The following is a 53,688-nucleotide window of genomic DNA, read 5'->3' as shown; positions in this document are numbered from 1 at the left end:
TGGCGATCACCGCGTTGGCGCCCATGGCCTCGGCATGGGCGACCAGCTCCTGATAAGCCTCGGCCCGCGACGCCTCGGCCAGTTTGACATAGGCGCCGACGCGGCCGCCCAGCATGGACTGAAGCCCGCCGATGGCGTCGGAGATGACGTTGCGCGATCGCACGGTGATGCCGCGCACAAGTCCCAGGGTCCTAGTCACGCGATAGCCGGGCACGTCATTGGTGGTCACGATCAGCATGGTCAGATCCTCTCCAGAATGCGGAAGGTCATGGGGTGGTCGTCCCTCTCGCCCGGCGCCTGGGCGACGGCCTCGACCTCGGTCCACTCGGCCTCGTTGAAGTCGGGGAAGCGCACGTCGCCGTCCGGCGCGGCGTCTACCTCGGTGATATAGAGCCGTTTCGCGCGGGGCAGGAGGGTCTCGAACAGGGCCGATCCGCCGATGACGCAGACCTCGTGCACGTCGTCGTCCACGGCGGTTTCGCGCGCGATGTCGATGGCCTCGTCCAGGTTGGTGCAGACCACGGCGCCCTTGGCCTTGCCCTGTTCCTCATAGGACATGTCCCGCGTGAGGACGAGGTTCAGCCGGCCGGGCAGGGGACGCAGGGGCAGGCTCTCCCACGTCGCGCGGCCCATGATGCAGGGCTTGCCGAGGGTCACGGCCTTGAACCGCTGCAGGTCGGATCGCAGCTTCCACGGCAGGTCGCCGTCCTTGCCGATGACGCCGTTCCTGCCACGGGCGACCACGAGAGCGATCTGGGGAACAGGCATGGGCGTCTCCGGTCTTGGGGAACGGCACGAGGCCGTTCCCTTCGACACAATGCTTAGGCTGTCGGCTCCAGCAGTTTCAAGCGGAACAGCAGGGCGCCGATGATCGCGCCGATCGCCGGGGCCACGAAGAAGAGCCAGAGCTGGCCCAGGGCCTGACCGCCCGCCAGGACGGCGGGACCGAAGCTGCGGGCCGGATTGACTGAAACACCGGTCACCTGGATGCCGACGATGTGGATGACCGCCAGGGTGATGCCGATGGCCACGCCCGCGAACGGCCCGTGGGCCTTCTCGCCCGTCACGCCCAGGATCACGACCACGAAGATGGCGGTGAAGACGATCTCGAAGCTCAGGGCCGCCGTCTGGCCGTACTCGCCCAGATAACCGGGGCCCCAGCCGTTCTGGCCCAGATTGGCGAAGCCGGTCTTGGCGATCAGGCCCAGGATGGCGGCGCCGACCACGGCGCCGATGAACTGGGCGACCCAGTAGAGCGCCATGTCTTTCGCCGACATCCGCCCGGCGACGAAGGCCGCCAGACTGACCGCCGGGTTCACATGACAACCCGACACGGGCCCGATGCCATAGGCCATGGCCACGATGGCGAAGCCGAACGCCAGGGCGATGCCCAACTGGCCGACATTTTCTCCGCCCAGCACCGCCGCCCCGCACCCGAACAGGACCAGAACCGCCGTGCCGACCAACTCGGCCGCGAATTTCTTCAGCATGTTTTCCTCCCACGTTTCTTGCGCCGCCACGCGAGGTCGCGCGCGGATGCGGGGAGGGTGCGCCTGCTGTTATGGTCAAGCTAGCGGGAACGGCGCCGCTTAACGATTTTTGATATGTGAAGGTCAGCCCTCCGTCGGCTCCAGCCATTTCAGCCATTTGCGCTGCATGGCGGTCTCCAGATCGATGCCGGCGCGGGCGCAGTAGATCAGCAGCATGCCCAGCACGTCCGCCGCCTCGTCGCCCAGGGCCGTCTCGTCCGGCGTCCCGCGCGCCCGGCCGGTGAGGCGAAGATGCTCGGCCGTCAGCTCGCCCAGCTCCTCCTGAAGCTTCAGCAGTGCCCAATCGCGGTCGCGGTCGATGGCGTGTTCGGCGGCGTAGATGTCGGAGATGCGCAGGACGTCGGCCTGCAGGGCCTTGAGATCCATCAGACTGCGATCGGCGCCTTGATGTGCGGCCAGGGGGCGTAGTCGCCGAGGGTGAAGTCGGCCAGTTCATAGGCGAACAGGTCGGCTTTCGGCGTGATGGTCATGGTCGGCAGAGCCAAGGGTTCGCGCGTCAGCTGCAGTTCGGCCTGTTCGACATGGTTCAGATAGAGGTGGGCGTCGCCGAAGGTGTGGACGAACTCGCCGGGTTCCAGCCCGACGACCTGGGCCATCATCATCGTCAGCAGGGCGTAGGAGGCGATGTTGAAGGGCACGCCGAGGAAGACATCGGCCGAGCGCTGATACAGCTGGCAGCTCAGTTTCCCGTCGGCGACGAAGAACTGGAACAGGCAGTGGCAGGGCGGCAGGGCCATGTCATCCACGTCGGCCGGGTTCCAGGCGCTAACGATGTGGCGGCGGCCGTTGGGGTTGGTCTTGAGGCCGTGGACCAGCTTCTCGATCTGGTCGATCATCCGGCCGTCAGGCGCGGCCCAGGAGCGCCATTGCTTGCCATAGACCGGACCCAGCTCGCCCTCGGCGTCGGCCCATTCGTCCCAGATGCTGACGTTGTGGTCCTTGAGGTAGCCGATATTGGTCTCGCCGCGCAGGAACCACAGCAGTTCGACGATGATCGAGCGCAGATGCAGCTTCTTGGTCGTCAGGAGGGGGAAACCCCTGGACAGATCGAACCGCATCTGGCGGCCGAAGACGCCCAGGGTGCCGGTGCCCGTCCGGTCGTCCCGCCGCGCGCCGTTGGCCAGGATGTCGCGCAGCAGGTTGAGATACTGATGCTCCGGGTGGTCGGCCGGGGCGGGCGCCGTGCGGGCCTGGAGATCAGCGGGGGCGACCTGAGCGTTCATGCGGCGACCTTGAAGTCAGAAGGGGTGATTCGGAACGCTGAAATGATTCGGCGTCCACAGGAATCGGCTTGGGCCGGGGCAGGAGGCGGTTGAGACCCGGTCGCCCCCTCCATCACGGCGCTGAAGGAGCGCCGCGCCACCTCCCCATCGGCTTCGCCGACGGGGAGGACGAAGGGAGGCGTGCGTGATCGGCTTCACGGCGGGGGCCTGAAGGGATGGGAGGGGCGGAGCGCCGGGCCTCGCCCGGTCTGTGAGAATTTGAATACCGTTTCGACGAGCCCAGATGTCGGGCGAAATCTGAGACCCGAAGCAGGGCCCGATTTCGCCTGAGCGCTCCGCACGATGCCTGGACGGGAGCAGCGGTAGGCGGCGCTGTTCGCGTCTAGCCGCTTAAGCCCCCGGCGGGCGGGTCGGTTGGCGACAACCGATCCCCGGAACGGCCTGAGTAACCCCCTCGGCCCTCCCGGACTCGGCGGCGGCCTGTGCGGGAGGGACGAAACCCTTGCCACGACCGTCGTCGGGTTTCGGGCGGGGAAACCGAAATCTCCCCTCCCGCTGCATCGCCTCCACCACCCGCTGGTCGCCGGCCGACGGCCCTCCCGTGCGATGAAGCGGGGGTAGTATGAACGGGGTTGGGCGGGGTGATGGTTCGGCGCGGCGAGATTGAGGAAAGGCGTGGAGGATCAAGGGGAGACGCGGCTGAACCCGCACAGAATCCCTTCTCCCCTCGTGGGAGAAGGTGGCCCGGAGGGCCGGATGAGGGGGTGGTTCAGCCCTCCCTCATCCCAACCGCCGGGTCCGCATCGGGCGCCCCCTCATCCGTCTCGCTTCGCGAGCCACCTTCTCCCACGAGGGGAGAAGGGGAGTGGGGGTCAGCCGCCGAAGCCGCCGTTGTCGAGGAAGGTCTGTTCTTCGGGCGTGGTCTCGCGGCCGAGGCAGCGGTTCCGGTGGGGGAAGCGGCCGAAGCGGACGATGATGTCACGGTGGATGTGGGCGAACTTCAGCACCTCGGGCATGTCGGCGGAGAGGCGCACGGCCTCGTCCTGATCGGCGAGGTCTTCGGAATGCTCGAAGGGGGTGACGAAGAACTGGCGCAGGTCGGGGTCGAACGTCTGCGGGTAGCCGCGCGCCCAGGCCTGTTTCGCATACATCAGGCCCAGGCCGTCGGTGGCGAACTGGTGGCCCGTGCCGCGGTAGGAATTGCGCGGGTACTGGTCCAGCAGGACCATCAGGGCCAGGGCCCCCTCGGCGGTGTCCATCCAGTCGTCCAGTTCGCGCCGGGCCGCCGCCCAGTGCAGGGCGCGGGCGGCGTCGCGGAACTCGCGGTCGAAGGCCTCGTCCTTGGCGTACCATTTGGCGGGGCCGGCGTCTTTCCAGAAGGCGACGACGGAGGAAGGGGTTATGAGAACGGCCATGACCGAGACTCTACCCAATCCGCTGCCCGTCTTCCACGACCGCGACTGCGATCTGTCGATCATTCGCAACAAGCGCGTCGCCGTGATCGGATACGGCAGCCAGGGCCGGACGCACGCCCTGAACCTGCGCGACTCGGGCGTGGCCGACATCGTCATCGGGCTGAAGGCGACCTCGGCGACGCGGGCCAAGGCCGAGGCCGACGGCTTTCCGGTCATGACGGCTGGAGAGGCGGTGGCGGGCGCCGATGTGGTGGCGATGATGGTGTCGGACGAGGCGCACCGCGACCTGTATCGCGACGAGATCGAACCCAACATCCGGCCGGGGGCGGCCCTGATCTTCGCCCACGGCCTGTCGGTGCGGTTCGCGCTGGTGACGCCGCGCGCGGATCTGGACGTCATCCTCGATTCGCCCAAGGGCATCGGGCCGCGCATCCGTGATCTGTATGAGGCCGGGGAGGGGGTCTTCTGCCTGTTCGGGGTGCATCAGGACGCGACGGGCGGGGCCCACGCCCTGGGTCTGTCCTATGCGGCGGCCCTGGGGTGTGGACGCAAGGGGATTCTGGAGACGACGTTCGCCGCCGAATGCGAGAGCGACCTGTTCGGCGAACAGGTGGTCCTGTGCGGGGGCGTCGGCGAACTGATCGACGCGGCTTTCATGAAGCTGGTCAAGGCCGGATACCCGCCCGAGGTGGCCTGGTTCGAGTGCTTCTATGAGGTCAAGCTGGTCACCGACCTGATGTACGAGCGCGGCATTGCGGGGGCCTTCGGCAAGATCTCCAACACGGCGGAATACGGCGCCTATCTGACCGGCCCGCGCGTGATCGGCGAGGCGTCGCGGGCGGCGATGGACGGGGTGCTGGCCGACGTGCGCGACGGGTCGTTCGTGAAGCGGCTGATGGCCGACTACGACGCCGGGTCGCCGGAACTTCTGGCCCGGAGGAAGGCGCTGGGCGAACGCACGATCGAGGCGGTGGGGGCGCACCTGAGGGATGTGGCGGCGAAGGCGGGCGGCTGAGGGGCTGAAACGAAAAGAGCGCCTCCCGCAGGAGACGCTCCTTTTGTCGCATCCGGGGCCTCGGGAACCCCGTGAAGAAAATGGTCGGAGTGAGAGGATTCGAACCTCCGACCCCTGCCTCCCGAAGGCAGTGCTCTACCAGACTGAGCCACACTCCGACTTGGAGGCGGGCTTATAGCGAGGGGGCTGGAGGGCTGCAAGCGTCGATCTCGCATCGGCGAAATTTACGGTGAAACCGGGTGTTGCATCCCCGAACGCCTTGGCGTATTTCGACCGCCTCCCGGCGCTTCGGCCCGGGTTGCGCCGATCCTGCTGGGGAATGGTGTAATGGTAACACTCCGGTTTTTGGTACCGTCATTCTAGGTTCGAGTCCTAGTTCCCCAGCCATCGGCCCCTTCGGCCCTTCCTGACCTCAGCGCCTTTTCCGCCGCCGCGACTGCGCGCAGGAAAAGGCCCGACGCCTGTGTGAGCAGGAGCCGGGCCGGCAGTCTGTCGAGAACCCTCCCGACATCAGATCAGACGTCGCGGTTCGGCCTGCGCCTCATCCTATTTTCAGCCGCACGAAGACCATGCCGCCGTCCGGGTCGGCGCCGTAGGCGGTTTCCAGGGCGTCGGGCACGCGGTTGACCGAATAGAGGGCGGCGAGGCCGAACACCGTGGAGGGCGACAGCCGCCAGTCGCGGATGGCGCCGACCGAGGCCTTGGAGACAGTGAACAGGTCGCCGTGGCCGCCATGGGCGCCGGGCAGGAGTTCGTCGGTCTCGATCCGCTCGGCGCGGGCGAAGACGGTCCAGTCGGCGTTGGGATGGACGGCCGATTCCAGCATCCAGGCGTCCTTTGATTCGTCGTGGTCATTTGTCTTGCGTCCGAAGGCCAGGCTGGTGGACCACCAGCCCTCGGCGCCGAAACGGCGGGTGTGGATGGCGCTGGCCGAGAGTTTGGTCTCGTCCTCGTCGGGCTCCAGCTGCTCGGGGGCGGAGACGTCGGCCCAGGAGACCTGCAGCGCCCACTCCGGCGTCGGGTTGAAGGAGGCGCGAACGGACCAGCTGTCCAGACGCGGTTTGTCGATGTCCCAGCGATGCTGGTTCGGCTCCTGACCCTTGAAGGCCGAGGCCTCGAGCTTGAAGCGGTCGTGGGCCCAGCCCAGGGTGGTGACGCCGAAGACGATGTGGGTCGAGTCCAGCCAGTGGTGGGTGATCGGCGCCTCGGGACTGTCCATCGCGCTCATGCGGTGCATGAAGGCGGGCGGGCCGAAAGCGGGCTCTCCGGGCAGGCCGACGTAGGCGTAGAGGCTGTCTTTCTCTGTAAGCCGCCGGGAATAGGAGGCCGACAGCTCCATCAGGAAGTCGTGCGGATGCTGGCGATCGACCAGGGGATTGACCCCGTCGGCCGTCTCGCCCGCCGCCAGCAGCAGGGGATAGCCCTGTTTGCCCATCAGGGGATCGGGGCTGACCATGGCGCGCAGGTTCAGGGTCGAACCGTCGTCGAAGTCGCGGCGGGCGGCGCCCATCAGCATGCCGGCGACGAAGGTCTTCGATCCACCGCGCGGGCCGTTCTGGCGGTCATGGACAAGGTTGAACATGGCGTGGGCCATCAGGGACCAGTCGCCCGCCTGACCGTGCAGGCCGCCGTGTTCGGACACGTCGGGCTGCCAGGCGGTGCCCGAGGCGTCGCGGGTCATGGGCCAGGCGCCGAGAGGGCTGGTCATGGGCATGGCGTGGCCCATGGCGGCGTGATCCGCGTGGGGATCGGCGGGCGGGGTGTGGGTCGGGGCAGGCGTCGGCGGAGGCGTGTGATGCGAGTGATTCTGTGCCGCCGCCGTCTGGGCGAAGGCGAGCAGGGAGGCGGCGGCCAGCAGGCCGACACGGGTGGGGAAAGCCATCGTGGGCTCCTGTGAGAACTGAAATCCGGGTGCGAGGGCGGCTCTGCCGTCGCGCGAGGTCGGAGATCAGGCTTTCGGAGGCTCGGGCTCGGGGGCGGGGGTCAGGCCGGTGCGGATCGGCTGGAGCGCCGGCTGGACGCCGGGGCGGGCGAAGCGGATCGGCGTCGCGCCCGGCGCGACGGGGGCGGCGGCGGTGCAGGCGATGCAGCAGGCCATCAGCTTCATGGCCTTGGCGGGCGGTTCGGGCGCGTCCTTCCCGACGTCGCCATGATGGCCGGTCAGGGCCGGCGAGGCGCTCTCGTGGCAGGGGGCGGCCTCGGCGGTCGCTGCCGATGCGCTGACGGCGCCCAGACCGACCAAGGCCAGGGCGGCCACGAGGCTGAGCAGGGCCATCAGGATGCGCACGACGGCAATCTAGGCCTTGGCGGCTTTTGTCGCCACCCCATGCGTCAAAGGGGTATGCCGTCGGCGTCGGGCGTGGCTGCGCCACCGGGACCAAGCGCGCGCTGCATGAAGACCACGTCGCGCCATTCGTCGAACTTCCAGCCGACCGACGTCATCGTGCCGACCATCTCGAAGCCGCAGGCGGCGTGGAGGGCGACGGAGCCGGCGTTGGCTGAGTCGCCGATGACGCCCAGCATCTGGCGCAGGCCCAGGGCCTCGCAGCGGGCGATCAGTTCGACCAGCAGGGCCCTGCCGAGGCCTTTGCCCTGATGGGCGGCATCGACGTAGATCGAGTCCTCGACCGTGTAGCGATAGGCCGGGCGCGTGCGGAACGGCCCGGCGTAGGCGTAGGCGGCGACCCCGCCGCCGCCCTCGGCGACGAGCCAGGGCAGGCCGAGGGCGGTTATGGTGGCGTGGCGGCGGATCATCTCGCCCACGTCGGGCGGATCGAGCTCGAAGGTGCCCGTGCCGCCGGTCACGTCCTGGGCGTAGATGGCCGCGATGGCCGCCATGTCGCCCGCCGTGGCGTCGCGGATGACAAATTCCGGGGCTTTAGGGTCGCTCAAGCCTTTTCCCACCCCTTTTCAACGGCCCAGACGGCGAAGGCGTAGTCGTGGGCGACCTCCTTCAGATAGTCGAAGCGGCCGGAGGAGGCGAAGTGGCCCGCCTCCATGTTGATCTTCAGCAGGACCGGCTTGCCCGAGGTGGTGGCGGGGCGCAGTTTCGCGATCCACTTCTCCGGCTCCCAGTAGGTGACGCGCGGATCGCTGAGGCCGCCGGTCGCCAGCACGGCCGGATAGGGTTTGGCCTCGATCTGGTCGTAGGGGCTGTAGGAATACATGTAGTCGTAGGCCGCCACGTCCTCGATCGGATTGCCCCCTTCGGGCCATTCCGGCGGGGTCAGGGGCAGGCTGGTGTCCGACATGGTGTTGATGACGTCGACGAAGGGCACGCCGCCGATGACCCCGGCCCAGAGGTCGGGCCGCATGTTGGTGACGGCGCCCATCAGCATGCCGCCGGCCGACCGGCCCTCGGCGACGATGCGGCCCGCCTGGGTGTAGTTGTTCGCGATCAGGTGTTCGGCGCAGGCGATGAAGTCGGTGAAGGTGTTCTTCTTGGTCATGCGGCGGGCGGACAGGAACCAGTTCCAGCCCTTGTCCGATCCGCCCCGGATATGGGCGATGGCGTAGATGAAACCGCGGTCCACCAGCGACAGGCGGTTGGTCGAGAAGGTTGCGCCGATCGGGATGCCGTAGGAGCCGTAGCCGTAGAGCAGCAGGGGCGCCGAGCCGTCCACCGGTGTGGTCTGGCGACGCAGGATGGTGATCGGCACCATTTCGCCGTCCGAGGCCCGGGCATTCAGCCGTTCGACCACATAGTCGGCCGGGTTATGGCCCGAGGGCACGGTCTGGACCTTGCGCACCCGGCGCTCGCGCGTCGCGAGGTCGTAGTCGTAGGTGGTCGTGGGGGTGGAGGGGGAGTTGTAGGCGTAGCGGGTGATCGTCGTGTCGAACTCCGACGCGCCCTGAAGCGACAGGGCGTAGGCGGGCTCGTCCACCGCGATCTCGTGCTCGGCGCCCGCGCGGTCGCGGATGACGATGCGGGTATTGGCGTCGGCGCGTTCCTGACGCGCCAGATGGCCGCTGGTCAGGCTGACGTTTTCGATGAAGCGGCCGGGCGTGTGGGCGACGAGATCGGTCCAGTTCGCCTTGCCGGGCGTGGCGGTCGGGGCCTGGACGATCTTGAAGTCCATGGCGTCGTCGGCGTTGGTGCGGATCACCCAGCGGTCGCCCCAGTGATCGAGGTCATAGAGCCGGCCTTCGTGGCGCGGCTCGACCAGGGTCGGGGTCGCGGTCAGGTCCGAAGCGGGGATGATCCGGCTTTCCGAGGTCTCCTGATTGGCGATGTTGATGACGAGGAAGGCCTCGTCGGCGGTGAGGCCGACGCTGATGAACATGCCGTCGTCGGTTTCCTCATAGACCAAGGTGGTCTCGCCGCCGCGGGCCGGGCGGCGGAAGATCTTGTCCGGGCGGCCGTTGTCGTCGCGGTTGGTCCAGAAGATCCAGCGGCTGTCGGGCGAGAAGACGAAATTGCCGCCGGTGTCGCCGATCACGTCCGGCAGGACCTCGCCCGTGGCCAGGTCCTTGATGTAGATCCTGAAGACCTCGGAGCCTTGCGCGTCCTCGGCATAGGCGAACAGGGCGTGGTCGGGGCTGTTGGCCGTCGCGCCCACCTCGGAATAGGCCTTGCCCTCGGCCAGGAGGTTGGCGTCGAGCAGGAGTTCGGGCGTCGGGGCCTGGATGAAGTTGACCGTGACGTCCTTGCCGTCTTCGCGGAAGGTCCCCGAGCGGGCGACGCGCATGTAGCGCGGGTGCTGTTCGCCGGTGCGGTATTCGGTGAAGTACTCCCAGCGGCCGTCGGGCGAGGGGACGGAGCTGTCGTCCTCCTTGATGCGGCCCTTCATCTCCTCGAACATCGCGGCCTGCATCGGCAGGGTCGAGGCCATGACCGCCTCGCGATAGGCGTTCTCCTCGGTCAGGTGCGCCTTGACGTCGGCCTTGATGAGGGAGGGGTCTTTCAGGACCGCCTGCCAGTTGTCGTCCTTCATCCACTGATAGTCGTCGGTCCGGGTGCGACCCAGCTGCTCGATGACGACCGGGATTTTCCGCGCGACCGGCGGCGTGGGCAGGCTTGAGGACATGGAGGATCCGGGGGCGGCGAGGGCGGCGGGGGCGGCGGCGACCACGGTCGTGGCGGCGGCCGAGGCGAGAAGTTCGCGGCGGTTCATGGCGCGGGTTCCAGACGGAAAACTGAGGCGGACCATGGGCGAGCGGAGCCGTGAAGGTCAATGCGGGAGTGGGGCGGCCGCGCGGACTTTCGAGACCCCGTCGCCCCCCTCCGTCACGGCGCAAGCGGCGCCGCGCCACCTCCCCATGCTGCGCACGGGGAGGACCAGGGCGGATTCAGGCGACCAGGACGTCGCGCGACATGCGTTCGAGCAGGTCGCCGCCCTGGCCGATGGCGGCGAGGCGGCTGGAGGCGTGGCCGAGGACGTTGGCGGCGTAGACCTCGTAGAGGGCGATCTTGCCGTTCAGCCAGGCGGCGTCGCCGTCGCCGGCGTCGAGGCGGGCCTTGGCGGCGAGCGCCCCTTTGGCCAGCATCCAGCCGCCGACCACGTCGCCGAGCAGTTTCAGATAGGCGTCGGCGCCGGCCAGGACGTCGGCGGCCGCATCCTTGTCGGCCTTCCTGTCCAGCAGCCAGAGGGTGGCGTCCTCGACCGCCTCGACGGCGTTGACGAAGCGTTCGACCGGCTTGCTGGAATAGAGTTTGCCGAGCGGGGCGATCGTGGCCTTCATCTCGGCGATCAGGGCCTTGGCGCTGTCGCCGCCGTCCATCGACAGCTTGCGGCCGACGAGGTCCATGGCCTGGATGCCGTTGGTGCCTTCGTAGATCGGGGCGATGCGGGCGTCGCGATAGTATTGGGCCGCGCCGGTCTCCTCGATGAAGCCCATGCCGCCATGGATCTGGACGCCGAGCGAGGCGACCTCGCAGCCGACATCGGTGGACCAGGCCTTGGCGATGGGGGTGAAGAGATCCTCGCGGCCCTTCCAGCGCCTCCGGTCTTCTTCGGTCGCGGCGTGTTTGGCGAGGTCGGCGGCGACGCCAGTCGAGAAACAGATAGCGCGGGCGGCCTCGATCTTGGCCTTCATCACCGACAGGGTGCGGCGCACGTCCGGGTGGTCGAAGATCGGGGCGTTGCTCTGGCCGGTCCAGACCGAGCGGCCCTGTTTGCGGTCCAAGGCGTAGTTGAGCGCGTGTTGATAGGCGCGCTCGGCGATGCCGACGCCCTCGACGCCGACGGCGAGGCGGGCGGCGTTCATCATGACGAACATGTGCGACAGCCCCTCGTTGGGCTGGCCGACCAGGGTGGCGCGGGCGCCCTCGTAGCTCATGACGCAGGTGGGGGAGGCGTGGATGCCCAACTTGTGCTCCACCCCCACGGGGCGGAAGTCGTTGCGGCCGCCGAGACTGCCGTCGTCCTTGACCTCGAACTTGGAGGCGAGGAACAGGCTGATGCCCTTGGGTCCGGGAGGGGCGTCGGGCAGGCGGGCGAGGACCATGTGGACGATGTTGTCCGTGGCGTCGTGGTCGCCCCAGGTGATGAAGATCTTCTGGCCGTTCAGGGCGTAGGTCCCGTCGCCGTTCGGCGTGGCGGTGGCCGTCAGGGCGCCGAGGTCCGAGCCTGCCCCCGGCTCGGTCAGGACCATGGCGCCGGTCCATTCGCCGGAGACGAGCTTGGGCAGATAGACGGTCTTCTGTTCCTCTGTTCCATGGGCCTCCAGCGCCTCGATGGCGGCCAGCGACAGCATGGGGCAGAGGCCGAAGGCCATGTTGGCCGAGTGGACGGTTTCATAGGCGGCCAGTTCCAGCGCCTTGGGCAGGGCCTGTCCGCCGGCCTCTTCCGACGCCGTCAGTCCGGTCCAGCCGCCCTCGGCGAATTGGCGATAGGCGTCGGCGAAGCCGGGGGCAGCGGTGACCGAACCGTTGGCGTACTTCGCGCCCGCCAGATCGCCCGGGCGGTTCAGGGGGGCCAGGACCTCTTCGGAAAACTGGCCCGCCGCCTCCAGCACCGCGCCCATCAGGTCGGCGTCATAGTGGGGGAAGGCGCCGGTGTCGGCGACCGCGTCGATGCCGGCCACGGCCGAGAGGCTGAAGGCGATGTCCTTGACGGGCGCGCGATAGGTCATCGGAGGTTCCTTGCGTAAGCAGACGAAGTGCGTGTCGATTCCTTCATGCCGCGTTGCCGTATCGGCATGCAAGCGACTTGGCGTCGCCGCGACGCTTTGCGATGGTGGATCAACCCGCGTCGCATGAGAGAGTCGCCCATGGCCGAGCCCCGCAACCGCTATTCGACCGTGTCTCTGGTGCTGCACTGGGGCATCGCGGCCTTGGTTCTGGCGCAGGTGTGTCTGATCACCCTGCACGAGGGCGCCCCGGACGGCGCCCCTGACCCCTATATCGGTTGGCACAAGTCGGTGGGGCTCTCCATCCTGGTCCTGACCTTGGTGCGGGTCGGCTGGCGGTTGATGAACCCCGCCCTGCCGGCGCCGCCGGGCACGCCGACCTGGGAGAAGGTCGCGGCGCGGACCGTGCATGTCCTGTTCTATGTCCTATTGATCGCCATGCCGATGACGGGTTGGCTGGCGTCCTCGGCGGGCGGGCGCGAGATCGAATGGTTCGGCCTGTTCCCATGGCCCCTGCTGCCGGTCGAGGGCGGGCGAGAGGCCGCTCGCAGCCTGATGGGGCTGCACGGGCTGGTGATGAAGGGGCTCTATGTCCTGATCGCCCTGCATGTGCTGGCGGCGCTGAAGCACCAGTTTCTGGATCGGGACAATGTGCTGCACCGGATGATCCCGATCATTCCGCGTCGGCCATGAGGGGCTGGGCGTGAGCGCTTCCGACCGTCAGGCGGCGGAGGCCCTGGCGGCGGGTGGGCTGGTGATCCTGCCGACCGAGACGGTCTATGGCCTGGCGGCGGATGCCGCCAATGCGGACGCGGTGGCCGCGATCTTCGAGGCCAAGGGACGGCCGCGGTTCAACCCCCTGATCGCCCATGTCGCCGATGCCGCGGCGGCGGAGCGGGTCGCGGTGTTCGACGCGCGGGCGCGGGCTCTGGCCGACGCCTTCTGGCCGGGGCCGATGACCATCGTGGCGCCGGCTCGGGATCGGGTGGCGGTCTGTGATCTGGCGCGGGCGGGACTGGACAGCGTGGCGGTGCGGGTTCCGGGCCATGCGCGGGCGCGGGCGGTGATCGACGCCTTTGGCGGGACGGTGGTGGCGCCCTCGGCCAACCGCTCGGGGCGTCCCAGTCCGACGACGTTTGCGGATGCGGTGGAGGAGACGGGTGCGGCGGCGGCGGCAGCCGTGGACGGCGGGCCCTGCGCCGTGGGGGTGGAGAGCACGGTGGTGTCGGTGCTGGACGGACGGGTCGCCCTGTTGCGGCCGGGGGCGGTGACGGCCGAGGAGCTGGAGGCCCTGGTCGGGCCGCTGGATCGCGGGGGCGGGGAGGGACATCGCTCGCCGGGGCGGCTGGCCCTGCATTATGCACCGGACGCCCCGGTGCGGATCGAGGCGGAGGCGGCGACGGCGGGCGAGATCCTGCTGGGCTTCGGGCCCGGCGTCGGCGATCCGCGCTGGAGCCTGAGCGCGAGCGGAGACCTGCGCGAGGCGGCGGCGAATCTGTTCCGGCTGCTGCGCGAGGCGGACCGGGAGAAGCCGGTGGGGATCGCGGTGGCGGCGGTGCCCACGACCGGGCTGGGCGAGGCGATCAACGACCGGCTGCGCAGGGCGGCGGGATTCGTGGGGTAGGGGCGTTGTAGGCTGGCCGTGCTAGGGTCGGCGCATGAGCACCTCAGACGACACGCCCGCCATCGAACCTGCGGCCGAAATTCCGGGCGAAACCCCCGTTCAGCGCGCCCTGCGCCTGAAGAAAGCGGCTCTCGAAGCCCGGGCCAAGCCGCCGCGCGGGGGGCGATTCCAGCGCGAGCAGGCGGCCAAGATCGCGGCGGGCAAATCCCGGCCGTGGATGTCGAAGTAAGGCGGTGATCCTGTCCTCCCCAAGCGAAGCTTGGGGGGACAGGGCCTACGAAAACCGGGCCTGGAGGTCCACGCTGGACCTCACGCCCACGGCGTCGAGGCAGGATCCCAGCCATTCCTCCGCCGCCTCGCGGCCCTTGGCTTTCAGGCGGTTGAGGAAGGTCCATTCGGTGTTGAATTTGGAGGCGGCGGTCAGGTCGTCGAGCCAGCCGTCGGCCTCGAGGGCGTGCATGCGGACGTTCCGATAGCGGCCGCGGGCGTCCTCGGTCAGGCGGCCTTCCTCGAACAACTCCTGCATGAAGGCGACGGCGCGGAGTTCGGCGGTCAGGGGGGCCGAGAAGGCGATCTCGTTCATCCGGTCCATGATGTCGCCGGCGGCGCGGGGCGTCTCGGCCCGCTCGAACGGGTTGAGGGTCATCAGCAGGATGTCGTCGGGGGTGTCGCCCTCATACAGGGGCCAGAGCGGCGGATTGGCGAGGTAGCCGCCGTCCCAGTAGGGCTCGCCGTCGATCTCCACGGCCTGGAACAGGTGGGGCAGGCATGCCGAGGCCATCAGCACCTGATCGGTGATCTCCGGCGAGGTGAAGATCCGGGCGCGGGCGTGGCGGACCTGGGTGGCGGCGACGAAGAACTTCACCTTCGACGTGCGGACGGCTTCGAAATCGATCGAATCCTCCAGAACCCGTTTCAGAGGATTGAGGTTGAAGGGATTGAATTCATAGGGGCTCATGGAGCCAGCCAGGGTCTCCATGGAGCGCCACATGGGGCTGTCCTTGATCCAGCCGGGCGTCAGGGCGGCGCTCCAGATGGCGCTGTCGCCGAACACGTTCTTGCCGCCCGAGCGGTTGGTCTCGCGCCAGAGGGTGTCGAGTGCGGCGCGTGCGCCCTCTGCGCCGCCGGTCGCCAGTCCGGAGATCAGGGCCGCGCCGTTCATGGCTCCGGCCGAGGCGGCGGAGACGGCGCGGATGTCGAGGCGGTCGTCCTCCAGCAGCCGGTCCAGCACGCCCCACTGGAAGGCGCCGTGGGCCCCGCCGCCCTGAAGGGCGAGGCAGATCGGGCGTTTGCCGGTCGGCGGGGCTGTCTTCGACCTGGCTGCCGGGGCGGAGGTCTTGCGGGTGAAGAGCGCCATGAACCCCCGGTCAGTCGGCTATTGGGCGGTCCAGCCGCCGTCGATGGAGAAGGTGGTCCCGCTGGCGCCCGCGCCGGCGTCGGAGACGATGTAGAGGAAGCAGCCGACCAGCTGTTCGACCGTGATAAATTCCTTGGACGGCTGTTTGGCGAGGATGATGTCCTCCATCACCTGTTCGCGCGGCATGTTGTTGACCCGGGCCTGATCCTCGATCTGTTTGTCCACGATGGGGGTATGGACGAAGCCGGGGCAGATGGCGTTGCAGGTGATTCCGTCGCGCGCCAGTTCGAGGGCGATCGTCTTGGTCAGGCCGACGACGCCGTGCTTGGCCGCGACATAGGCGGCCTTGAACGGGCTGGCGACCAGACCGTGGGCCGAGGCCATGTTGACGATCCGGCCACGCCCCTGGGCCTTCATGATCGGGATGGCGGCCCGGGTGGCGTAGAAGGCCGACGACAGGTTGATGGCCAGGATCTGCTCCCACTTGTCGGTGGGGAAGGTCTCGACCGGGTCGACGTGCTGGATGCCGGCGTTGTTGACCAGGATGTCGAGGCGGCCGAGCTCGCGATGGGCGTAGGCGACCATGTCGGCGACCTGATCGCCGTGGGTCATGTCGGCGCCGTGATAGAGGACGCGGACGCCGTGGTCGGCGGCCAGTTTCGCCCGGGTCGCCTCGATCTGGGTCGGATCGCCCAGGCCGTTCAGCACCACGTCGCCGCCGCGCGCGGCCACGGCCTCGGCCAGGGCCAGGCCGATGCCGGAGGTCGAGCCGGTGATGACGGCGACCTGACCCTTGAGGTCTTCAGGGCTGCGATAGGCGGGTGATGACACGGCGTCGGGGCTCGACTGGGACATGAGGGGGACGCTTCCGGGTGGTTTCTGCTTTTCAGCCCAGCTTAGGCGAGTGCGAGTGCGAAGGCGACGGGGGAATCAGGAATTTCCCGATCGGGTGAATATCCAGTCGCGGTCGCCTGACGCCGCCTTGTTGAAGCGATAACCCTCGACCTCGAAGGCCTTGAGATCTTCGGGGTTCTCGACACGGCGGTCGATGGCCCAGCGCGCCATCAGGCCGCGCGCCTTCTTGGCGAAGAAGGAGATGATGCGGCTCTCGCCGTCCTTTTCCTCGCGGAAGTGCGGGGTGACGACGGGCAGTTTCAGCGCCTTGGCGTCCACGGCGCCGAAATACTCCTGACTGGCCAGGTTGATGAGGACGGGATGGGCGTGGCCCTCCGCATCGGCGTTGAGCTGTTTCGAGATCCGGTCGTCCCAGAAGTCGTAGAGGCTGGCGCCGCGCCGGGTCTTGAGCCGGACGCCCATCTCCAGACGATAGGGCTGGATGCGATCGAGCGGACGCAGCAGGCCGTAGAGGCCGGACAGGATGCGCAACCGGTTCTGGGCCCAGTCGAGGGAGGCGCGGTCCAGATCGCGGGCCTGAAGCCCCTGATAGACGTCGCCAGCGAAGGCCATGACGGCCTGGACGCCCTCGTCGGTCTTGTCGGCGTCGAAGGCCTTGAAGCGTTCCTGATTGAGCTTGGCGAGGTCGGCCGAGATCCCCATCAGGCGGCGCAGGTCGGCCTGGGTCTGGCGTCGGGCGGTCTTGGACAGGCTGACGATGTCGTCGTGAAAGCGCGGCGCCGTGGCCGGCAGAGCCGGATCGGTCTCGGTGAAATCCAGCCGCTTGGCCGGGGACAGGACAATCAGCAAGGCGCGGCTCCTTCGTTAGCCCGCCACATAGGCTGCTTCGGCGACGATTTGAACCGCATGGGTTCGAAGGTCGCGATCAGGGTGTCTCGATCGGATGGGCCGAGACGTGGTTGAGGGCGATCACCCAGCGGCCGTCGATCTTGCGGAAGAGGCGGGTGTTAATCCCCTCCATGGAGTTCTCGGGGCGGATCAGGCGGTAGCGGCCGATCAACTGGGCCGCGTCGGGGGCGAGGAACTCCACCGTCATGTCCGAGAAGGTCAGCTCGCCGCGCGATTCGGGCGTGGGGCCGTAGTTGCGGATGTACTCGTCCAATGCCCCCTGCCAGCCGTCCTTGATGCGGCCGCCGGAGACGAAGATCACGCCGGGGTTCTTGAAGCCCTGCATGTAGCCGCGATAGTCGCCCCGGTTCCACGCCGCCTGCATGTCGGCGATGACGGTCAGGATGGCGGCGCGCTCGGCCGTATCGTCGAAGGGCGGCGGCGGCAGGATCGTGGTCTGGGCCATGGCAGGCGCGGTCACGGCGACGGCGGCGACGGCGATCAGCCCGGCGAAGCTTCGGCGGCGCATCAGAACAGCACCTTGGGGTTCATGATCCGCTTGGGGTCGATGGCGGCGCGGACGGCGGACATGGTCGCGATCTCCAGCGGGGTCTTGTAGCCCCGCGCCTCCTCGGTCTTGAGGCGGCCCAGGCCGTGTTCGGCCGAGATGGAGCCGTGGTAACGGCCGACGACGCTGTGGACGACGGCCGAGCCTTCCTTCCACCGGGCGATGAAGGGCGCGACCTCGGCGCCCTCGGGCGGCAGGATGTCGTAGTGGAGGTTGCCGTCGCCGATGTGGCCGAAGACCGAGACGCGGGCGCCGGGATGGAAGGCCTCCACCGCCGCGCCGGCCTCGTCGATGTAGTCGGGGATGCGGGAGATGGGCACGGAGACGTCGTGCTTCCAGCCGCCGCCCTCGGGTTTCAGCGCCGCCGAATGCTCCTCGCGCAGGCGCCAGAACTCGGCGCGCTGGCCGTCGTTCTGGGCGATGGCGGCGTCGGAAATCAGCCCGGCCTCGAAGGCGGCCTCCAGCACCCGCTCCATCGCCGCCTCGGCCCCGCCGGGCGCGCCGTCGGCCAGCTCGATCAGCACGTACCAAGGCGGGGTCGTGTCCAGCGGCTCGCGGGTGTCGGGGATGTGTTTGAGGACGAACTCCATCCCCATCCGCTTCATCAGCTCGAAGGCCTCGACGCCGCTGCCGGTCTCGGCGCGGGCGCGCTCGAGCAGTTCGATGGATGCGGCAGGGCTGTCGATCCCGACGATGGCCACGGCGCGCGACCGCATGATGGGGAAGAGCTTGAGGGTGGCGGCGGTGATGATCCCGAGCGTGCCCTCGGCCCCGATCAGCAGCTGTTTGAGGTCGTAGCCGGTGTTGTCCTTCCTGAGGCGCTTCAGGCCATGAAAGATTTCGCCGTCCGGCATGACCGCCTCGATGCCCAGCACCAGGTCGCGCATCATGCCGTAGCGCAGCACCTGGGTGCCGCCGGCGTTGGTCGAGATATTGCCGCCGATGGTCGCCGTCCCCTCGGCCGCGAGGCTGAGCGGGAAGTAGCGTCCAGCGGCGGCGGCCTGTTGCTGGGCCTCCAGCAGGGTGACGCCCGCTTCGACCGTCATGGCGTCGTCCAGGGGCGTGACGTCGCGGACGCGGCGCAGCTTCTTCGTCGAGAGCAGGACCTCGCCGAAAGGGATCTGGCCGCCGACCAGGCCGGTGTTGCCGCCTTGAGGGGTGATGGCCACGCCGGCCTCGGCGCAGATGCGAACCGCCGCCGCGACGGCCTCGGTGGTCTGGGGCGTCAGCAGGATGGGGGTGTGGCCGGTCCAGCGGCCGCGCCATTCGGTCAGGTGGGGGGCGATCTCGAAGGCGTCCTCGGTCCAGCCGCCCGGGCCGAGCGCGGCCTTCAGCGCGTCGATGACGACGGGATCGACGGGAGGAGAGGAGGGGGAGTCCATGGCGTCCTTTTCGCAAAGCCCTCGGCTCGGCGAAAGGCGAAAGCTAGGGTGGGTGCAAGGTTTTCGCCCGGATCCGATCCCTGATGCCCGTTTCGCCCATGAGTCCGCCCGTTCCCGCCGTCGGCGTGGTCTGTTTTCGCGGCGACGCGGTCCTGCTGATTCGACGGGGCCAGCCGCCCAGGCTCGGTGAATGGAGCCTGCCCGGCGGGCGGATCGAACCCGGGGAAGGCGTGCGCGAGGCGGCTCTGCGCGAACTGGCCGAGGAGACGGGCGTCGTCGCCGAACTGGTCGGGTTGATCGACGTGGTGGACGGGATCTTTCGCGACGCGGGGCGGCATTACGTGCTGATCGACTATGCGGCGCGGTGGACGGGCGGAGAGCCCGTGGCGGGGGATGATGCGGCCGAGGCGACGTTTCTGCCGTTCGAAGAGGCCCTGGCGAGGGTGGCGTGGGGGGAGACGCGGCGCATCCTGATCGCCGCCCGGGCCATGATCGCCGGATGATCTGACGCGATCGTCAGATACCGCAGGGTCGCGGGCGGCCGGTTTTCGTGGCGCGACCCGGGCGGGCGTCGTAAGCTGGGCGGCAAACGGGAGGTGAGTTCATGGTGTGGTTCGTCGGCGTCCTGATCGTATTCGCGATCATCCTGCTGTTCAGCGTGGTCAAGATCGTGCCGCAGGGCCGGGAGTTCACGGTCGAACGGTTCGGCAAGTACACCAAGACCCTGAAGCCCGGCATCAGCATCCTGACGCCGTTCGTCGAGCTCATCGGCCGGCGGATGTACATGTTGGAGCAGGTGCTGGATGTGCCCCAGCAGGAGGTCATCACCAAGGACAACGCCGTAGTGAAGGTGGACGGCATCGTCTTCATCCAGGTCATGGACGCCGCCGCCGCCGCCTATCGCGTCGACGACCTGACCTACGCCATCAGCCAGTTGTGCATGACCAACCTGCGGACCGTGGTCGGGTCGATGGAGCTGGACGAGGTGCTGTCTCAGCGCGACGCCATCAACACCCGGCTGCTGCACGTCATCGACGCGGCGACCGAGCCGTGGGGCGTCAAGGCCAACCGGATTGAGATCAAGGACCTGACACCGCCGTCGGACATCACCAACGCCATGGCGCGGCAGATGAAGGCCGAGCGCGAACGTCGCGCCGTGGTCACCGAGGCCGACGGCGAGAAACAGGCCGCCATCACCCGCGCGGAGGGCGCCAAACAGGCCGCCATCCTCGAATCCGAGGGCCGCAAGGAGGCCGCCTTCCGCGACGCCGAGGCCCGCGAACGCGAAGCCGAGGCCGAGGCCAAGGCCACCGCCATGGTGTCCGAGGCCATCGCCCGTGGCGACGTCAACGCCATCAACTACTTCGTCGCCCAGAAATACGTCGAGGCCTTCGCCGAACTGGCCCGCAGCCCGCAGCAGCGGACGGTCATCGTGCCGGCCGAGATGAGCGGCCTTGTCGGGACGCTGGCCGGGGTCGGGGAACTGGTCGGCCTGGCCAGAACCCAGCAGGCCGAACGGTCCGCGTCGCGTGCGCCGGCGCCGCCGTCACGCACCGCGCCGCGCGGCGGCGCGGTTCCGCCGACAAGCTGACCCGGGGAGGGGGCGATGCAGAACGTGCTTGATCTCTATGCGTCCCAGCCCTTCTGGTTCTGGCTGGCGCTGGGCGTGGCCTTGCTGGCCATAGAGGCGGCCCTGTCGACCGAATGGCTGTTGTGGCCGGCGGTGGCGGCGGGCGTTGTGGCGGTCCTGACGGCCGTGGGTCTGAGGTTCGGCTTCTGGGGCGAGGCGGGGATGTTCGCGGCCCTGACCATCGTCCTGACCCTGGCGTCGAACCGACTGGTGAAGCGGGTCAATCCGGACGGCGCCCCGGACATCAACGACCGCGACGCCCGGCTGATCGGCCAGCGTGCCCGGGTGGTCGAAGCCTTCGTCGATGGTCGTGGGCGGGTCTTCGTTTCCGGCGCGGAATGGGCGGCCGAGATCAGCGGCGAGGCGCCGCCCGTGGGCGAAAGCGTGATCGTCGAAAGCGCCGTCGGTCCGGCCCTGAAGGTGCGGGCCGTCTAGCCTTTCAGCTCGGCGACGCCGAGATTGGCCAGCTGGTCGGCGCGTTCGTTGAGTTCGTGCCCGGCGTGGCCCTTGACCCAATGCCACTTGACCTGGTGCCGGGCGCGGGCGACGTCGAGGCGTTTCCAAAGGTCGTCGTTCTTGACCGGCTTGCCCTCGGCCGTGCGCCAGTTGCGGGACTTCCAGCCGTGGATCCACTTGGTGATCCCGTCCATGACGTACTTGCTGTCGGTGTGCAGATCGACCTGACACGGGCGCTTCAGCGCCTCCAGCGCCATGATGGCGGCGGTCAGCTCCATGCGGTTGTTGGTCGTGTCCCGCTCGCCGCCGTGCATTTCCTTGGTCTTGCCGCCCGATTGCAGGATCGCCCCCCAGCCGCCGGGGCCCGGATTGCCCTTGCAGGCGCCGTCGGTGTGGATGATGACTTGGGTCAAGGTGGGCCGATACTGGTGAACGGGAAGAGGAAGAGCGCGCCGGAACCCGAGTGAGTTGGTGGCGACTCGGGGATGCGCTATCTTCCTATTCAGGAGAGCCGCCATGATCCATCTGAAGATCGAAGAAGTCGCCGGTAAGAAGGCCATTGTTCTGGACGACGCCGTGCTGGCCAAGCTGGGCGCGACGCTGGGCGACACGCTGACGGTCGATGAGGCCGCCGTGTCGGTGGGCGGGGCTGAAGGCGAGACGCAGCGCCAGCTCGAATTGGCGCGGTCGATCATGGCCGACTACCGCGAGACGCTGGACGCGCTGGCGCGCTGACATGGGTGAACCCACCTGGCTGGACGCCGAGGCGGTGAAGCTGGCGCATGACGAGGTCATCGCCCTGACGGGTGGCCCTCAGGGCGTTCGCGACGCGGGGCTTCTGCATTCGGCGCTGCAGCGGCCAATCAACAGCTTCCACTACGAGGGTCAGGAGGATGTAACGGTTCTGGGCGAGAACTATGCGGTCGCGATCGCCAAGAATCATCCGTTCGTGGACGGCAACAAGCGGGCGGCGTTCGTCGCCATGGCCGTCTTCCTGCTTCGGAATGGTCTGCGTCTGACGGCGTCGCAGTCGTCTGCAACCGAGGTCATGCTCGGGGTCGCGGCCAGCGAGGTCGACATCGAAGGTCTGACCGCCTGGATTCGCGGCAACACGACGAGGTCGTGATGACGCATTCGATTGCCGCAAGGCCACAGGGTCGCCTATATGGCGGTCGAAGATTTGGATCGGGCGGCGCCGCGCCGCCCATAGGAGAGTTCGCCGTGGGCAGCTTCAGCATCTGGCACTGGGCCATCGTGGCCGTGATCGTGGTCGTCCTGTTTGGCGGCCGGGGCAAGCTGTCCAACATCATGGGCGACGCCGCCAAAGGCATCCGCGCGTTCAAGGACGGGCTGAAGGACGAGGAGAAGAAGGACGGCCCGCATGACGGCGTATCCTCCCTGCCGCGCACCGACGCGGAAAAGGAAGAGCTGAAGCGCTAGTTCGCTTCCCTGAATCGCTTGAGGCGAAGGGTCTGAGACTATGGGTGGCCTGGGTCCCGGCATCGGGGGCGGCGAGTGGCTGGTGATCGGCATTGTGGCGCTTCTGGTCGTGGGACCGGAGCGTCTGCCCGGCCTGTTGCGCGAGCTCGGCAAATGGGTCGCCAAGGCGCGGGGCATGGCCAATGAATTCCGCGCCAGCTTCGACGACATGGCCCGCCAGTCCGAGCTGGACGACCTGCGCAAGGAGGTCGAGGCCCTGAGAAGCGGCAATCCGGTTCGCCTGGGCGCCGAGGCTGACGCGGCCTTCGCCGACATCAAGTCCGAGTTCGACCGGCCTCTGTTCGATCCGGCGCCCCAGACCGCCACGACGGCCGAAGCGGCGTCCGAGCCCGTCATGGTCCCGGCGCCGACCGAATGGCCGGTCGACACCGGCGCGGTCGTGGACACCTCGACCCCGGCGCCCGCCAAGCCCAGGGCCAAACGCACGACCGCCGCGAAGTCCGCCGCCAAGCCGGCCGCCAAGACCGCGACCAAGGCGGCACCGGCCAAGGCCGCCGCCAAGCCTCGGGCCAGCCGCAAGAAGGCGGTGGACCTGTGAGCGCCTATGATCCCGACGCGGAGATCGAGGCTTCCCGCGCGCCCCTGATGGACCACCTGATCGAGCTGCGGAAGCGGCTGATGATCTGTGTCGTGGCCTTCATCCTGGCCTTCATCGTCTGCTTCTATTTCGCCGGGCCGCTGTATGTGTTCCTGGTCAAGCCTTTCCAGACGGCGGCCGCATTCCACGCCGCGGCGAACGGAACCCATGTCAATCCGCTGCACCTGATCCAGGCGATGCTGGGACTGCAGCCCCTGCCCGGCGACGGCAAGGCGGTGCAGCTGATCTACACCGCGCCGCTGGAAATCCTGTTCGTGAAGATGAAGCTGGCGGGGTTGGGCGGCATCGTCCTGGCCTTCCCGGTGATCGCCTTCCAGCTGTACCGGTTCGTGGCGCCGGGTCTGTATCGCAATGAGCGCGGGGCCTTCCTGCCGTTCCTGATCGCCTCGCCCCTGCTGTTCCTGCTGGGCGCGACCCTGGTCTATGTCGTCATGCTGCCGTTCGTGATGCTGTTCTCGCTGGGGCAGAGCATCAACCAGGACGGGGTCGCCGCCAATCTGCTGGCGACGGTGTCGGACTATATGAACCTGGCGACCGCGCTGATTCTGGCCTTCGGCCTGTGTTTCCAGTTGCCGGTGGTCATGACCCTGCTGGGGCTCGCGGGGATCATTTCGTCCGAGCTGATGGCCAAGGGTCGGCGCTACGCCATCGTGGCCGTGGTCGCCATCGCCGCCGTGGTGACGCCGCCCGATCCCATCAGCCAGCTGATGCTCGCCATCCCCATGTGCCTGCTCTACGAGGTCTCGATCTGGTGCGTCCGCATCATCGAGATGCGCAAGAAGAAAGCCGATGCGGCCGAGGGCGTGATCTAGCCCCCGGCCTGGCCGTCATCAGGCCTTTTCGATCGCGGCGGCGATCTGATCGGTCGAGTGGCCGGTCAGATCCTTGGCCAGTTCGCCCACCAGCCGGCCTTCGGTCTCTTTGTGCCAAGCCTTGCGGAGCTGCCCCAGGGTCTTGGGCGCAGCGATGACGAACAGGTCTTCAACCTTGTTGGTCAGCACCCATTTGTTGAGCACGTCCGCCACGCCCATGGCGAATCCGTCCTCGGCCTGGGTGTCGTTGTCGGGGTTGGCCTCGCTGGAAATGCGGCCTGCGGCGCCCGAGGCGCGCTCGGCTATGTCGGGGGTCGGTTTCGCGCTCAGTTGGATGTCCTGCTGCCCCGTGTTCTCGAACAGGGCCAGCTTTTCACCGTCGACGACGGCGACGAGGGCGCCTTTGGGAAGTTTCATGTCGGTGCTCCGAATGTTGCGGGGGACCAGTCAACGAACGGGGCAGGGGGCGGTTGCGCGACGGGGGCGCGGAGCGACGATCCGACCCAGGTGCAGGCCACGAAAAAGGGCCGGACGATCGCGCGTCCGGCCCTTCGTGTTCAGCCTCTGATCGGAAGGATCAGCAGCTGTAGTACATGTCGAACTCGACCGGGTGCGGGTGGAGTTGGAGACGCATGACCTCTTCCATCTTCAGCTCGATGTAGCTGTCGATGAAGTCGTCATCCATGACGCCGCCCTTCTTGAGGAAGGCGCGGTCGGCGCTGAGACTGTCGAGGGCCTCCCTCAGGCTGCCGCAGACCTCGGGGATCGAGCCGCGCTCTTCGGGCGGCAGGTCGTAGAGGTTCTTGTCGGCCGGAGCGCCCGGATCGATGCGGTTCTCGATCCCGTCCAGACCGGCCATCAGCAGGGCCACGAAGGTCAAGTAGGGGTTGCCCATCGGGTCGGGGAAGCGGGCTTCCAGACGCTTGGCCTTGGGCGAGGAGACCCACGGAATACGGATCGAGGCCGAGCGGTTGCGGGCCGAATAGGCCAGTTTGACCGGGGCTTCGTAGCCGGGCACCAGACGCTTGTAGGAGTTGGTGGTGGAGTTGGCGAAGGCGTTGATGGCCTTGGCGTGCTTGATGATGCCGCCGATGTACCAGAGGCATTCCTGGGACAGGCCGGCGTATTTGTCGCCGGCGAACTGGGGCTTGCCGTCCTTCCAGATCGACATGTGGACGTGCATGCCCGAGCCGTTGTCGGCGAACATCGGCTTGGCCATGAAGGTGGCCGACTTGCCATAGGCGTGGGCCACGTTGTGGATCACGTACTTATAGAGCTGAAGCCGGTCGGCCATGGTCAGCAGGTCCGAAAACTTCAGACCCAGCTCGTGCTGGGCCGGAGCGACCTCGTGGTGATGTTTCTCGGGATCCAGGCCCAGATCCTTCATGACGCCCAGCATTTCGCCGCGCAGGTCCTGGCCCGAGTCGACCGGGTTGACGGGGAAGTAGCCGCCCTTGGGCCCCGGGCGGTGGCCCATGTTGCCCTCGGTGTATTCGGCGCCCGTATTGGCCGGCAGTTCGGTCGAGTCGTAGGCATAGCCGGTGTTGTGCGGCTGGGTCGTCCAGCGCACGTCATCGAAGATGAAGAATTCGGCTTCCGGGCCGAAGAAGACCGTGTCGCCGACGCCCGCCGACTGGACATAGGCCAGGGCCTTCTTGGCCATGGAGCGGCTGTCGCGGTTGTAGGGTTCGCCCGTGTCCGGGTTCATGACGTCGCAGAACAGGAAGAGGGTGGTCTGCTGATAGAAGGGGTCGATGTACCAACGGTTCAGGTCCGGCTTCAGCAGCATGTCGGATTCGTTGATCGCCTTCCAGCCGGCGATGGACGAGCCGTCGAACATCGTCCCTTCGTTCAGGAAGTCCTCGTCGACCAGGTCGATGTCGAAGGTGACGTGCTGAAGCTTGCCCCGGGTGTCGGTGAAGCGGACATCGACGTATTTGACGTCCTTGTCCTTGATCTCTTTCAAGATCTTGTCTGCGGTGCTCATTCTCGTTTTCCTTTTTTGTTTTTGGGGGAGGAGGAAACTACTGACGCGGCCGGCCCTGGCGGGTCCGGCCGTGAAGGGGCTACACCGCCTGGGCTCCGGTTTCTCCGGTGCGGATGCGGATGACGTCGTGGACGTCGGAGACGAAGATCTTGCCGTCGCCGATCTTGCCGGTGCGGGCGGCGGTCTGGATGGCCTCAACCACGGCCGGATAGAGGTCGTCGGACACGACCACCTCGATCTTGATCTTGGGCAGGAAGTCGATGACGTATTCGGCGCCGCGATAGAGTTCGGAATGCCCCTTCTGGCGGCCGTATCCCTTGGCCTCCAGAACCGTCATGCCCTGGACGCCGATGTCCTGGAGCGCTTCTTTGACGTCGTCCAGCTTGAACGGCTTGATGACGGCTTCGATCTTCTTCATGGGCGACCTCGAGACGCGGCGCGAATATGCACCGGACGCTCGGGAAGCAAAAGGACATCGCATTGCAGCATATGGCAAGGGCCGGGACGCATTTTCCTTTCCCTGAAACCGGGATTGAGCGGTGAGCCCTCACGACCGCGACAAATCTTCGCCCACGGACGAATGGCGGGCGCTTTTGCCCTGGCCGGGCCCGGACGCGCACAAGCACCAGAGGGGGCGTCTGGGGGTGGTGTCGGGCGGCGCCCTGAACACCGGGGCGGCGCGGCTGGCGGGGCGGGCGGGCCTGCGGATCGGGGCGGGCCTGGTGCGGCTGCTGTGCCCGCCTGATGCCGCGCCGATCGTGGCGGCGGCGGTCGAGGCGGTCATGGTCTCGGAGTTCGCCACACCCGAGGGACTGGCCCGGCTGGCCGAGCCGCTGGACGCGGTGGTGATCGGTCCCGCGGCGGGGTTGACCGAGGCGACGGTGCAGAACCTGCTCGCCCTGTCGCGGACGGGCGCGGCCCTGGTCGTGGATGCGGACGCCCTGACCCTGTTTCGCGGCCGGGCGGGACAGTTGTTCGACTGTCTGGACCGGGACGACGTCCTGACGCCGCACGAGGGGGAGTTCGAGCGGCTGTTCCCCGGACTATTGGCCCAGGGCCGTGAGGCGGCGGCCCGGAAGGCCGCTGCGACCGCCGGGGCTGTCGTCGTGTTGAAGGGCCGGGAGACGGTCATCGCCGCGCCGGACGGGCGGCTGGGCGTCAACGACAACGGCGTCCCTTGGCTGGCCACGGCAGGGTCGGGCGACGTACTGGCGGGGATGATCGGCGGTTTGATCGCCCAGAGGATGGACAGTTTCGAGGCGGCTCGGGCGGCGGTCTGGATGCATGCCGACGCCGCCGGTCGCTTCGGGCCGGGATTGATCGCGGAAGACCTGCCGGATTTGATCCCGTCGGTGCTGGGAGACCTATGGCCCGGCTAGACGCGGCGGGCGGCGCGGTCTAGACGCTGCCGCCTACCGAAATGCGGATGTGGCGGAACTGGTAGACGCACCAGATTTAGGTTCTGGCATCGAGAGATGTGGAGGTTCGAGTCCTCTCATCCGCACCATCCTTTTAGAGCGCTAACGCTCGCCGCGCGGCGGCTCGCTGCTTGAGCTTGGCCTTGTGCAAACAAAAAGGCCCGGGATCGCTCCCGGGCCTTTCGTCTGTTCGGTGGCCGATCAGGAGATCGGGGGCACCGGCGGCGGCGGGGCGTCGGAGTCCGTTTCGTGGACCTCGACCAGGCCGCGGCCGACATGGCTCTTGCGATAGCCGTAGGCGAAGTAGATCAGCAGGCCGATGCCGCCCCAGATCGGGAGGACCAGCTTGGCGTCGTGCGGCAGGTTCCAGAACAGGGCCAGGCAGCCGACGGCCGACAGGGGGGCGATGATCCAGACCAGCGGCGTCTTGAACGGACGATGGCGGTTCGGATCCTTCACCCGCAGCATCAGCACGGCGATCGACACCATGAAGAAGGCGAACAGGGTGCCGGAGTTCGAGATATCGGCCAGCTGACCGACCGGGAACAGGGCGCCCGCGATCGCGACCGCGATGCCGGTGGCCAGGGTGACGATGTAGGGCGTCTTCCACTTGGGGTGGATCTTGGTCAGACCCTCCGGCAGCAGGCCGTCGCGCGCCATGACGAAGAAGATGCGGGTCTGGCCGTAGATCATCATCAGGATGACCGAAGGCAGGGCCAGCATGGCCGCGAGGCCCAAGCCGTTGCCGACGACGGGCCAGTTGATCTCACGCAGGACGTGAGCGAGCGCCTCGTTGGAGCAGACCAGACGGTTGGCGTTTTCAGCCAGCGAACAGGCCGCCACGAAGGCGGGCGAGCCGGGCTGGACGGCTTCGCCGGCCGGGCCGACGACGGGTTGGGCACCGATCGCGCCGACGGCGCCGATGGCCACGAGCAGATAGAAGAGGGTGCAGATGCCCAGCGAACCGATCAGGCCGATGGGCACGTTGCGTTGCGGGTTCTTGGTCTCTTCAGCGGCCGTCGAAACGGCGTCGAAGCCGACATAGGCGAAGAAGATCGAGGCGGCGGCGCCGACGATGCCCATGCCCGAGGACGAGCCGAACAGGCCGTTCGGCGCGAAGGGGGTGAAGTTCTCCATCTTGATGACCGGCAGGGTCAGGACGATGAAGATGGTCAGGGCCGCGACCTTGATCGCCACCAGGATGGCGTTGACGCGGGCCGATTCCGTGGTGCCGATCATCAGCAGGCAGGTCACGCCCAGAGCCACGATGATGGCGGGCACGTTGATGACGCCGGCCGAGAAGTCGGGGCTGGGGATGAAGCCGTTCATGCTCCAGGCGGGCCCGGCCTGTAAGGCGTTTGGCCAGTCGAACCCTAGCGCATTCTCGATCAGGCCCAGCACATAGCCCGACCAGCCGACCGACACGGCCGAGGCCGCGACGGCGTACTCGAGGATCAGGGCCCAGCCGACCATCCAGGCCAGAAGCTCGCCCATGACGGCGTAGGTGTAGGTGTAGGCCGAGCCCGAGACCGGGGCCATGGCGGCCAGTTCGGAATAGCAGAGCGCGGCCACGGCGCAGACGGCGCCGGCGATGACGAAGCTCCACATCATGCCCGGTCCGGCCTTCTGAGAGGCCGCCGCGGTCAGGACGAAGATGCCGGTGCCGATGATGGCTCCGATGCCGAGCAATGTAAGCTGAACCGGACCGAGCGACCGATGGAGAGACTTCCTCTCGGCCGTGGCCAGAATCGCGTCTAGCGATTTAACGCGCCACATGAATAATACCCCTCGATGTGTTTTTCCCGGCCCCCCGCCCTGATGGCGCGCCGGTTTGGGCGGACGCTAACCACGGAAATCGGCGGACGCAACGCGGTATCAGCGGGATGACCGTCCGACGACGCTTTCGTGAAGCGGCCGCATGCCGCTAAAGCCTTGGCAAATTCGATGCGGGCTACCGCGCTTCGCGCTACTTGAGCCCCCGATGCTTCCCATCCATGCCGTTCTCGATGAGCTGACAGCCGCCATGGCGGCGCATCCGGCCGTGGTGCTGGCCGCGCCGCCGGGGGCGGGCAAGACCACGGTCGTGCCGCTGGCCCTGCTGGACCAGCCCTGGCGGGGCGACGGTCGGGTGCTGGTGCTGGAGCCGCGACGGATCGCCGCGCGGGCGGCGGCGGACCGGATGGCCTCGACCCTCGGGCAGACGGCGGGCGGAACCGTGGGCTATCGCACCCGGCTGCAGAGCCGGATCGGACCGACGACCCGGATCGAGGTGGTCACCGAGGGCGTCTTCACCCGGATGATTCTCGATGATCCCGGGCTGGAGGGGGTGGCGGCCGTCCTGTTCGACGAATTCCACGAGCGCAGTCTGGACGCCGATCTGGGGCTGGCCCTGGCGCGGGACAGCCAGTCGTTGCTGAGGCCGGACCTGAAGCTGCTGGTGATGTCCGCGACGCTGGACATCGCCGGGGTCTCGCGCCTGCTGGCCGATGAGGTCGGGCAGGGCGCTCCGGTCGTGCAGGCCGAGGGACGGGCGTTTCCGGTGACGCCGCTTTATCTGGGGCGGAACCCCGCCGAACGGCTGGAGGTCGCTGTTGCGCGAGCGGTGCGGCAGGCGTTGACGGATGAGACCGGGTCGATCCTCGCCTTCCTGCCGGGGCAGGGGGAGATTCACCGCACGGCGCGGCTGTTGGCCGAACAGGTGCGCGATCCGGCCGTGGACGTGGTCGGCCTTTACGGGGCGCTGGACAAGGCCGAGCAGGACCGGGCCATCGAACCCGCCGCGCCGGGGCGCCGCAAGGTGGTGTTGGCCACCCCGGTCGCCGAGACCAGCCTGACCATCCAGGGCGTGCGGGTGGTGGTCGACAGCGGTTTGTCGCGCGTGCCCCGGTTCGATCCGGCGGGCGGGCTGACCCGGCTGGCGACCGTGCGGGTCAGCAAGTCTTCGGCCGAGCAGAGGATGGGGCGGGCGGGCCGGACGGAGCCCGGGGTCTGCTACCGGCTGTGGGACGAGGAACAGACGCGCGGTCTGGTTCCGCATCAGAACCCGGAGATCCGCGAGGCCGATCTGACCGGGTTCGCGCTGGATCTGGCGCGATGGGGGGCGAAGTCGGCCGAGGGGCTGGCCCTGCTGGACCCGCCGCCTGCGGGCGCGTTTGCAGAGGCGCGCAATGTGCTGACCCGGCTGGGCGCGCTGGACGAGCAGGGGGCGTTGACGGCGCACGGAAGGCGGCTGACCCGGATTCCGCTGTCGCCGCGTCTGGCCCATCTGGTCGCGACGGCCGCCGATGACGGACAGGCGGCGCTCGGAGCGCGGATCGCCGCCATTCTATCCGAACCGGGGCTGGGCGGAAACGACGTCGATCTGCGGGAAAGATTGAAGGGGCTGGATCGCGACCGGTCGCCCCGGGCGCGGGACGCCGTGAAACTGGCGGAGCGTTGGGCCAGAGCGGCGGGAGGGGCCGCGGGCGGCACGGCCGATGCGGGGACGGCCTCGGACCATGAGCCGGGGCGGCTGATCGCCGCCGCCTTCCCCGAGCGGATCGGCAAGGCGCGGGGCAAGGGGGGCGAGGTGCTGCTGGCTTCCGGACGCGGGGCCTTCGTCGATCCCACGGATCTGCTGGCGCGGGAGCCCTTTCTGGCGGTGGCCGAGGTGGGGGGCGGAGATGCGCGCGACCGCATCCGGCTGGCGGCGCCGGTCGATCCGGCCGATCTGGAGGCCTTGGTCGAGGACGAGGAGCGGGTGGTGCGCGAGCCCTCGGGACGGATGACCGTCCACCGCATCCGCCGCATCGGCGCCGTGGTGCTGGAGGACCGGCTGATCGGCCCGGCCGATCCCAAACGGCTGGCGGAGGCTTTGCGTGGCGAGGTCGAGCGCGACGGGATCGGCGCGATCAAATGGGGTGAGCGGGCCTCGGCCCTGCGGGCGCGGCTGGCGTTTCTGGCGAGGCTCGAGGACGGCTGGCCGGATGTGTCGGACGCGGGCCTGACCGAAACGGCGGAGACCTGGCTGTGGCCTCTGCTGGACCGGGTCCAGTCGCTGGGCGCCGTGCCGGACGCGGCGCTGGAGGAGGGACTGCGCCGCCTGATCCCGTGGGACCGGCATCAGGCGCTGGACCAGCAGGCGCCGGCCCGCCTGGCCACGCCTCTGGGATCGGCGGCCATCGACTATTCGGCCGAGGGCGGGCCGCGCGTGGACATCCGGGTGCAGGAACTGTTCGGGGTCACGACCCATCCGACCGTCGGCGGGGGCAGCACGCCACTGACCCTGGCCCTGCTGTCGCCGGCGCGGTGGCCGATCCAGATGACGAAGGATCTGCCGGGATTCTGGCGCGGGTCGTGGAAGGAGGTGCGCTCCGAGATGCGCGGCCGCTACCCCCGCCACCCCTGGCCCGAGAACCCCGCCGAGGCCCCGCCGACGAACCGGGTCAAGCCGAGGGGGACGTGACCGCTTGACGCCGCCCCTGTCCCCGCCCATCCAAGCGGGACCATGACAGACGCCGCCGCTGAACCGACGAAGACCTCCAACGCCCGGGTGCTGTTCGCCAGCCTGATCGGGACGACGATCGAGTTCTTCGACTTCTATATCTACGCCACGGCGGCGGTGCTGGTGTTTCCAAAGCTGTTCTTCCCCGGCACGGACCCGGCGGCGGCGCAGCTGAGTTCGTTCGTGACCTTCGCCATCGCCTTCTTCGCGCGGCCGGTCGGGGCGGTGGTGTTCGGACATTTCGGCGACAGGGTGGGGCGCAAGGCGACCCTGGTGGCGGCCCTGATGACCATGGGGCTGTCGACCATCGCCATCGGCCTGTTGCCGACCCATGCCCAGGCGGGGGTGATCGCGCCGCTTCTGTTGGCCCTGTGCCGGTTCGGTCAGGGCTTCGGCCTGGGCGGGGAGTGGGGCGGGGCGGTGCTGCTGGCGACCGAGAATGCGCCGCCGGGACGCAAGGCCTGGTTCGGCATGTTCCCGCAGCTTGGGGCGCCGATCGGCTTCATCCTGTCGACCGGGTCGTTCATCCTGCTGACCAGTTTCATGGCCGAGGCGGACTTCCTGGCCTGGGGCTGGCGGATCCCGTTCGTGGCCAGCGCCGTGCTGGTCTTCGTCGGCCTGTGGGTGCGGCTGAAGATCCACGAGACGCCCGAGTTCAAAAAGGTCATCGCCAAGGCCGAGCGGGTGCGGGCGCCGGTCGTGACCCTGTTCGCCCGCTACAAGGGGGCGCTGGTGCTGGGGGCCGTGGGCGGGATGACGACCTTCGTCATCTTCTATCTGCTGACGGTCTGGGGCCTGTCGTGGGCGACGACGGAGCTGGGGCTGGCGCGCGCCGACATCCTGCCGATCCAGCTGGTGGGGGTGCTGTTCTTCGCGGCCTTCATCCCGATCGCGGCCCTGGCGGCCGACCGCTACGGCCAGCTTCGGGTGCTGATGCTGGCTTCGATCGGGATCGGCCTGTTCGGCTTCGCCATCGGGCCCTTGTTCGGCCTGGGGCTGAGCGGGCTTCTGGTCTTCTTCGCGGTGGGCTTCGCCCTGATGGGCTGCACCTACGGCCCGCTGAGCGCGGCCATGGCCCGGCCCTTCCCGGCGGCGGTGCGCTACACCGGGGCGTCGATGGCGTTCAATGTCGCGGGCATTCTGGGCGCGTCGCTGGCGCCCTATGTGGCGACCAGGCTGGGCAAGACCTATGGGCTGGGCGCCGTCGGCTTCTATTTGACCGGAGCGGCGCTGCTGACGACCCTGGCGCTCTGGGCCATGACGCGGCTGAGGAACGAGGAGGGCGAGGGGGCGGCCTAAAGCCCGTCCGTCGCCGCATAGACCATGATCCCCGTCGCGATGGCCAGGTTCAGGCTGTCGGCGCGGCCGCGCATGGGGATCTTGACGTTGACGTCGCAGGCGGCGGCCAGTGCGTCGGTCAGGCCGGCCTGTTCATTGCCCATCAGGATCAGGGAGGGCCGCTGGAGAACGGCCGCGCGATAGTCGGTCGTGGCGTCCAGCCGGGTACCGACGACGCTGCCGGGCCAGGTCTGACGCCAGGCGCGGAATTCGGCGACCGAGGTGCGCACGATCTTCACGGCGAAGACCGAGCCCATGGTGGCGCGCACCGCCTCGACCGAGAACGGGTCGACGCAGTCGCCGATCAGGATGACGCCCCCGCACCCGGCCGCGTCGGCGGTGCGGATGATGGTGCCGAGGTTGCCGGGATCCCGCACCTGTTCCAGCGCCACCCAGCAGGGGGCGGACTGCGGCGTCAGGCTTTCCAGCGGCGTGTACTGCTGCTCGAACACGGCCAGGACCGTCTGGGGGTTCTCGCGCCGGCTGATCTTTTCGAGGATGGGGTGGGTGACGACGATGATCTCGCCGCCGGCCGCCAGGGTCTCGGCTTTCGCGCGGTCCAGCAGGGCGTGGGGGCGGGCCTCCATACCGACCAGCAGGGTCTTCGGCGTGCGGCCCTGATCGAGGGCCTCGCCGATGAATTTGAGCCCCTCGGCCAGGAACAGACCGGTGGTCTCGCGCTCCTTGCGCATGTGCAGGGCGCGGACGGCCTTGACCGTTTCATTGGTCAGGGAGGTGATTTCGCGGAAGCTCATGTCGCCGACCACCGGGCGAAGAAGCTGAGGCCGATGGCGCGGGCGGCGACGCCGTCCCTGTCGGCGTCCTCGGACAGGGCCAGTTCGCCCCAGTCGATGCGGCCGCCGCGTTCGTGCGTCGCCTCGGCCATCAGGTGGGCGAGCGAAATGCCGGAAATACGCGCAGCATAGGCGTTGAGCAGGAGGAAGGAGGCGTCGTCGTCCAGCAGGGCGGCACAGTCCCTGAGCAGGCCCGGCAGGTCCTCGAACAGGCGCCAGACCTCGCCCGTCGGGCCGCGACCGTATTTTGGCGGGTCGAGGATGATGCCCTGGTACTTCGAGCCGCGCCGGACTTCGCGGGCGACGTATTTGCGGGCGTCCTCGACGATCCAGCGGATCGGCCGGTCGGCCAGGCCGGACTGTTCGGCGTTCTCGCGGGCGTAGGCGACGGACTTCTTGGAGGCGTCGACATGGGTGACGTCCGCGCCGGCGGCCGAAGCGGCGAGGCTGGCGACGCCGGTATAGCCGAACAGGTTCAGGACCTTGGGGCGTTGGAGCGTGCGAATGCGCTGATCGAGCCATTCCCAGTTGGCCGCCTGCTCCGGGAAGAAGGCCAGGTGGCGGAAGGGGGTGAAGCGGCCGGTGAACTTCACCTCGCGCCAGGACAGGGGGAAGGTCTCGACCGGACGGCCGGAGAAGCGCCAGCGGCCGTCGTCTTCCTCGTCCTGCGGGTCGAAGACGGCGTCGGCGCGGTCGAAGGCGGCCGGATCGCGCGGCGCCCACCAGCACTGGGGCTCGGGCCGGACGACGGTGAAGCGGCCGTAGCGCTCCAGCTTCCGCCCATGACCGGAATCCAGCAGGGCGTAGTCCGACCAGCCTTTGGTCAGCAGGGTTTCGGGCGTGGGAGGGAGTACGGGGGCCATCGGCCGCTGCTTAAAGCGATACGCTCTCGATGCGAAGTCCGTTGTCGTTCGAGGCGGGCTCCACCGGCGTCAGGTCCACCGTGTCGGGCCGGTGGGCGGTCTTGTCCCAGGTGAAGGGCTCGGTCACCAGGCGATGGGCGGCATGGAGGAAGGCCAGGCTGAGCAGGGCCCAGGCGCCGGGGGCCAGGAGCATATCGACCGGACCATACGGCACGCCCGCGCGACGGGCGCCGATGAGGCCGTTGATCCAGGCCGAGATCACCCCGAAGGCGAGGACGCCCAAAGCCATGAAGGAGGTCTGGGGCGGCAGGCCCGCAACCAGGGCGACCAGAACGACAGCGGCGACGCCTGTGATGGCGGCGGCGTGGCTGGCGGCGGCGGTGAGCGCGCCGCCGATGGACAGGCTGAGGGCCAGGGCACCGCGCAGGCCGAGGCTCCAGAGGTCGCGCGTGTGGACGCCCCAGGTCTGCATGAAGCCCTTGAGCCAGCGCGTGCGTTGGGGGAGCCAGTCATAGAGGCGCTCTGGCGCGGCCTCCCAGGTCGGGCGGCCGATGATGTGGAGCTTCCAGCCGGCGCGCCAGAGCGAGAAGCCGAGATCGGCGTCCTCGGTGACGTTCCAGGCGTCCCAGCCGCCCACCTCACGCAGGGCCTCGGCGCGGAAGTGATTGCTGGTGCCTCCCAAGGGGAAGGGCAGGCCGAGCTGGGCCATGGCGGGGAGGGTCACCTCGAAAAGGGCGGCGTATTCGACGGCGAACTGGCGGGCCAGGAACCGCTCGCTGAAGCGGGTTCCCTGTGGCGGGCGAATGCGCAGCGGGGCCTGAAGACAGCCCAGGCGGCCGCTGCGGTCGGCGGCGAAACGGGCGGCGGCTTCGCGCAGCTGTTGCGGATGGGGCTGGTCCTCGGCGTCGTAGATGGTGACCAGGTCACCCGTGGCGCGGGCCAGGCCGTAGTTCAGGGCGCGGGGCTTGGTGCGCGGGGCGCCGTCGGAGACGATGACCACCTCCAGCCAGTCGGGACGGTCGGCGTTCAGGGCGGCGGTGATGGTCGAGGCGTCGTGCGCCTCCAGCAGAAGCAGGCCCTGCAGGCGGTCGGGCGGGTAGTCGATGGCGGCGAGGCGGCGGACCAGCTGGGGGATGACGACCGCCTCGTCATGCAGGGCCGCCAGCACGGTGTAGCGCGGCCAGACCGGGGGCGGCGGCGCCGCAGGCGGGCGGCGACGGCTGGCTACGGTCAGAAGGATGCGCCAGCCCCCCATGGCTATGAAGCCCAGCTGCACGCCCACGATCAGGACGAGACCCGTCCTACGGGGCTCAAGCACGACGCCCCAGGCGATCAGGGCCGCGAGCCCGGCCCAGAACAGCCACTGGCCGAGGCTGAGTCCGCGCTGCGACGCCCAGTGGCGTCGGCGCGCCATCGCGCCATGCAAATGTCGATTTCCGGCCCCCACCATCCCCTAGCGGTAACCTCGTCAAGCCAACGCCGCAAGCCGTTGGCGCGGCGGGCCCAAAGGTCCTATTGAGGGCTGACGTTGCAGGAGCGCCATCGTGTCCGTCGTGTCTTCCACTCGCCCGTCCGCCGCCGCCGAGGCCGCCCGTTCTGGGCGAAAGCCCAAGGGCGAGGGGCATTCGCGTCGCGCCGAAATGCTGGCGGCGGCAGAGCGGATCTTCGTCGAGCACGGCTATGAAGGCGCCACGATCCGCAAGATCGCCGACGAGGTCGGCCTGTCCTCGACGGCCCTCTACATGCATTTCGCCGACAAGGGCGAGATACTGCATGAGATCTGTCGCGAGACGTTCGAGCGGCTGATCGCCGGAAACCGGCGCGTCATGGACGAGGCGGGCGCTGCGGACGAACGGCTCGAACGCATCCTTCAGGCCTATATCGATTTCGGGTTTGAGAACCCCAACGCCTATCGTCTGGTCTATCTGACCCGGCCCGTCGAAGCACGCGACGGTGCCCAGAGCGCGGCGCAGCAACTGGGCGGCGAGCTTTTCGCCTCCTTTCAGGCCGTGATCGACCAGATCGGCGCGGAGGGACGGCTGATCAACGGCGACGCCCGGCTGACGGCCCAGCTCTTCTGGTCCGGCATCCATGGGGTGGTGTCCCTGGTCATCACCAAGCCCTACTTCGACTGGGCGGCGCGCGATCTTCTGGCTCGGGGCATGAGCGACGCCCTGATCCGGGGGCTGGTGCGACCGGCCTGAGGCGTCCCGCGCCCCGCGCGGTTCAGGGGATGTAGGGTCTGGGGCCGCTGCCGACCGAGGACGCACCCATGCCCGCCACGCCGCGCGCGATGTCGGACGAGGCCGTCAGGGGCGCCGTGCCGCCGTTCAGCCGGGCCTTGTAGACCGCCATATTCTCCATGACCCGCATCATGTAGTTGCGCGTCTCGGTGAAGGGGGCGCATTCGATGAAATCGACGGGATCGACCTGACCGCCGCGCGGGTCGCCGCAGCGGGCGATCCACTGGGAGGGCCGGGCCGGCCCGGCGTTGTAGCCGACGGTCGTCAGCAGCATCGACCCGCCGAACTGATTCATCAGCTCGCCCAGATGATAGCTGCCCAGGGTCATGTTGTAGTCGGGATCCCACAGCCGCTCGGCCGAGTAGGGCATGCCGAGGCGACGGGCGACGCCCGAGGCCGTGGCGGGCAGGAACTGCATCATGCCGCGCGCATCGGCGTGGGAGCGGGCACGGGGATCGAAGCTGGATTCCTGGCGGGTGATGGCCAGGGTGAACTCGAGGGGCGCAGCGCCGGGGACCGAGGGCGGGATGCGGACCGGATACATGCGGTCGGGCATCAGGACGCCGCGCTGGCTGGCGGCCCGGCCGACCATCATGGCCGTGAAGCCTTCGCCATAGGCGCGCGACAGGTCCATCAGCAGGGCCAGGTCGGTCGGCAGGGGCAGGGTGTCGTCGAGGTGGTAGGCGAAGACGCGGAACAGGCTGGTCTCGCCGGTCTCGCCGAGAATCCGCATGGCGCGGACCAGCTCGCGGTTCTCGAACTGGGCGACGTCGGCGGCGGTCGGCGCCGGATCGCCGGGCAGGGTGATGGAGGTCTGGCCCGCCTTTTCCGCCGCCAGTTGGCCGTAGAAGGTCTGGATGTACTGGCCGCCGGAGCGATACCACTGCTGGGCGCCCGCCTGATCGCCGCTCGCCTCGGCGGCCCGGCCCAGCCAGTAGGCGGCGCGGCCCTGGGTGATGGGGGTCGAGGAGACGGTGCGCAGCCGCTCGAAATGCTGCGCCGCGCGAGCCGGATCGTTGAGCTTGGTCAGGGCGACCCAGCCGGCGAAGAACTCGGCGTCCACCAGACGGTCGCCCGACGGGAAGCCGTGGCCGTTCATGGCGTCATAGGCCGCCTGCCAGTTGCGGGCCTGAAGGGCGTCCAGGAAATAGTTGCGGCGCTCGCTCCACAGGGCGTCCTGACCGTCCTTGTGAGACGGGGCTGCGGGCAGGTAGCGGAGCAGGGAGAAGCCCTCGGTGTCGCGGTTAGCGGCGCGCAGGATGCGGACCCGTTCCTGGACCACGGCGGGATCCAGGGCCTGGGTCGGGGTCAGGCCGGCGACGACGGCGTCGGCGTTATAGGCGCTGCGCAGGGCCAGAACGGCCTCCGCCGTGGTGCGGCGCTCGGCCGAGACCAGGGACAACATGCCGCGCGTGGCCGGGCCGTGCGGACCCGACAGCAGCATGGAGAGGCGGGCGTCGTGGTCGGCTTGGGTCAGCCATCCGCCCCAGCGCCCCAGAATGCGGTTCTGATTGGCATCGTCGAACGACCGGGTGCGCCACCAGTCGGCGATCAGGTCGCGGGCCTCCGCCTGTCGGCCCGACTGCTCCAGGGCTCCGGCAAGGGCGATTGCGCCCTGAACGGTGGTCGGCCGGGAGTCGCTGAAGAAGCCCAGCACCTCGCCGGACGAGGTGGAGGCGCGGTCCATGGCCTGTTCGGCGGCGGCTGTGCGGGCGTCGGCGCGAGGCCAGCCGTCCAGGCTGCGGGCGTCCTCGGACAGTTCGCTCCACGACATCTGCGAGCCGGTCACGTCGACCAGGGCCCATTCGACCAGCTTGCGCGCGGCGGGGTCCGACAGGCGGCTGATGGCTCCGCGGGCTCCGGCGGCGTCGCGGGCGCGGGCGGCGGCCAGGCCCTGGCGGAAGGCGGTGGTGTCGGAATCGCTGAGGACGCGCGGCTGGCTGCTGGCGGCCGAAACCTGGGTGTAGGGGACGGGCCCCTCGCTGTTCAGGATGTCGGTCGTCTGCGGCAGGGGTGCGAGGACCGCAAGCGCGGCCGCGAGAGTGGTCGCCAGCATTGTTCGTGTTACCCCATTCATACAGTTGCGGCGTCGAAGCCGCCGACCTACCCTCTAAGGCTGTTACAGGCGCCCGGCGCCCTTTCCCATGCAGGTAGAGTTCTCACCATGACCGCCCCCTTGTTCAAGGGCGTGATCACCGCCCTGATCACACCACTTCGTGACGGAAAGGTGGACGAAGCCGCTTTCGACCGTCTTCTGGAACGCCAGATCGCCGCAGGGGTGGACGGCGTCGTGCCGATGGGCACGACCGGCGAGAACGCCAGCCTGACCGTGCCCGAGAACCTGGCCGTGATCGAACGCTGCGTGGACAAGGCGGCGGGCCGCGTCCGGGTGCTGGCCGGCTGTGGAGCCGCCGCCACCGACGAGGCCATCGAGTGGTCTCAGTTCGCCAAAAAGGTCGGGGCCGACGGCGCCCTGATCGTCACCCCCTTCTACAACCGGCCGTCGCAGGCGGGGCTGAAGGCGCATTTCGAGGCGGTGGCCGATGCGGTCGAGCTGCCGATCGTCCTCTATAATGTGCCGGCGCGCACGGGTTGCGACCTGTCCAACGCGGTCGTGGCCGAACTGTCGAAGCATCCGAACATCGTCGGCATCAAGGACGCGACCGGCGACATGGATCGCGTCAGCTGGATGCACGCCAATATCGCCGGGGCGGGCAGCGGCGAGTTCGCCCTGATCTCGGGCGATGACGCCAGCTTCCTGGGCTATTCGGCCTATGGCGGGGTGGGGGTGATCTCGGTGACGTCGAACGTCGCCCCGGAGGCCATGGTGGCGCTGAACCGGGCCATCCAGGTCGGCGACATGGCCTCGGCCCGGTCGTGGCAGGACCGGCTGATCGCCCTGCAGACGGCGCTGTTCCTGGATTCCTCGCCGTCTCCGGCCAAGTACGCCCTGTCGCGACTGGGGCTCTGCACGGAAGAGATTCGCCTGCCGCTCTATCGGGCGAACGACGCGGTGAAGCCGGCCATCGACGCGGCGATGGCCGCCGCCGGCGCGAGCTGATGGCGACGACAAAGGAAAAGGCTGCTTCGGCAGCCAAGGCGCCGATCACCAAGGCCAAGGTGATCGCCGAGAACCGGCGGGCGAAGTTCGACTACTTCCTCGAGGACAACCTCGAGGCCGGGATCATGCTGCTCGGCACCGAGATCAAGGCGCTGCGCATGGGGCGGGCCAATATCGCCGAAAGCTATGCGGCGGTGGAGGGGCGGGAGATCGTCCTGATCAACGCCGACATCCCACCCTATGCCCAGGCCAATCGATTCAACCACGAGCCGCGCCGGCCGCGGAAGCTGCTGCTGCACAGGAAGCAGATCGATCGTCTGATCGGCGCGGTCCAGAAGGACGGCCAGACGATCATCCCGATCCGCCTCTATCTGAACGAGGACGGGAAGGCGAAGCTGGAGATCGCCCTGGCCAAGGGCAAGAAGCTGCACGACAAGCGCGAGACCTCGGCCGAGCGCGACTGGCAGAGGGACAAGGCCCGGCTGCTGCGGGACAAGGGCTGAACCGAAGCGTCAGCCGCCCGCGCGCGGCCGCGTCCAGTCGCTGCGATCGGCGACGTCGATATAGCGGTCGGCCTGGCGGCGCAGGTCGTCGGCGATCATCGGCGGCTGGCTTTTCAGGGTGGAGACGACGGTGACCCGCACGCCTTTCGCCTGAACCGCCTGGACCAGGCGGCGGAAGTCGCCGTCGCCGGAGAACAGCACGGCGTGGTCGAGACGCGGCGCGAGCTCCAGCATGTCCACCGCGATCTCGATGTCCATGTTGCCCTTGATGCGGCTGTGGCCCTGGGGATCGGTGAAGCGTTTGGCGGGCTTGGTCACGGTCGAGAAGCCGTTGTAGCCGAGCCAGTCGACCAGAGGCCGGACGGCCGAGAACTCTTCGCCCTCGACCACGGCCGTGTAATAATAGGCGCGAACCAGAACCGCCTGATCTTGGAACGAGGCCAGCAAAGCCTTGAAGTCCAGATCGACGCCGAGGGCGCGGGCGGCGGAATAGAGATTGGCCCCGTCGATGAACAGGGCGACGCGCTCGGTCGGATGGAAGCTCATGGAAGGCATCCCGGATATTCGGCCTGGCGCGGACGGCGGACTGGATCAGGCTGTCTTCGTCGCCCTGGGCTGCAATGACAAGGGGGTGTGGTCCGACTGTCGCGAGGCGCTGGAGGCGGCCCTGGCCCGGTTCCGGCCGGAGGGGATCGACGTCGTGGCGCGGTCGTCCTGGTGGCGGTCGCAGGCCTGGCCCGACCCGGACGATCCGCCGTTCCTGAATGGGGTGGTTCAAGTGACGACAGCGCTGGAGCCGCACGCCCTGATGGAGGCCCTGGGGCGGATCGAGGACGCCATGGGACGGGTGCGCGGCGCGCGGAACGCCCCCCGGACCCTGGATCTGGACCTGATCGCCCATGGGCGGCGTGCCGGTGATTTCGACGGGCTTATCCTGCCGCATCCCAGGGCGGCGGAGCGGTTGTTCGTCATGGGGCCGCTGGCGGAGATCGCGCCCGGCTGGGTTCATCCGGCGGGCGGGACGGCGTCTCAACTGGCAAAAACGGCCTCGGTCGGGACGGATGCGCGACCGATGTCCTGAGCCCTTCGGACACGCCGGCCCCACAATCGCCCATGTGGCGTTGCAAAATTCGATCCTTATCTCTATTTTCACCGGCTCTCCCGGACCGCCCCCGAAGGACTCCCATGGCTCGCGTCACTGTCGAAGACTGCATCGAAAAGGTGCCGAACCGTTTCGGTCTGGTCCTGCTGGCCGGCAACCGCGCCCGCGCCATCGCTAACGGCGCGCCGCTGATGCTGGATCGCGACAATGACAAGAACCCGGTCGTCGCCCTGCGCGAACTGGCCGAGGACAAGGTCATGCCGGATGAACTGACCGAGACCATCGTCGTGGCGCTGCAACGGGTCGACGAGCGCACGGAAGCCGAGGACGAGGCCGAGGTCGTGGCCCTGCTGGCCGAGCCGCAGCACATGAACATGGCCGAGCAGGAGCTGATCCGCGCCCTGCAGAGCGACCGCGACGGCGGCCAGGAGGAACGCTACTGACGGCCGAGCCCGTCAACGGCGTCACCATCCTTCCGGCGCGGGCCGGTTCGCCCCCGCCGGCTCCCGAAGCTGCGAATCGCCCCGAAGCCGCGAATCGCAACGATCCGCCTCCGCCGGCCGTCGACGCGCCGCCGGTCAGGCGCGCGCCCATCCTTCGTCAGTTCGAGCTGATCGAGGCGGTCAAGGCCTATGATCCGACCGCCGACGAGGCGATGCTCAACCGCGCCTACGTCTATGCGATGAAGATGCACGGCTCGCAGCTGCGGGCCTCGGGCGATCCCTATTTCGCCCATCCGATCCAGGTCGCGGGCATCCTGACCGACTATCGGCTGGATACGGCCTCCATCGTCTCGGCCCTGTTGCACGACGTGGTCGAGGACACCTCCGCCACCCGCGACGACATCGCCGCCATGTTCGGCGAGGAGGTCGCCGTCCTGGTCGAGGGGGTGACCAAGCTGTCGCGCCTGGAGCTGCAGGCCGAACACACGCGCCAGGCCGAGAACCTGCGCAAATTCATCCTGGCCATCTCCAAGGACGTCCGCGTCCTGCTGATCAAGCTGGCCGACCGTCTGCACAACATGCGGACGCTGAAATACGTCAAGCCGGAGAAGCGCGAGCGGATCAGCCGCGAGACGCTGGAGGTCTATGCGCCGCTGGGCCGGTCGATCGGCATTCACTCCATTGCGTCCGAGCTGGAAGAGCTGGCGTTCGAACATCTGAACCCCACGGCGCGCACCGCCATCCAGCGCCGGCTGGAGGCGCTGAAGCTGGAGCATGGGCACGCCATCGAAGGCGTGTCGCACGAGGTCGAACGAGTGCTGTCGGAGGCGGGGATCGACGCCAATGTCTATGGCCGGCAGAAGACGCCCTATTCGATCTGGCGGAAGCTGCAGAGGAAGACGGTAGGCTTTTCCAGCCTGTCGGACATCTACGGCTTCCGCGTCATCGTGCCGTTCGAGGACGACTGCTATCGGGCCCTCGGGGTGATCCACCGCGCCTGGCCGATGGTGCCCGAGCGGTTCAAGGATTTCATCTCGACGCCCAAGTCGAACAACTACCGCTCCCTGCACACGACCGTCGTGGGGCCGGGCGGGCTGCGCATCGAGATGCAGATCCGCACCGAGGCCATGGATCGCGTGGCGGAAGATGGCGTGGCGGCGCACTGGGCCTACAAGAACCAGTCCTATGGCCTGGACCGTGAGGCCATGAAGGCCGACGGCGGGCGCGACCCGCTGCAGAACCTTCGCCATCTGGTGCAGGTGATGGAACACGGCGAGGGCGGCGAGGACTGGGTCGAGCACGCCAAGCTGGAGATGTACCTGGAACAGGTGTTCGTCTTCACGCCGAAGGGGCGCCTGATCACCCTGCCGCGCGGGGGGATGCCGCTGGACTTCGCCTACGCCGTCCACACCGAGGTCGGGGACACGGCGGCGGGGGTCAAGGTCAACGGCGAACTGAAGCCGATGCGGACCGTGCTGCAGAACGGCGACGTTGTGGAGATCATCCGCGGCGCCAAGCGCGAGGCGCCGTCCGACTGGCGTTCGCTGACGGTGACCGGACGGGCGCGTTCCGCCATTCGCCGCCACCTGCGTGACGCCGAGCGCGACGAGTTTCTAAGGCTGGGGCGGGCGACCCTGGACCAGACCATCGCCAAGGCGGGCAAGTCGATCGACGACGTGGCGCTGAAGCCGCTGCTGGAGACCATGGCCATCGCCTCCGAGGCCGACCTGTTCGAAGCGATCGGTCGCGGGCGGGTGTCGCCGGTCAAGGTGGCTGAGACCCTGTTTCCGCAGCTGAAGGGCAAGATCGCCTCTGCGGCCAACCGCAAGAAGATCCAGGACTCGCGGGCCCGGCTGTTCGTGCGCGGCGGCGGGCTGACACCCGGCGTCAGCATCCATTTCGGCCAGTGCTGTTCGCCGCTGCCGGGCGACCGGATCGTCGGCATCCTTGAGCCTGACAAGGGGCTGACGGTGCATACGATCGACTGCCAGAAGCTGGCCGATTTCGCCGACGACGACAGCGTCTGGCAGGACCTGCAATGGACGCCGACGGCGGAGAAGGGCGGGCTCGGCATCGCCCGCCTGAAGGCGACGGTGAAGAACGGCGTCGGGGTGCTGGGCCAGGTCACGACGGTGATCGGCGAGGCGGGCGGCAATATCCGCAACCTGACCTTGAGCCACCGGGCCGAGGACTTCTTCGACCTCAACTTCGACGTTGAGGTCGAGGACGCCAAGCACGCCACCGCGATCATGGCGGCGTTGCGGGCCAATCCGGCCGTGGACGCCGTGGACCGGATGCGAGGCTAGGCTTGAGCGACGAGACCCGGTCCAACGCGGCGCAGATGGCGTCGCCCTCCTATCGCATGGCGGCGATGGATCAGGACTTCCTGCTGGGCGACTCCATGCGCGGGGTCCGTTTCCTGCTGGAGTACGCCAAGGCGGAGGAGGCGCTGAGGGCCTGGGGCGTGCGGTCGACCATCGTGGTGTTCGGCACGGCGCGGGCGAGGGAGGGCGACGCCGGCTCGCGCGGGCGCTGGATCGAGCAGGCCCGGGCCTTCGGCAGGCTGGCGTCGGAGCGGGGAGGGGCCCTGCGCGGCGTCATCGGCGAGCCGCGCGACAATGTCATCGCCACCGGCGGCGGGCCCGGCGTCATGGAGGCGGCCAACCGGGGGGCGACGGAGGCCGGAGCGCCGTCGATCGGTTTCAACATCACCCTGCCGCACGAACAAGAACCCAACGCCTGGTCGACGCCGGAACTGACCTTCCGCTTCCACTATTTCGCGATGCGGAAGATGCATCTGGCCATGCGGGCCAACGCCCTGGTGGTGTTCCCGGGCGGTTTCGGCACCTTCGACGAATTGTTCGAGATCCTGACCCTGCGCCAGACGGAGAAGGCGCCGCCCATTCCCATCGTCCTGTTCGACGAAGCCTACTGGCGATCGGTGATCAACTTCGACGCTCTGGTCGAGCACGGGGTGATCGGGGCCGACGATCTGAAACTGTTTGGGTTCGCCGATGACGCGGAGGCAGTGTGGGCGCGATTGCTGGAGGGCGGCCTGAGGCCGAACGAAAACATCGAGACCGCTGCCTTGCCCTAGATCAGGGCGAAAGCTGGTCGAGCGAGAGGACGGGGCGAATGGCGACGACGTATTACGTTCGGCCATCCGACGGAAAGCGCCGTCAGGTCAGCGATCGCTGGCGTCTTCCGGGCATCCTGTTCGGCGTCCCCGCGATGTTAGTTGCGGGACTTTGGCTTCATTCGCTGCTGGCTGCCGTCGGCACAATCGCTTTGGGCCTCGCAGCAGAATGGGTTACCGGATTGCGAGAGGGAGATCCGGACTATCTGATCACCTATTTTCCTGGATGGATATTCACGGCGATCTACGGTGGGTTTATCCCGATGCTGCGTCGCAGGAAATACGAACGCCTTGGCTGGAAGCGAGTTGAAGTTGCCGATGAATTCCAATGACGTTCTCGACGAGTTTCGCGGCGCCGGCGCACTGCGCGAAGGCCATTTCGTGCTGTCCTCGGGACTGCACAGCCCGGTCTTCCTGCAGAAGAACCTGGTCTTCATGGACGGAGAGCGCTGCGCCCGTCTGTGCAAGGCGCTCGCGGAGAAGGTGATCGCTGCGGTCGGGCCGGTGGACGTCGCCATTTCCCCGGCCGTGGGCGGGATCATTCCCGGCTATGAGACGGCCAAGCACCTCGGCGTCCGGTCTATGTATGTCGAACGCGAGGGCGGCGAGTTCAAGCTACGGCGCGGTTTCCACGTCGAGCCGGGCGAGAAGGTGGTGATGGTCGAGGACATCGTCACCACCGGGCTTTCGTCTCGCGAATGCATCGCGGCGATCCAGAAGGCGGGCGGGACGGTCGTGGCTGCGGCCTGTATCGTCGATCGTTCCGGCGGTCGCGCCGATGTCGGCGTGCCCCTGATCGCCCTGGCGACCCTGGACGTGCCCGCATACCCCGCCGACGCCCTGCCGCCCGAACTGGCGGCCTTGCCCGTCGAGGATCCGGGCAGCCGGCGGTTGGCGAAGGCCTGATCGCATGGCCACGCGACTGCGTCTGGGCGTCAACATCGACCATGTGGCCACGGTCCGGAACGCGCGCGGGGGTCAGTATCCCGATCCGGTGCGGGCGGCGGAAGAGGCGCTGGCGGCCGGGGCGGACGGCATCACGGCCCACCTGCGCGAGGACCGCCGGCATATTTCCGACGCCGACATCGACGGCCTGTCGGCCCTGCTGAACGCCGAGAACCGGCCCCTGAACCTCGAGATGGCGGTCACGCAGGAGATGCTGGAGATCGCCCTGCATCACCGGCCCCACGCCGTCTGCCTGGTGCCGGAAAAGCGCGAGGAGCGGACGACCGAGGGGGGGCTGGACGTGGTCGGGGGCCACAACTGGATCACCCCCTTCGTCGGCAAGCTGAACGAGGCCGGGTCGCGGGTGTCCCTGTTCATCGGGGCGGACCCGAAACAGATCGACGCGGCCCATCGCACGGGCGCCGCCGTGGTCGAGCTGCACACCGGCGCCTATTGCGACGCCGTGCGCGAGGGCCGGATGGAGGAGGCGGAGCGCGAGCTAGCCTTCCTGACGGCCGGCGCGGCCCAGGCGGCCCGGCTGGGTCTGGAGGTGCATGCCGGCCACGGCATCGACTACGACACGGTCACGGCGGTGGCGGCCATTCCAGAGTTGATGGAGCTGAACATCGGCCACTTCCTGATCGGCGAGGCGATCTTCGTCGGTCTGGGGCCGTCGATCCGTCGCATGCGCGAGCTCATGGACGCCGCTCGGGGCGTCGAAGCGTGATCATCGGGGTCGGGGCGGACCTGTCGGACATCCGGCGCATCCAGGCGTCGCTCGACCGGTTCGGCGACCGGTTCAAGCGGCGCTGCTTCACCGAGATCGAGCGCGCGCGCTCGGACCGCAAACCGGACGCCGCCTGGAGCTACGCCAAGCGGTTCGCGGCCAAGGAGGCCTGCGCCAAGGCCCTGGGGACCGGGATGCGGCGCGACGTCTACTGGAGGGACATGGGGGTGGTGAACCTGCGGTCCGGCCAGCCGACCCTGGCCCTGACGGGGCCGGCGGCCGAGCACCTGAAGCGGCTGACGCCCGCCGGCCACGAGGCGAAGATCCACCTGACGCTGAGCGACGAGCACCCCTATGCGCTCGCCTTCGTGGTGATCGAGGTCTTGCCGCTGTCTCAATGAGGCTATAGTCCGGCCGGTCAGACCGCCAGATCGGCGGCAGCAGGCAATTCACGCATGAGCGACGACAAGACTTCCACCGACGCCGGGTCCGCGCCGGGCGCCAACACCCCCGTGGAGCCGTCTTCGGTCACGTCCGACACCCGTCGCCCGATCTGGAGCGACCAGGGCGACGCCCCGTTCGAGGACGGCGCCGACGAGAAGGCCATCCCCAAGGCCGCGCGGGTCAAGGGCGCGCGTGACGAGGAGGAGGCCCCGGTGCGGTCGGCCGGCAGCGAGACGCTGGAGATCATCAAGACGGTGGTTTTCGCCCTGCTGATCGCCTTCGTGCTGCGCGTGTTGCTGTTCCAGCCCTTCACCATTCCGTCGGCCTCGATGGAGCCGAACCTGTATCAGGGCGACTATATCGTGGTGACCAAGTGGTCCTACGGCTATTCCAAATATTCGAGCGGCCTGCCGGTCAATCTGCCGATCGGCGACGGGCGGATCTTCGGGCGGCAGCCGAACCGGGGCGACATCGTGGTGTTCAAGCTGCCGCGCGACAATCGGACCGACTACATCAAGCGGGTGGTGGGCCTGCCCGGCGATACGGTGCAGATGATCGCCAACAAGCTCTACATCAACGGCCAGCCCGTGAAGGACGTGGTCGTCGGCGCGGCGGAAGTCAACGGCCTGTGGGGCCGGCAGTCCGCGACCCAGGTCCGCGAGACCTTCCCCAATGGCAAGACCTTCATGACCCAGGACTTCGGGCCCGGCGGCGAGGTGGACGACACCCCCGTCTATTCGGTGCCCGAAGGCCACTACTTCATGATGGGCGACAACCGGGACAACTCGGTCGACAGCCGCTACAGCCGCGAAAGCGGTGTGGGTCTGGTTCCGGCCGAGAATCTGGTCGGCAAGGCCCAGATCATCATGTTCTCCTGGGAGCCCGGCGCCTCGCTGTGGAATCCCGTCAGCTGGTTCTCCAACATCCGGTTGAGCCGCTTCTTCCGCGTTCTGCACTGATGGCCAACGGTCGCGCCGAGGCGGTGGCCGAACTGGTCCGCCGGCTCGGTCACGACTTCAGGGACCGGGCCCTGCTGGAACGGGCCCTGACCCACGCCAGCGTGGGCGAGGGCGTCCAACCCCAGACCCACAAGGGACCGCGCGACAACCAGCGGCTGGAGTTCCTGGGCGACCGGGTCTTGGGCCTGCTGGTCGCGGCGCGGCTGCACCACGACTTTCCCGAGGCGGACGAGGGCCAGCTGTCGTCGCGTCTGCACGCCCTCGTGGACAAGCAGGCCTGCGCCCGTGTCGGGGCCAGGCTCGGCGTCGGGGCGGCGCTGAGGCTGTCTCCCGGCGAGAGCAAGAGCGGCGGACGGCGCAAGGACGGGCTGATCGCCGATGCGGTCGAGGCGGTCCTGGCGGCGGTCTTCCTCGACGGCGGACTGGATGCGGCCAGGGGCGTGTTCGAGCGGGCCTGGGCCGAGGAGCTGGGCCGCACGCCGGACCGGGCGGTGGCCAATCCCAAGTCCGTGCTTCAGGAATGGGCCCAGGGGCAGGGGCGGCCTCTGCCGACCTACAGAATCGTCGCACGATCGGGCAGCGACCACGCCCCGACCTTCACGGTCGAAACGACGGTGGACGGATTTGAACCGGCGGCGGCCGAGGGCCGCTCGCGTCAGGATGCGGAAAAGGCGGCCGCGACCGCCATGTTGAAACGGGAAGGCGTCATTTGACCGATACGGACATCAAGGTGGAAGACCAGAAGGCCGGCTTCGCCGCCATCATCGGCGCGCCCAATGCGGGCAAGTCGACCTTGGTCAATCGCCTGACCGGGACCAAGGTCTCGATCGTCACCCAGAAGGTGCAGACCACGCGCTTTCCGGTGCGCGGCATCGCCATGTCGGACAACGCCCAGATCGTGCTGGTGGATACGCCCGGCGTCTTCACCCCGCGCCGTCGGCTGGAACGGGCCATGGTCGCCTCGGCCTGGGCGGGGGCGAACGACGCCGATGTGGTGGTGCACCTGATCGACGCGGCGTCCCACATCGCCGCCGAGGGCCGCGACGGTACGGCGGCGGACCGCAAGTCGGCCGAGGACACCGAGACCATCATCGCCAACCTGAAGGCGACGGACACCAAGGTCATACTGGCCCTGAACAAGATCGACGGCATGCGCCGCGACACGCTTCTGGCCCTGTCGCACGCCCTGTTCGAGACCGGCGTCTATTCCGAGGTCTTCATGATCTCGGCCTTGAGCGGGGACGGAGTGGAGGACCTCAAGACCCGGCTGGCCCTGGCCATGCCCAAGGGGCCCTGGCTCTATCCGGAGGACCAGTCGGCTGATGTGCCGATGCGGGTTCTGGCCGCCGAGATCACGCGCGAGAAGGTCTATCTGCGGGTGCATGAGGAGCTGCCCTATTCGGCGGCGGTTGAGACTACGGCCTTTGACGAAAAGGGCGACGGTTCGGCCCGGATCGAACAGACCATCTATGTCGAGCGCGAGAGCCAGAGGCCCATCGTCCTGGGCAAGGGTGGCCAGACCCTGAAATGGATCGGCCAGAAGTCGCGTGAGGAACTGACCGAGTTGCTGGACCGGCCGGTGCACCTGTTCCTGACGGTCAAGGTGGACCCGCGCTGGCAGGACAGCCGGGCCCTCTATGCCCAATTCGGGCTGGAGTTCGACGTCTGACGTCATGAGAGGACTTCGTCGCGGCATCTTCGCGGGACTGGCGGCCGTCGCAGTCATCGCCGGCGGGTTCGGCGCGGCCGCCCTGCTGCGCCCGGACCGGGCCACGGCGACGGCGAGCCAGGCCGGTGCCGGGGGCGTGCCGAGCACCGACCCGATTCGCCCCGTCGAGACCCTGCCGCTTCTCAAGGCGCGGCTAGACGCCAATCCGGCCAACTTCATGGGCGCGGTGCTGGTGGCCAAGGGCGACCAGATCCTGTTCCGGCAGGTCTACGGCATGGCCGACATCGAACGGGGCGTTCCCCTGACGCCGACGACCCGGTTCCGCCTGGCCTCGATCAGCAAGCAGTTCACCGCCGCCGCCATCCTGAAGCTGCAGGACGAGGGGCGGCTGAAGACGTCGGACAAGGTCTGCGCCTGGATCCAGCCCTGTCCCGAGGCCTGGGCCGACATCACCATTCGCCACCTGCTGTCGCACCAGTCGGGCATCCCCGACCTGATGGCCCGGCCGGGCTGGGGGCAGCGACGCATCACCCCGGCGACGCTGAGCCAGTTAACCGAGGAGTCAAAGGCTTTCGGGCTCCAGTTCCCGGCAGGCACGAAGATCCGGTACAACAATGCAGGCTTCAACCTGGCCGCCGACATCGTCGAACGGGCCAGCGGCGTGGCCTATCCCGACTATCTGCAGGCGACCTTCTTCACGCCTTTGGGCATGACCAACACCGGGCTGGGCGACGTGGCGTCAGACGGCGGGCCGATCGCCACGGGCTACGCCAATCTGCGCGAGGGGCTGATCCCGCAGAACCAGCCCAACGTCAGCATCGTGGAGGGCGCCGGCGCCCTGTATTCGACGCTGGACGACCTGCTGAAATGGGAGCGGGCCCTGCATCACGGGCGGGTCGTGTCGCCCGCCGCCTATGCCGAGATGACCTCGGACCAGGCGCCGCCGATCACCGAGGGCGAGACGCGGCGGCCGGAGCGCCAGTGGGGCTATGGCCTGTTCATGATGCCGCTGGGGATCGAGGTGACGCCATCCTTCACCGATCGCCAGATCTATCACACCGGCAGCTGGTCGGGCTTTCGCAACCTGGCGACGTGGCAGCCGGACAGCGACGTGACGGTGGTCGTCCTGTCCAACAGCTACTACCAGCGCGAGGAGGTTCTGCTGATCACCCAGCAGGCCATGGCGGAGGTTTTGGGGCGAGATATCCCCACGGCTTTGGCGCCCCGAACCCCGGCGGCCGTCGCCGCGACGCCAGCAGGCGCTCACTAACCGGCGTCAGGCCGAGAATTGTTCGGCCAGAACCCGCTCCTCGAAGGATCGGCCGGCCTCGAACAACATGGTCAGGGCGACGTCGCGGCGCTCGTGCACCTCGACCCTGGCCACGCGGCGGACTTCCAGACTGTCGGCCACGGCGCTGACCGGGCGTTTGTCCGGCTCCAGCACCTCGAAGGTGACCTTCGCCTGATGCGGCAGCAGGGCGCCGCGCCAGCGCCGGGGCCGGAAGGCGCTGATCGGAGTCAGGGCCAGGACCTTGCCGTCCAGCGGAATGATCGGCCCGTGGGCGGAGAGGTTATAGGCGGTCGATCCGGCGGGCGTGGCCACCATGCAGCCGTCGCAGCTGAGCTCGTCCAGCCGGACCTTGCCGTCGACGCTGATGCGCAATTTTGCACTTTGCCGCGTCTGACGCAGCAGGGAGACCTCATTGATGGCCAGGCCGCTGACCACCTCGCCGGTCTCGCCCCAGGCGTCCATCTGCAAAGGGTGGATGACGGCGTGACCCGCTGCGGCGATGCGGGCCGGCAGGTCATCCTCCTCGTAGTCGTTCATCAGAAAGCCGACCGAACCCCGGTTCATGCCATAGACGGGGATGTTGCGCTTCAGGTCGCCGTGCAGGGTTTCGAGCATGAAGCCGTCGCCGCCGAGGGCCACGATGACGTCGGCCTCATCCACCGGCGCCGAGCCATAGCGTTTGGTCAGGCGCACGCGGGCGAACTGGGCTTCGGGCCGGTCGCTGGCGACGAAGGCAAGTCGGAGATCGGCGGCGTCGGTCATGCCGCCACGCAAGCCGAGCCCGGCAGGGAAGTCAAACGGGCAGACCCGTTTCCGTCTCCATCAGCAGGCGAAAGGCGTAGCCGGCCTCAATCGGGGTCAGGCTGCGGGTGGTGACCTCCGCCGCCTCGTCGCCGGGCAGGCCGCCGGTCAGGGCCCGCATCTCCTTCAGCAGGGTCGGGAAGACCGCGCGGTCGATGCCCACGGCGGCGCAGGCCAGATAGAGGGCGTCGGGCGCGGCGCGACGGATCGCCTGTCGCACCTGACCGAGGGGAAAGCCGCTGAGCGCCGAAAGACCGTGCTCGAACAGGCCGATCTGCTTCTCGCGGACGGCGCGGACCAGGAAGCCGGCCTTGAGCTGGCCGGACATCTGCAACTTGCCGACCAGACGGCGGTCCATTTCGTCGCGGTCGCCGTCGCGGTCGCTGGACGACGCCAAGAGGACGGTCATGGCGGGCGAGCGGGGTTTCGAGGCGGCGGTCTCGATCGCCGAGGCGATCGCGGCGGGCAGGGCCGGGCCGGCGTCGACGAAGCGGGCCTGAAGCTCGGTGCGAAGCGCATCCCCGACCATGGCGTAGAGGGTCATGGCCAGTTTCTGGTTCAGCCTGGGGTGGCGGGACAGCGGCGAACGCAGGGCGGCGATCCGGCGCGCGTGTTCGATCAGGCGGCCGAGGCCGGCTTCGCTGATCTCGGCGGTCGTGTTGGCGGCGAGGGCGGCCATGGGGGCGGGCTGGGCCATGTCGATGACGGCGTCGGCGACCCGGCCGCTGATGTGGGGCCGGCGGGCGACCTCGACCTGATGCTCCAGCGTCGCGTCCACGAGGATGCGCAGAAGGTCCTCGTCGCGCATCAGGGGGCTGCGGGCGATGACCGGGCGGGCGATGTCGATCTCGTCGAGCATCAGCAGGTCCAGCAGGGCGCGCGGCGCCCAGGGGACGTCAGCCAGTTGTTCGGCGAGGGTCTGACGGATCCGGGCCTCGGCGTCGCGGGCCAGGGTCAGGAAGATGTCGCTGAGCGCCGGGGCGCAACCGTCGGTCGGCGGGTTGGCCTTGCACAGGGCCACAACCCCCAGCATCAGCCTGTGCCGGTCATCGACGGATCGACTGGCGGCCAGGGCCAGAAGATCGGCGGAAGGCGCGATGTCCGTCGAACTTTGCGACATCGAGGCGGCGGCCACGGCAGGCTCCAGCGCGAAAGGCGGTCAGGCGATATGGTCTAGCTGCGCCTGATCCGGTGAAGACAGGGTTAACGAAGCCTGAACCGTTTAACAATTCGTGGGGCTTCTTGACGTGGAGCGGAGGGAGGGAGACCTTGGCGGCAGCGGTCCGCAGAGGCTGCGGAGGAGAGATCCCATGGCTGACGGCGCATCCCAGTCCCTGAAGTCCCGTGTGTCGGAAGCCGAATGGCAGGCGCGCGTCGATCTGGCGGCCCTGTACCGGCTCGTCGCCCTGCACGGCTGGGACGACATGATCTTCACCCATATCTCGGCTCGCGTGCCGGGGCCGGAGCACCATTTCCTCATCAATCCCTATGGCTGGTATTTCGAGGAGATCACGGCCTCGTCCCTGGTGAAGGTCGA

General features: G+C 68.4%; 59 protein-coding genes and 3 tRNA genes (1 of these 62 only partly in view). 33 read left to right on the top strand and 29 right to left on the bottom strand.

The genetic code is table 11. From position 1 onward, the window contains the following. The 6 genes from ACT6QK_RS03265 to ACT6QK_RS03240 form a co-directional block, all read right to left on the bottom strand. Positions 1 to 238, bottom strand: the 5' portion of a protein-coding gene (locus ACT6QK_RS03265) for a YbjQ family protein (RefSeq protein WP_444596374.1). It extends 83 nt beyond the left edge of the window; the window shows 238 of its 321 coding nt (coding positions 1-238); the start codon lies at positions 236 to 238; its stop codon lies beyond the left edge, outside the window. A 2-nt stretch (positions 239 to 240) separates the two neighbouring features. Then, entirely contained in the window at positions 241 to 768 is a 528-nt protein-coding gene (locus tag ACT6QK_RS03260) for a dihydrofolate reductase (protein WP_444596373.1), read from the bottom strand. Positions 769 to 821: 53 nt separating this feature from the next. Continuing rightward, entirely contained in the window at positions 822 to 1,490 is a 669-nt protein-coding gene (locus ACT6QK_RS03255) for an aquaporin (protein ID WP_444596372.1), read from the bottom strand. Between the two features lie 123 nt (positions 1,491 to 1,613). Next, the gene (locus ACT6QK_RS03250) at positions 1,614 to 1,916 is read right to left on the bottom strand and encodes a phosphoribosyl-ATP pyrophosphohydrolase (RefSeq protein ID WP_444596371.1); all 303 of its coding nucleotides are present in this window, start codon (positions 1,914 to 1,916) and stop codon (positions 1,614 to 1,616) included. Next, positions 1,916 to 2,773: a thymidylate synthase gene (locus ACT6QK_RS03245; protein ID WP_444596370.1), complete on the bottom strand. Its 858-nt coding sequence runs from the start codon at positions 2,771 to 2,773 to the stop codon at positions 1,916 to 1,918. Before ACT6QK_RS03245 ends, ACT6QK_RS03250 begins: the two co-directional genes overlap by 1 nt. 872 nt (positions 2,774 to 3,645) lie before the next feature. Beyond that, positions 3,646 to 4,188, bottom strand: coding sequence for a DUF924 family protein (locus ACT6QK_RS03240; RefSeq protein ID WP_444596369.1), 543 nt, complete (start codon positions 4,186 to 4,188; stop codon positions 3,646 to 3,648). On the opposite strand from ACT6QK_RS03240, the gene ilvC reads away from it, so the two are divergent. Beyond that, positions 4,187 to 5,203 (top strand): ketol-acid reductoisomerase, encoded by a 1,017-nt coding sequence (gene ilvC, locus ACT6QK_RS03235; RefSeq protein WP_444596368.1) that lies wholly within the window; start codon positions 4,187 to 4,189, stop codon positions 5,201 to 5,203. The genes ACT6QK_RS03240 and ilvC overlap by 2 nt on opposite strands. 81 nt (positions 5,204 to 5,284) lie before the next feature. Here ilvC and ACT6QK_RS03230 read toward each other — a convergent pair. Beyond that, positions 5,285 to 5,361, bottom strand: a tRNA-Pro gene (locus ACT6QK_RS03230). Positions 5,362 to 5,516: 155 nt separating this feature from the next. On the opposite strand from ACT6QK_RS03230, the gene ACT6QK_RS03225 reads away from it, so the two are divergent. Further along, positions 5,517 to 5,590: transfer RNA gene (locus tag ACT6QK_RS03225), tRNA-Gln, on the top strand. Positions 5,591 to 5,744: 154 nt separating this feature from the next. Here ACT6QK_RS03225 and ACT6QK_RS03220 read toward each other — a convergent pair. The 5 genes from ACT6QK_RS03220 to ACT6QK_RS03200 all read right to left on the bottom strand — a co-directional run bounded on the left by ACT6QK_RS03220 (position 5,745) and on the right by ACT6QK_RS03200 (position 12,277). Beyond that, positions 5,745 to 7,085, bottom strand: coding sequence for a hypothetical protein (locus ACT6QK_RS03220; protein WP_444596367.1), 1,341 nt, complete (start codon positions 7,083 to 7,085; stop codon positions 5,745 to 5,747). 66 nt (positions 7,086 to 7,151) lie between these two features. Then, complete coding sequence (locus tag ACT6QK_RS03215) at positions 7,152 to 7,490, bottom strand: hypothetical protein (RefSeq protein WP_444596366.1); 339 nt, start codon at positions 7,488 to 7,490, stop codon at positions 7,152 to 7,154. A 44-nt stretch (positions 7,491 to 7,534) separates the two neighbouring features. Next, a complete protein-coding gene (locus ACT6QK_RS03210; protein ID WP_444596365.1) occupies positions 7,535 to 8,095 on the bottom strand; it encodes a GNAT family N-acetyltransferase in 561 nt (186 codons plus the stop codon). After that, positions 8,092 to 10,317 carry a S9 family peptidase gene (locus ACT6QK_RS03205; RefSeq protein WP_444596364.1) on the bottom strand — a complete coding sequence of 742 codons (2,226 nt, stop codon included), beginning with the start codon at positions 10,315 to 10,317 and terminating at the stop codon, positions 8,092 to 8,094. The genes ACT6QK_RS03210 and ACT6QK_RS03205 overlap by 4 nt, the downstream gene beginning before the upstream one ends. A 175-nt stretch (positions 10,318 to 10,492) precedes the next feature. Further along, positions 10,493 to 12,277, bottom strand: a complete 1,785-nt coding sequence (locus tag ACT6QK_RS03200; protein WP_444596363.1) for an acyl-CoA dehydrogenase — start codon at positions 12,275 to 12,277, stop codon at positions 10,493 to 10,495. 138 nt (positions 12,278 to 12,415) lie between these two features. Between ACT6QK_RS03200 and ACT6QK_RS03195 the strand changes: the two genes are divergently transcribed. From ACT6QK_RS03195 to ACT6QK_RS03185, 3 genes are read left to right on the top strand one after another with little or no spacing between them, the layout of a single operon-like run. Continuing rightward, on the top strand, positions 12,416 to 12,967 hold the full coding sequence (locus tag ACT6QK_RS03195) for a cytochrome b (RefSeq protein WP_444596362.1): 552 nt from the start codon (positions 12,416 to 12,418) through the stop codon (positions 12,965 to 12,967). A 10-nt stretch (positions 12,968 to 12,977) separates the two neighbouring features. After that, positions 12,978 to 13,898, top strand: a complete 921-nt coding sequence (locus tag ACT6QK_RS03190) for an L-threonylcarbamoyladenylate synthase (protein WP_444596361.1) — start codon at positions 12,978 to 12,980, stop codon at positions 13,896 to 13,898. A 34-nt stretch (positions 13,899 to 13,932) separates the two neighbouring features. Next, the gene (locus ACT6QK_RS03185; RefSeq protein ID WP_444596360.1) at positions 13,933 to 14,127 is read left to right on the top strand and encodes a hypothetical protein; all 195 of its coding nucleotides are present in this window, start codon (positions 13,933 to 13,935) and stop codon (positions 14,125 to 14,127) included. A gap of 45 nt (positions 14,128 to 14,172) precedes the next feature. On the opposite strand, the gene ACT6QK_RS03180 is transcribed toward ACT6QK_RS03185, so the two are convergent. From ACT6QK_RS03180 to ACT6QK_RS03160, 5 genes are all read right to left on the bottom strand, one after another. Continuing rightward, positions 14,173 to 15,255 carry a patatin-like phospholipase family protein gene (locus ACT6QK_RS03180; protein ID WP_444596359.1) on the bottom strand — a complete coding sequence of 361 codons (1,083 nt, stop codon included), beginning with the start codon at positions 15,253 to 15,255 and terminating at the stop codon, positions 14,173 to 14,175. Between the two features lie 18 nt (positions 15,256 to 15,273). Beyond that, positions 15,274 to 16,110 carry a 3-hydroxybutyrate dehydrogenase gene (locus tag ACT6QK_RS03175; protein ID WP_444596358.1) on the bottom strand — a complete coding sequence of 279 codons (837 nt, stop codon included), beginning with the start codon at positions 16,108 to 16,110 and terminating at the stop codon, positions 15,274 to 15,276. A 75-nt stretch (positions 16,111 to 16,185) separates the two neighbouring features. Next, on the bottom strand, positions 16,186 to 16,959 hold the full coding sequence (gene yaaA / locus ACT6QK_RS03170; RefSeq protein ID WP_444596357.1) for a peroxide stress protein YaaA: 774 nt from the start codon (positions 16,957 to 16,959) through the stop codon (positions 16,186 to 16,188). Positions 16,960 to 17,035: 76 nt separating this feature from the next. Next, positions 17,036 to 17,527 carry a YybH family protein gene (locus ACT6QK_RS03165; protein WP_444596356.1) on the bottom strand — a complete coding sequence of 164 codons (492 nt, stop codon included), beginning with the start codon at positions 17,525 to 17,527 and terminating at the stop codon, positions 17,036 to 17,038. Then, on the bottom strand, positions 17,527 to 18,948 hold the full coding sequence (locus ACT6QK_RS03160) for an FAD-binding oxidoreductase (protein WP_444596355.1): 1,422 nt from the start codon (positions 18,946 to 18,948) through the stop codon (positions 17,527 to 17,529). The genes ACT6QK_RS03165 and ACT6QK_RS03160 overlap by 1 nt, the downstream gene beginning before the upstream one ends. A 98-nt stretch (positions 18,949 to 19,046) precedes the next feature. On the opposite strand from ACT6QK_RS03160, the gene ACT6QK_RS03155 reads away from it, so the two are divergent. The 3 genes from ACT6QK_RS03155 (at position 19,047) to ACT6QK_RS03145 (ending at position 21,013) form a co-directional block, all read left to right on the top strand. Continuing rightward, a complete protein-coding gene (locus tag ACT6QK_RS03155; RefSeq protein ID WP_444596398.1) occupies positions 19,047 to 19,451 on the top strand; it encodes an NUDIX hydrolase in 405 nt (134 codons plus the stop codon). Positions 19,452 to 19,552: 101 nt separating this feature from the next. After that, the gene (locus tag ACT6QK_RS03150; protein WP_444596354.1) at positions 19,553 to 20,539 is read left to right on the top strand and encodes an SPFH domain-containing protein; all 987 of its coding nucleotides are present in this window, start codon (positions 19,553 to 19,555) and stop codon (positions 20,537 to 20,539) included. A gap of 15 nt (positions 20,540 to 20,554) precedes the next feature. After that, positions 20,555 to 21,013 (top strand): NfeD family protein, encoded by a 459-nt coding sequence (locus tag ACT6QK_RS03145; protein WP_444596353.1) that lies wholly within the window; start codon positions 20,555 to 20,557, stop codon positions 21,011 to 21,013. On the opposite strand, the gene rnhA is transcribed toward ACT6QK_RS03145, so the two are convergent. Further along, entirely contained in the window at positions 21,010 to 21,447 is a 438-nt protein-coding gene (rnhA, locus tag ACT6QK_RS03140) for a ribonuclease HI (protein ID WP_444596352.1), read from the bottom strand. The genes ACT6QK_RS03145 and rnhA overlap by 4 nt on opposite strands. A 103-nt stretch (positions 21,448 to 21,550) precedes the next feature. Here rnhA and ACT6QK_RS03135 point away from each other — a divergent pair, with 103 nt between their 5' ends. The 5 genes from ACT6QK_RS03135 to tatC all read left to right on the top strand — a co-directional run bounded on the left by ACT6QK_RS03135 (position 21,551) and on the right by tatC (position 23,944). Further along, positions 21,551 to 21,769: a hypothetical protein gene (locus ACT6QK_RS03135; protein WP_444596351.1), complete on the top strand. Its 219-nt coding sequence runs from the start codon at positions 21,551 to 21,553 to the stop codon at positions 21,767 to 21,769. 1 nt (position 21,770) lies between these two features. Beyond that, positions 21,771 to 22,160, top strand: coding sequence for a type II toxin-antitoxin system death-on-curing family toxin (locus tag ACT6QK_RS03130; RefSeq protein WP_444596350.1), 390 nt, complete (start codon positions 21,771 to 21,773; stop codon positions 22,158 to 22,160). A 95-nt stretch (positions 22,161 to 22,255) separates the two neighbouring features. Then, entirely contained in the window at positions 22,256 to 22,474 is a 219-nt protein-coding gene (locus ACT6QK_RS03125) for a twin-arginine translocase TatA/TatE family subunit (protein ID WP_444596349.1), read from the top strand. 40 nt (positions 22,475 to 22,514) lie between these two features. Then, a complete protein-coding gene (gene tatB, locus ACT6QK_RS03120; RefSeq protein ID WP_444596348.1) occupies positions 22,515 to 23,072 on the top strand; it encodes a Sec-independent protein translocase protein TatB in 558 nt (185 codons plus the stop codon). A gap of 47 nt (positions 23,073 to 23,119) precedes the next feature. Beyond that, positions 23,120 to 23,944 carry a twin-arginine translocase subunit TatC gene (gene tatC, locus ACT6QK_RS03115; protein ID WP_444596397.1) on the top strand — a complete coding sequence of 275 codons (825 nt, stop codon included), beginning with the start codon at positions 23,120 to 23,122 and terminating at the stop codon, positions 23,942 to 23,944. Between the two features lie 18 nt (positions 23,945 to 23,962). Here the strand turns inward: tatC and ACT6QK_RS03110 are convergent, their stop codons facing one another. From ACT6QK_RS03110 to ACT6QK_RS03100, 3 genes are all read right to left on the bottom strand, one after another. After that, positions 23,963 to 24,361, bottom strand: coding sequence for a host attachment family protein (locus ACT6QK_RS03110; protein WP_444596347.1), 399 nt, complete (start codon positions 24,359 to 24,361; stop codon positions 23,963 to 23,965). 160 nt (positions 24,362 to 24,521) lie between these two features. Further along, complete coding sequence (gene glnA / locus ACT6QK_RS03105; protein ID WP_444596346.1) at positions 24,522 to 25,931, bottom strand: type I glutamate--ammonia ligase; 1,410 nt, start codon at positions 25,929 to 25,931, stop codon at positions 24,522 to 24,524. A gap of 79 nt (positions 25,932 to 26,010) precedes the next feature. Beyond that, positions 26,011 to 26,349, bottom strand: coding sequence for a P-II family nitrogen regulator (locus ACT6QK_RS03100; RefSeq protein ID WP_444596345.1), 339 nt, complete (start codon positions 26,347 to 26,349; stop codon positions 26,011 to 26,013). Between the two features lie 121 nt (positions 26,350 to 26,470). Between ACT6QK_RS03100 and ACT6QK_RS03095 the strand changes: the two genes are divergently transcribed. Together ACT6QK_RS03095 and ACT6QK_RS03090 are read left to right on the top strand one after the other, a co-directional pair. Further along, complete coding sequence (locus tag ACT6QK_RS03095) at positions 26,471 to 27,310, top strand: NAD(P)H-hydrate dehydratase (RefSeq protein ID WP_444596344.1); 840 nt, start codon at positions 26,471 to 26,473, stop codon at positions 27,308 to 27,310. Between the two features lie 43 nt (positions 27,311 to 27,353). Further along, positions 27,354 to 27,438 (top strand) — tRNA-Leu (locus ACT6QK_RS03090). 112 nt (positions 27,439 to 27,550) lie between these two features. Here the strand turns inward: ACT6QK_RS03090 and ACT6QK_RS03085 are convergent. Next, positions 27,551 to 29,125, bottom strand: a complete 1,575-nt coding sequence (locus ACT6QK_RS03085; protein WP_444596343.1) for an amino acid permease — start codon at positions 29,123 to 29,125, stop codon at positions 27,551 to 27,553. 205 nt (positions 29,126 to 29,330) lie between these two features. Between ACT6QK_RS03085 and hrpB the strand changes: the two genes are divergently transcribed. Together hrpB and ACT6QK_RS03075 are read left to right on the top strand one after the other, a co-directional pair. Next, entirely contained in the window at positions 29,331 to 31,793 is a 2,463-nt protein-coding gene (gene hrpB, locus ACT6QK_RS03080) for an ATP-dependent helicase HrpB (protein WP_444596342.1), read from the top strand. A 42-nt stretch (positions 31,794 to 31,835) separates the two neighbouring features. Next, positions 31,836 to 33,131, top strand: coding sequence for an MFS transporter (locus ACT6QK_RS03075; protein ID WP_444596341.1), 1,296 nt, complete (start codon positions 31,836 to 31,838; stop codon positions 33,129 to 33,131). Here the strand turns inward: ACT6QK_RS03075 and ACT6QK_RS03070 are convergent. The 3 genes from ACT6QK_RS03070 to ACT6QK_RS03060 are packed head-to-tail and all read right to left on the bottom strand — an operon-like array spanning position 33,128 to position 36,241. Next, a complete protein-coding gene (locus ACT6QK_RS03070; RefSeq protein ID WP_444596340.1) occupies positions 33,128 to 33,925 on the bottom strand; it encodes a TrmH family RNA methyltransferase in 798 nt (265 codons plus the stop codon). The genes ACT6QK_RS03075 and ACT6QK_RS03070 overlap by 4 nt on opposite strands. Continuing rightward, entirely contained in the window at positions 33,922 to 34,827 is a 906-nt protein-coding gene (locus tag ACT6QK_RS03065; protein ID WP_444596339.1) for a class I SAM-dependent methyltransferase, read from the bottom strand. The genes ACT6QK_RS03070 and ACT6QK_RS03065 overlap by 4 nt, the downstream gene beginning before the upstream one ends. A 10-nt stretch (positions 34,828 to 34,837) precedes the next feature. After that, on the bottom strand, positions 34,838 to 36,241 hold the full coding sequence (locus ACT6QK_RS03060; RefSeq protein WP_444596338.1) for a glycosyltransferase family 2 protein: 1,404 nt from the start codon (positions 36,239 to 36,241) through the stop codon (positions 34,838 to 34,840). 130 nt (positions 36,242 to 36,371) lie between these two features. Between ACT6QK_RS03060 and ACT6QK_RS03055 the strand changes: the two genes are divergently transcribed. Next, the gene (locus ACT6QK_RS03055) at positions 36,372 to 37,031 is read left to right on the top strand and encodes a TetR/AcrR family transcriptional regulator (protein WP_444596337.1); all 660 of its coding nucleotides are present in this window, start codon (positions 36,372 to 36,374) and stop codon (positions 37,029 to 37,031) included. A 22-nt stretch (positions 37,032 to 37,053) separates the two neighbouring features. On the opposite strand, the gene ACT6QK_RS03050 is transcribed toward ACT6QK_RS03055, so the two are convergent. Next, positions 37,054 to 39,126 carry a lytic transglycosylase domain-containing protein gene (locus ACT6QK_RS03050; protein ID WP_444596336.1) on the bottom strand — a complete coding sequence of 691 codons (2,073 nt, stop codon included), beginning with the start codon at positions 39,124 to 39,126 and terminating at the stop codon, positions 37,054 to 37,056. Positions 39,127 to 39,234: 108 nt separating this feature from the next. Here ACT6QK_RS03050 and dapA point away from each other — a divergent pair, with 108 nt between their 5' ends. Beyond that, on the top strand, positions 39,235 to 40,131 hold the full coding sequence (gene dapA, locus ACT6QK_RS03045) for a 4-hydroxy-tetrahydrodipicolinate synthase (RefSeq protein WP_444596335.1): 897 nt from the start codon (positions 39,235 to 39,237) through the stop codon (positions 40,129 to 40,131). Next, complete coding sequence (gene smpB, locus ACT6QK_RS03040; protein WP_444596334.1) at positions 40,131 to 40,634, top strand: SsrA-binding protein SmpB; 504 nt, start codon at positions 40,131 to 40,133, stop codon at positions 40,632 to 40,634. The genes dapA and smpB overlap by 1 nt, the downstream gene beginning before the upstream one ends. 9 nt (positions 40,635 to 40,643) lie before the next feature. Here smpB and ACT6QK_RS03035 read toward each other — a convergent pair whose 3' ends face one another. Beyond that, the gene (locus ACT6QK_RS03035; RefSeq protein WP_444596333.1) at positions 40,644 to 41,180 is read right to left on the bottom strand and encodes a LabA-like NYN domain-containing protein; all 537 of its coding nucleotides are present in this window, start codon (positions 41,178 to 41,180) and stop codon (positions 40,644 to 40,646) included. On the opposite strand from ACT6QK_RS03035, the gene folK reads away from it, so the two are divergent. The 12 genes from folK (at position 41,179) to ACT6QK_RS02975 (ending at position 51,329) form a co-directional block, all read left to right on the top strand. Next, the gene (gene folK / locus ACT6QK_RS03030) at positions 41,179 to 41,715 is read left to right on the top strand and encodes a 2-amino-4-hydroxy-6-hydroxymethyldihydropteridine diphosphokinase (protein ID WP_444596332.1); all 537 of its coding nucleotides are present in this window, start codon (positions 41,179 to 41,181) and stop codon (positions 41,713 to 41,715) included. The genes ACT6QK_RS03035 and folK overlap by 2 nt on opposite strands. A 104-nt stretch (positions 41,716 to 41,819) precedes the next feature. Next, positions 41,820 to 42,179, top strand: coding sequence for a DNA-directed RNA polymerase subunit omega (rpoZ, locus tag ACT6QK_RS03025; RefSeq protein WP_444596331.1), 360 nt, complete (start codon positions 41,820 to 41,822; stop codon positions 42,177 to 42,179). Between the two features lie 212 nt (positions 42,180 to 42,391). Continuing rightward, entirely contained in the window at positions 42,392 to 44,485 is a 2,094-nt protein-coding gene (locus ACT6QK_RS03020) for a RelA/SpoT family protein (protein ID WP_444596330.1), read from the top strand. A 35-nt stretch (positions 44,486 to 44,520) separates the two neighbouring features. Further along, complete coding sequence (locus ACT6QK_RS03015; RefSeq protein ID WP_444596396.1) at positions 44,521 to 45,276, top strand: LOG family protein; 756 nt, start codon at positions 44,521 to 44,523, stop codon at positions 45,274 to 45,276. A 38-nt stretch (positions 45,277 to 45,314) separates the two neighbouring features. Next, positions 45,315 to 45,647, top strand: coding sequence for a hypothetical protein (locus tag ACT6QK_RS03010; RefSeq protein ID WP_444596329.1), 333 nt, complete (start codon positions 45,315 to 45,317; stop codon positions 45,645 to 45,647). Continuing rightward, a complete protein-coding gene (gene pyrE / locus ACT6QK_RS03005) occupies positions 45,634 to 46,221 on the top strand; it encodes an orotate phosphoribosyltransferase (protein WP_444596328.1) in 588 nt (195 codons plus the stop codon). The genes ACT6QK_RS03010 and pyrE overlap by 14 nt, the downstream gene beginning before the upstream one ends. A gap of 4 nt (positions 46,222 to 46,225) precedes the next feature. Continuing rightward, positions 46,226 to 46,987: a pyridoxine 5'-phosphate synthase gene (locus ACT6QK_RS03000; RefSeq protein ID WP_444596327.1), complete on the top strand. Its 762-nt coding sequence runs from the start codon at positions 46,226 to 46,228 to the stop codon at positions 46,985 to 46,987. Beyond that, entirely contained in the window at positions 46,984 to 47,388 is a 405-nt protein-coding gene (acpS, locus tag ACT6QK_RS02995) for a holo-ACP synthase (RefSeq protein ID WP_444596326.1), read from the top strand. Before ACT6QK_RS03000 ends, acpS begins: the two co-directional genes overlap by 4 nt. A gap of 54 nt (positions 47,389 to 47,442) precedes the next feature. Further along, positions 47,443 to 48,390 carry a signal peptidase I gene (lepB, locus tag ACT6QK_RS02990; RefSeq protein ID WP_444596325.1) on the top strand — a complete coding sequence of 316 codons (948 nt, stop codon included), beginning with the start codon at positions 47,443 to 47,445 and terminating at the stop codon, positions 48,388 to 48,390. Then, positions 48,390 to 49,103 (top strand): ribonuclease III, encoded by a 714-nt coding sequence (gene rnc / locus ACT6QK_RS02985; protein ID WP_444596324.1) that lies wholly within the window; start codon positions 48,390 to 48,392, stop codon positions 49,101 to 49,103. Before lepB ends, rnc begins: the two co-directional genes overlap by 1 nt. Next, positions 49,100 to 50,059, top strand: a complete 960-nt coding sequence (era, locus tag ACT6QK_RS02980) for a GTPase Era (RefSeq protein ID WP_444596323.1) — start codon at positions 49,100 to 49,102, stop codon at positions 50,057 to 50,059. Before rnc ends, era begins: the two co-directional genes overlap by 4 nt. 4 nt (positions 50,060 to 50,063) lie before the next feature. Beyond that, the gene (locus ACT6QK_RS02975; protein WP_444596322.1) at positions 50,064 to 51,329 is read left to right on the top strand and encodes a serine hydrolase domain-containing protein; all 1,266 of its coding nucleotides are present in this window, start codon (positions 50,064 to 50,066) and stop codon (positions 51,327 to 51,329) included. A gap of 6 nt (positions 51,330 to 51,335) precedes the next feature. Here ACT6QK_RS02975 and ACT6QK_RS02970 read toward each other — a convergent pair whose 3' ends face one another. After that, entirely contained in the window at positions 51,336 to 52,112 is a 777-nt protein-coding gene (locus ACT6QK_RS02970) for an NAD kinase (protein ID WP_444596321.1), read from the bottom strand. Between the two features lie 31 nt (positions 52,113 to 52,143). Next, entirely contained in the window at positions 52,144 to 53,286 is a 1,143-nt protein-coding gene (locus ACT6QK_RS02965) for a DUF2336 domain-containing protein (protein WP_444596320.1), read from the bottom strand. Positions 53,287 to 53,461: 175 nt separating this feature from the next. Between ACT6QK_RS02965 and ACT6QK_RS02960 the strand changes: the two genes are divergently transcribed. Continuing rightward, the coding region (locus ACT6QK_RS02960) for a class II aldolase/adducin family protein (RefSeq protein WP_444596319.1) at positions 53,462 to 53,688 on the top strand (227 nt) is incomplete at its 3' end.

It is taken from the genome of Brevundimonas sp. (genome assembly GCF_052436175.1).
In the GTDB taxonomy this organism is placed as follows: Bacteria; Pseudomonadota; Alphaproteobacteria; order Caulobacterales; family Caulobacteraceae; genus Brevundimonas.
This window is presented reverse-complemented; position numbering and strand designations above follow the sequence as displayed.

Coding starts and splice junctions, on each gene's coding strand:
- rpoZ (WP_444596331.1), top strand. CDS start 41,820: ATGGCTCGCGTCACTGTCGAAGACTGCATCGAAAAGGTGCCGAACCGT.
- folK (WP_444596332.1), top strand. CDS start 41,179: ATGGAAGGCATCCCGGATATTCGGCCTGGCGCGGACGGCGGACTGGAT.
- ACT6QK_RS03245 (WP_444596370.1), bottom strand. CDS start 2,773: ATGAACGCTCAGGTCGCCCCCGCTGATCTCCAGGCCCGCACGGCGCCC.
- ACT6QK_RS03160 (WP_444596355.1), bottom strand. CDS start 18,948: ATGGACTCCCCCTCCTCTCCTCCCGTCGATCCCGTCGTCATCGACGCG.
- ACT6QK_RS03135 (WP_444596351.1), top strand. CDS start 21,551: ATGATCCATCTGAAGATCGAAGAAGTCGCCGGTAAGAAGGCCATTGTT.
- ACT6QK_RS03050 (WP_444596336.1), bottom strand. CDS start 39,126: ATGCTGGCGACCACTCTCGCGGCCGCGCTTGCGGTCCTCGCACCCCTG.
- ACT6QK_RS03075 (WP_444596341.1), top strand. CDS start 31,836: ATGACAGACGCCGCCGCTGAACCGACGAAGACCTCCAACGCCCGGGTG.
- glnA (WP_444596346.1), bottom strand. CDS start 25,931: ATGAGCACCGCAGACAAGATCTTGAAAGAGATCAAGGACAAGGACGTC.
- ACT6QK_RS03060 (WP_444596338.1), bottom strand. CDS start 36,241: ATGGCGCGCCGACGCCACTGGGCGTCGCAGCGCGGACTCAGCCTCGGC.
- ACT6QK_RS03255 (WP_444596372.1), bottom strand. CDS start 1,490: ATGCTGAAGAAATTCGCGGCCGAGTTGGTCGGCACGGCGGTTCTGGTC.
- ilvC (WP_444596368.1), top strand. CDS start 4,187: ATGACCGAGACTCTACCCAATCCGCTGCCCGTCTTCCACGACCGCGAC.
- ACT6QK_RS03185 (WP_444596360.1), top strand. CDS start 13,933: ATGAGCACCTCAGACGACACGCCCGCCATCGAACCTGCGGCCGAAATT.
- ACT6QK_RS03220 (WP_444596367.1), bottom strand. CDS start 7,085: ATGGCTTTCCCCACCCGTGTCGGCCTGCTGGCCGCCGCCTCCCTGCTC.
- ACT6QK_RS03065 (WP_444596339.1), bottom strand. CDS start 34,827: ATGGCCCCCGTACTCCCTCCCACGCCCGAAACCCTGCTGACCAAAGGC.
- ACT6QK_RS02970 (WP_444596321.1), bottom strand. CDS start 52,112: ATGACCGACGCCGCCGATCTCCGACTTGCCTTCGTCGCCAGCGACCGG.
- ACT6QK_RS03195 (WP_444596362.1), top strand. CDS start 12,416: ATGGCCGAGCCCCGCAACCGCTATTCGACCGTGTCTCTGGTGCTGCAC.
- dapA (WP_444596335.1), top strand. CDS start 39,235: ATGACCGCCCCCTTGTTCAAGGGCGTGATCACCGCCCTGATCACACCA.
- ACT6QK_RS03070 (WP_444596340.1), bottom strand. CDS start 33,925: ATGAGCTTCCGCGAAATCACCTCCCTGACCAATGAAACGGTCAAGGCC.
- ACT6QK_RS03020 (WP_444596330.1), top strand. CDS start 42,392: ATGCTCAACCGCGCCTACGTCTATGCGATGAAGATGCACGGCTCGCAG.
- tatB (WP_444596348.1), top strand. CDS start 22,515: ATGGGTGGCCTGGGTCCCGGCATCGGGGGCGGCGAGTGGCTGGTGATC.
- ACT6QK_RS03165 (WP_444596356.1), bottom strand. CDS start 17,527: ATGCGCCGCCGAAGCTTCGCCGGGCTGATCGCCGTCGCCGCCGTCGCC.
- ACT6QK_RS03200 (WP_444596363.1), bottom strand. CDS start 12,277: ATGACCTATCGCGCGCCCGTCAAGGACATCGCCTTCAGCCTCTCGGCC.
- ACT6QK_RS03260 (WP_444596373.1), bottom strand. CDS start 768: ATGCCTGTTCCCCAGATCGCTCTCGTGGTCGCCCGTGGCAGGAACGGC.
- ACT6QK_RS03180 (WP_444596359.1), bottom strand. CDS start 15,255: ATGGCGCTCTTCACCCGCAAGACCTCCGCCCCGGCAGCCAGGTCGAAG.
- lepB (WP_444596325.1), top strand. CDS start 47,443: ATGAGCGACGACAAGACTTCCACCGACGCCGGGTCCGCGCCGGGCGCC.
- ACT6QK_RS03035 (WP_444596333.1), bottom strand. CDS start 41,180: ATGAGCTTCCATCCGACCGAGCGCGTCGCCCTGTTCATCGACGGGGCC.
- tatC (WP_444596397.1), top strand. CDS start 23,120: ATGGACCACCTGATCGAGCTGCGGAAGCGGCTGATGATCTGTGTCGTG.
- ACT6QK_RS02975 (WP_444596322.1), top strand. CDS start 50,064: ATGAGAGGACTTCGTCGCGGCATCTTCGCGGGACTGGCGGCCGTCGCA.
- ACT6QK_RS03150 (WP_444596354.1), top strand. CDS start 19,553: ATGGTGTGGTTCGTCGGCGTCCTGATCGTATTCGCGATCATCCTGCTG.
- smpB (WP_444596334.1), top strand. CDS start 40,131: ATGGCGACGACAAAGGAAAAGGCTGCTTCGGCAGCCAAGGCGCCGATC.
- ACT6QK_RS03100 (WP_444596345.1), bottom strand. CDS start 26,349: ATGAAGAAGATCGAAGCCGTCATCAAGCCGTTCAAGCTGGACGACGTC.
- ACT6QK_RS03130 (WP_444596350.1), top strand. CDS start 21,771: ATGGGTGAACCCACCTGGCTGGACGCCGAGGCGGTGAAGCTGGCGCAT.
- ACT6QK_RS03240 (WP_444596369.1), bottom strand. CDS start 4,188: ATGGCCGTTCTCATAACCCCTTCCTCCGTCGTCGCCTTCTGGAAAGAC.
- ACT6QK_RS03205 (WP_444596364.1), bottom strand. CDS start 10,317: ATGAACCGCCGCGAACTTCTCGCCTCGGCCGCCGCCACGACCGTGGTC.
- ACT6QK_RS03145 (WP_444596353.1), top strand. CDS start 20,555: ATGCAGAACGTGCTTGATCTCTATGCGTCCCAGCCCTTCTGGTTCTGG.
- hrpB (WP_444596342.1), top strand. CDS start 29,331: ATGCTTCCCATCCATGCCGTTCTCGATGAGCTGACAGCCGCCATGGCG.
- ACT6QK_RS03110 (WP_444596347.1), bottom strand. CDS start 24,361: ATGAAACTTCCCAAAGGCGCCCTCGTCGCCGTCGTCGACGGTGAAAAG.
- ACT6QK_RS03000 (WP_444596327.1), top strand. CDS start 46,226: ATGGCCACGCGACTGCGTCTGGGCGTCAACATCGACCATGTGGCCACG.
- ACT6QK_RS03155 (WP_444596398.1), top strand. CDS start 19,047: ATGAGTCCGCCCGTTCCCGCCGTCGGCGTGGTCTGTTTTCGCGGCGAC.
- rnc (WP_444596324.1), top strand. CDS start 48,390: ATGGCCAACGGTCGCGCCGAGGCGGTGGCCGAACTGGTCCGCCGGCTC.
- pyrE (WP_444596328.1), top strand. CDS start 45,634: ATGAATTCCAATGACGTTCTCGACGAGTTTCGCGGCGCCGGCGCACTG.
- ACT6QK_RS03085 (WP_444596343.1), bottom strand. CDS start 29,125: ATGTGGCGCGTTAAATCGCTAGACGCGATTCTGGCCACGGCCGAGAGG.
- ACT6QK_RS03250 (WP_444596371.1), bottom strand. CDS start 1,916: ATGGATCTCAAGGCCCTGCAGGCCGACGTCCTGCGCATCTCCGACATC.
- ACT6QK_RS03010 (WP_444596329.1), top strand. CDS start 45,315: ATGGCGACGACGTATTACGTTCGGCCATCCGACGGAAAGCGCCGTCAG.
- ACT6QK_RS03175 (WP_444596358.1), bottom strand. CDS start 16,110: ATGTCCCAGTCGAGCCCCGACGCCGTGTCATCACCCGCCTATCGCAGC.
- ACT6QK_RS03015 (WP_444596396.1), top strand. CDS start 44,521: ATGGCGTCGCCCTCCTATCGCATGGCGGCGATGGATCAGGACTTCCTG.